This window comes from Streptomyces sp. NBC_00075 (assembly GCF_045041225.1).
Taxonomy (GTDB): Bacteria; Actinomycetota; Actinomycetes; order Streptomycetales; family Streptomycetaceae; genus Streptomyces; species Streptomyces adonidis.
The window spans coordinates 7,057,270-7,114,081 of sequence record NZ_CP108243.1; the positions used below are offsets into that span (position 1 = coordinate 7,057,270).

49 protein-coding genes, 2 tRNA genes and 1 pseudogene (1 of these 52 cut by a window edge) are annotated in these 56,812 nt (G+C 70.2%); 19 read left to right on the plus strand and 33 right to left on the minus strand.

Annotation, left to right across the window (positions count from 1 at the left end):
- The first annotated feature begins 114 nt into the window (after positions 1-114).
- Complete coding sequence (locus OG787_RS30925) at positions 115-1,458, plus strand: M6 family metalloprotease domain-containing protein (protein WP_405537265.1); 1,344 nt, start codon at positions 115-117, stop codon at positions 1,456-1,458.
- Positions 1,459-1,716: 258 nt separating this feature from the next.
- On the opposite strand, the gene OG787_RS30930 is transcribed toward OG787_RS30925, so the two are convergent.
- From OG787_RS30930 to OG787_RS30960, 7 genes and pseudogenes are all read right to left on the minus strand, one after another.
- Positions 1,717-1,790: transfer RNA gene (locus tag OG787_RS30930), tRNA-Lys, on the minus strand.
- Positions 1,781-2,413, minus strand: a pseudogene (locus OG787_RS30935) (hypothetical protein). The gene OG787_RS30930 and the pseudogene OG787_RS30935 overlap by 10 nt, the downstream one beginning before the upstream one ends.
- Before the next feature lie 163 nt (positions 2,414-2,576).
- On the minus strand, positions 2,577-2,981 hold the full coding sequence (locus tag OG787_RS30940; protein ID WP_369037327.1) for a hypothetical protein: 405 nt from the start codon (positions 2,979-2,981) through the stop codon (positions 2,577-2,579).
- Between the two features lie 169 nt (positions 2,982-3,150).
- Positions 3,151-4,503: an AAA domain-containing protein gene (locus OG787_RS30945; RefSeq protein ID WP_405537266.1), complete on the minus strand. Its 1,353-nt coding sequence runs from the start codon at positions 4,501-4,503 to the stop codon at positions 3,151-3,153.
- Positions 4,500-6,125 (minus strand): hypothetical protein, encoded by a 1,626-nt coding sequence (locus OG787_RS30950; protein ID WP_405537268.1) that lies wholly within the window; start codon positions 6,123-6,125, stop codon positions 4,500-4,502. The genes OG787_RS30945 and OG787_RS30950 overlap by 4 nt, the downstream gene beginning before the upstream one ends.
- On the minus strand, positions 6,116-7,315 hold the full coding sequence (locus tag OG787_RS30955; protein ID WP_405537269.1) for a hypothetical protein: 1,200 nt from the start codon (positions 7,313-7,315) through the stop codon (positions 6,116-6,118). The genes OG787_RS30950 and OG787_RS30955 overlap by 10 nt, the downstream gene beginning before the upstream one ends.
- A complete protein-coding gene (locus OG787_RS30960) occupies positions 7,266-8,231 on the minus strand; it encodes a phosphatase PAP2 family protein (protein ID WP_369037331.1) in 966 nt (321 codons plus the stop codon). Before OG787_RS30960 ends, OG787_RS30955 begins: the two co-directional genes overlap by 50 nt.
- A gap of 284 nt (positions 8,232-8,515) precedes the next feature.
- On the opposite strand from OG787_RS30960, the gene OG787_RS30965 reads away from it, so the two are divergent.
- Positions 8,516-9,112, plus strand: coding sequence for a histidine phosphatase family protein (locus tag OG787_RS30965; RefSeq protein ID WP_369037332.1), 597 nt, complete (start codon positions 8,516-8,518; stop codon positions 9,110-9,112).
- Between the two features lie 565 nt (positions 9,113-9,677).
- Here the strand turns inward: OG787_RS30965 and OG787_RS30970 are convergent.
- Positions 9,678-11,153 carry a hypothetical protein gene (locus OG787_RS30970; protein ID WP_405537271.1) on the minus strand — a complete coding sequence of 492 codons (1,476 nt, stop codon included), beginning with the start codon at positions 11,151-11,153 and terminating at the stop codon, positions 9,678-9,680.
- 280 nt (positions 11,154-11,433) lie between these two features.
- On the opposite strand from OG787_RS30970, the gene OG787_RS30975 reads away from it, so the two are divergent.
- Entirely contained in the window at positions 11,434-11,865 is a 432-nt protein-coding gene (locus OG787_RS30975; protein ID WP_369037334.1) for a hypothetical protein, read from the plus strand.
- Between the two features lie 24 nt (positions 11,866-11,889).
- A complete protein-coding gene (locus OG787_RS30980; RefSeq protein WP_369037335.1) occupies positions 11,890-12,759 on the plus strand; it encodes a spermidine synthase in 870 nt (289 codons plus the stop codon).
- A gap of 16 nt (positions 12,760-12,775) precedes the next feature.
- Here the strand turns inward: OG787_RS30980 and OG787_RS30985 are convergent, their stop codons facing one another.
- Complete coding sequence (locus tag OG787_RS30985) at positions 12,776-13,303, minus strand: hypothetical protein (protein WP_405537272.1); 528 nt, start codon at positions 13,301-13,303, stop codon at positions 12,776-12,778.
- 119 nt (positions 13,304-13,422) lie between these two features.
- Between OG787_RS30985 and OG787_RS30990 the strand changes: the two genes are divergently transcribed.
- Positions 13,423-14,127, plus strand: coding sequence for a response regulator transcription factor (locus tag OG787_RS30990; protein ID WP_369037337.1), 705 nt, complete (start codon positions 13,423-13,425; stop codon positions 14,125-14,127).
- A gap of 10 nt (positions 14,128-14,137) precedes the next feature.
- Positions 14,138-15,520, plus strand: a complete 1,383-nt coding sequence (locus OG787_RS30995; RefSeq protein ID WP_369037338.1) for a sensor histidine kinase — start codon at positions 14,138-14,140, stop codon at positions 15,518-15,520.
- A gap of 270 nt (positions 15,521-15,790) precedes the next feature.
- Here OG787_RS30995 and OG787_RS31000 read toward each other — a convergent pair whose 3' ends face one another.
- The 4 genes from OG787_RS31000 to OG787_RS31015 form a co-directional block, all read right to left on the minus strand.
- Entirely contained in the window at positions 15,791-17,218 is a 1,428-nt protein-coding gene (locus OG787_RS31000) for a GH1 family beta-glucosidase (RefSeq protein WP_405537274.1), read from the minus strand.
- A 167-nt stretch (positions 17,219-17,385) separates the two neighbouring features.
- Positions 17,386-18,288: a carbohydrate ABC transporter permease gene (locus OG787_RS31005; protein ID WP_369037340.1), complete on the minus strand. Its 903-nt coding sequence runs from the start codon at positions 18,286-18,288 to the stop codon at positions 17,386-17,388.
- A gap of 12 nt (positions 18,289-18,300) precedes the next feature.
- Positions 18,301-19,314, minus strand: coding sequence for a carbohydrate ABC transporter permease (locus OG787_RS31010; RefSeq protein WP_369037343.1), 1,014 nt, complete (start codon positions 19,312-19,314; stop codon positions 18,301-18,303).
- 5 nt (positions 19,315-19,319) lie between these two features.
- Positions 19,320-20,651: an ABC transporter substrate-binding protein gene (locus OG787_RS31015; protein WP_369037341.1), complete on the minus strand. Its 1,332-nt coding sequence runs from the start codon at positions 20,649-20,651 to the stop codon at positions 19,320-19,322.
- A gap of 451 nt (positions 20,652-21,102) precedes the next feature.
- Here OG787_RS31015 and OG787_RS31020 point away from each other — a divergent pair, with 451 nt between their 5' ends.
- Positions 21,103-22,158, plus strand: a complete 1,056-nt coding sequence (locus tag OG787_RS31020; protein WP_405537277.1) for a LacI family DNA-binding transcriptional regulator — start codon at positions 21,103-21,105, stop codon at positions 22,156-22,158.
- A 74-nt stretch (positions 22,159-22,232) separates the two neighbouring features.
- On the opposite strand, the gene OG787_RS31025 is transcribed toward OG787_RS31020, so the two are convergent.
- The 4 genes from OG787_RS31025 to OG787_RS31040 form a co-directional block, all read right to left on the minus strand.
- Positions 22,233-22,305: transfer RNA gene (locus OG787_RS31025), tRNA-His, on the minus strand.
- Between the two features lie 118 nt (positions 22,306-22,423).
- The gene (gene orn / locus OG787_RS31030; RefSeq protein ID WP_369037342.1) at positions 22,424-23,029 is read right to left on the minus strand and encodes an oligoribonuclease; all 606 of its coding nucleotides are present in this window, start codon (positions 23,027-23,029) and stop codon (positions 22,424-22,426) included.
- Positions 23,030-23,377: 348 nt separating this feature from the next.
- Positions 23,378-24,655, minus strand: a complete 1,278-nt coding sequence (locus OG787_RS31035) for a helix-turn-helix domain-containing protein (RefSeq protein WP_405537278.1) — start codon at positions 24,653-24,655, stop codon at positions 23,378-23,380.
- A 377-nt stretch (positions 24,656-25,032) separates the two neighbouring features.
- A complete protein-coding gene (locus tag OG787_RS31040; protein WP_405537280.1) occupies positions 25,033-25,329 on the minus strand; it encodes a hypothetical protein in 297 nt (98 codons plus the stop codon).
- A 360-nt stretch (positions 25,330-25,689) separates the two neighbouring features.
- Here OG787_RS31040 and OG787_RS31045 point away from each other — a divergent pair, with 360 nt between their 5' ends.
- Entirely contained in the window at positions 25,690-26,217 is a 528-nt protein-coding gene (locus OG787_RS31045; RefSeq protein ID WP_105974383.1) for a universal stress protein, read from the plus strand.
- Positions 26,218-26,354: 137 nt separating this feature from the next.
- A complete protein-coding gene (locus tag OG787_RS31050; RefSeq protein ID WP_369037557.1) occupies positions 26,355-26,924 on the plus strand; it encodes a GPR1/FUN34/YaaH family transporter in 570 nt (189 codons plus the stop codon).
- A 176-nt stretch (positions 26,925-27,100) separates the two neighbouring features.
- Here OG787_RS31050 and glmS read toward each other — a convergent pair whose 3' ends face one another.
- Both glmS and OG787_RS31060 read right to left on the minus strand, forming a co-directional pair.
- Positions 27,101-28,918, minus strand: coding sequence for a glutamine--fructose-6-phosphate transaminase (isomerizing) (glmS, locus tag OG787_RS31055; protein ID WP_405537281.1), 1,818 nt, complete (start codon positions 28,916-28,918; stop codon positions 27,101-27,103).
- A gap of 33 nt (positions 28,919-28,951) precedes the next feature.
- Positions 28,952-29,209: a hypothetical protein gene (locus tag OG787_RS31060; RefSeq protein WP_164313127.1), complete on the minus strand. Its 258-nt coding sequence runs from the start codon at positions 29,207-29,209 to the stop codon at positions 28,952-28,954.
- Between the two features lie 164 nt (positions 29,210-29,373).
- On the opposite strand from OG787_RS31060, the gene OG787_RS31065 reads away from it, so the two are divergent.
- Entirely contained in the window at positions 29,374-30,948 is a 1,575-nt protein-coding gene (locus tag OG787_RS31065; protein ID WP_405540642.1) for a purple acid phosphatase family protein, read from the plus strand.
- 89 nt (positions 30,949-31,037) lie between these two features.
- Here OG787_RS31065 and OG787_RS31070 read toward each other — a convergent pair whose 3' ends face one another.
- The 8 genes from OG787_RS31070 to OG787_RS31105 form a co-directional block, all read right to left on the minus strand.
- Positions 31,038-31,931 (minus strand): DUF4429 domain-containing protein, encoded by an 894-nt coding sequence (locus OG787_RS31070; protein ID WP_405537282.1) that lies wholly within the window; start codon positions 31,929-31,931, stop codon positions 31,038-31,040.
- 96 nt (positions 31,932-32,027) lie between these two features.
- Complete coding sequence (locus tag OG787_RS31075) at positions 32,028-33,803, minus strand: IucA/IucC family protein (protein ID WP_405537284.1); 1,776 nt, start codon at positions 33,801-33,803, stop codon at positions 32,028-32,030.
- Positions 33,800-34,360: a GNAT family N-acetyltransferase gene (locus OG787_RS31080; protein ID WP_405537286.1), complete on the minus strand. Its 561-nt coding sequence runs from the start codon at positions 34,358-34,360 to the stop codon at positions 33,800-33,802. Before OG787_RS31080 ends, OG787_RS31075 begins: the two co-directional genes overlap by 4 nt.
- Positions 34,357-35,646, minus strand: coding sequence for a lysine N(6)-hydroxylase/L-ornithine N(5)-oxygenase family protein (locus OG787_RS31085; RefSeq protein WP_405537288.1), 1,290 nt, complete (start codon positions 35,644-35,646; stop codon positions 34,357-34,359). Before OG787_RS31085 ends, OG787_RS31080 begins: the two co-directional genes overlap by 4 nt.
- Before the next feature lie 10 nt (positions 35,647-35,656).
- Positions 35,657-37,111 (minus strand): lysine decarboxylase DesA, encoded by a 1,455-nt coding sequence (gene desA, locus OG787_RS31090; protein ID WP_405537290.1) that lies wholly within the window; start codon positions 37,109-37,111, stop codon positions 35,657-35,659.
- Between the two features lie 149 nt (positions 37,112-37,260).
- On the minus strand, positions 37,261-38,139 hold the full coding sequence (locus OG787_RS31095; protein ID WP_405537291.1) for a siderophore-interacting protein: 879 nt from the start codon (positions 38,137-38,139) through the stop codon (positions 37,261-37,263).
- A 136-nt stretch (positions 38,140-38,275) separates the two neighbouring features.
- The gene (locus OG787_RS31100) at positions 38,276-39,337 is read right to left on the minus strand and encodes an ABC transporter substrate-binding protein (RefSeq protein WP_369037549.1); all 1,062 of its coding nucleotides are present in this window, start codon (positions 39,335-39,337) and stop codon (positions 38,276-38,278) included.
- A gap of 381 nt (positions 39,338-39,718) precedes the next feature.
- Positions 39,719-40,975 carry a glycosyl hydrolase family 28-related protein gene (locus OG787_RS31105; RefSeq protein ID WP_405537293.1) on the minus strand — a complete coding sequence of 419 codons (1,257 nt, stop codon included), beginning with the start codon at positions 40,973-40,975 and terminating at the stop codon, positions 39,719-39,721.
- Between the two features lie 121 nt (positions 40,976-41,096).
- Between OG787_RS31105 and OG787_RS31110 the strand changes: the two genes are divergently transcribed.
- The 5 genes from OG787_RS31110 to OG787_RS31130 all read left to right on the plus strand — a co-directional run bounded on the left by OG787_RS31110 (position 41,097) and on the right by OG787_RS31130 (position 45,470).
- Positions 41,097-41,444: an SCO4225 family membrane protein gene (locus tag OG787_RS31110; protein WP_405537294.1), complete on the plus strand. Its 348-nt coding sequence runs from the start codon at positions 41,097-41,099 to the stop codon at positions 41,442-41,444.
- A gap of 68 nt (positions 41,445-41,512) precedes the next feature.
- Entirely contained in the window at positions 41,513-43,273 is a 1,761-nt protein-coding gene (locus OG787_RS31115) for a hypothetical protein (protein WP_405537296.1), read from the plus strand.
- Between the two features lie 26 nt (positions 43,274-43,299).
- Positions 43,300-43,461, plus strand: a complete 162-nt coding sequence (locus OG787_RS31120) for a hypothetical protein (RefSeq protein WP_405537298.1) — start codon at positions 43,300-43,302, stop codon at positions 43,459-43,461.
- A gap of 159 nt (positions 43,462-43,620) precedes the next feature.
- Entirely contained in the window at positions 43,621-44,778 is a 1,158-nt protein-coding gene (locus OG787_RS31125; RefSeq protein ID WP_405537299.1) for a polyprenyl synthetase family protein, read from the plus strand.
- Positions 44,775-45,470, plus strand: coding sequence for a biliverdin-producing heme oxygenase (locus OG787_RS31130; RefSeq protein WP_405537300.1), 696 nt, complete (start codon positions 44,775-44,777; stop codon positions 45,468-45,470). Before OG787_RS31125 ends, OG787_RS31130 begins: the two co-directional genes overlap by 4 nt.
- Here the strand turns inward: OG787_RS31130 and OG787_RS31135 are convergent.
- Genes OG787_RS31135 through OG787_RS31150 form a run of 4 tightly spaced genes read right to left on the minus strand, consistent with a single transcriptional unit; the run spans position 45,427 to position 51,124 of the window.
- Complete coding sequence (locus tag OG787_RS31135) at positions 45,427-46,599, minus strand: acyl-CoA dehydrogenase family protein (protein ID WP_405537302.1); 1,173 nt, start codon at positions 46,597-46,599, stop codon at positions 45,427-45,429. The genes OG787_RS31130 and OG787_RS31135 overlap by 44 nt on opposite strands.
- Positions 46,600-46,605: 6 nt before the next feature.
- Complete coding sequence (locus OG787_RS31140; protein ID WP_405537303.1) at positions 46,606-47,565, minus strand: hydroxymethylglutaryl-CoA lyase; 960 nt, start codon at positions 47,563-47,565, stop codon at positions 46,606-46,608.
- The gene (locus tag OG787_RS31145) at positions 47,562-49,493 is read right to left on the minus strand and encodes an acetyl/propionyl/methylcrotonyl-CoA carboxylase subunit alpha (protein WP_405537304.1); all 1,932 of its coding nucleotides are present in this window, start codon (positions 49,491-49,493) and stop codon (positions 47,562-47,564) included. The genes OG787_RS31140 and OG787_RS31145 overlap by 4 nt, the downstream gene beginning before the upstream one ends.
- Positions 49,494-49,507: 14 nt before the next feature.
- The gene (locus OG787_RS31150) at positions 49,508-51,124 is read right to left on the minus strand and encodes a carboxyl transferase domain-containing protein (protein WP_405537306.1); all 1,617 of its coding nucleotides are present in this window, start codon (positions 51,122-51,124) and stop codon (positions 49,508-49,510) included.
- 119 nt (positions 51,125-51,243) lie between these two features.
- Between OG787_RS31150 and OG787_RS31155 the strand changes: the two genes are divergently transcribed.
- From OG787_RS31155 to tesB, 3 genes are all read left to right on the plus strand, one after another.
- Positions 51,244-51,852 carry a TetR/AcrR family transcriptional regulator gene (locus tag OG787_RS31155; RefSeq protein WP_405537307.1) on the plus strand — a complete coding sequence of 203 codons (609 nt, stop codon included), beginning with the start codon at positions 51,244-51,246 and terminating at the stop codon, positions 51,850-51,852.
- Positions 51,853-52,022: 170 nt separating this feature from the next.
- Positions 52,023-53,180, plus strand: coding sequence for an acyl-CoA dehydrogenase family protein (locus tag OG787_RS31160; protein WP_369035976.1), 1,158 nt, complete (start codon positions 52,023-52,025; stop codon positions 53,178-53,180).
- Positions 53,181-53,215: 35 nt separating this feature from the next.
- A complete protein-coding gene (gene tesB / locus OG787_RS31165) occupies positions 53,216-54,097 on the plus strand; it encodes an acyl-CoA thioesterase II (RefSeq protein WP_369035975.1) in 882 nt (293 codons plus the stop codon).
- A 10-nt stretch (positions 54,098-54,107) separates the two neighbouring features.
- Here tesB and OG787_RS31170 read toward each other — a convergent pair whose 3' ends face one another.
- Positions 54,108-54,902, minus strand: a complete 795-nt coding sequence (locus OG787_RS31170) for a phosphatase (protein ID WP_369035974.1) — start codon at positions 54,900-54,902, stop codon at positions 54,108-54,110.
- A 94-nt stretch (positions 54,903-54,996) separates the two neighbouring features.
- On the minus strand, positions 54,997-56,487 hold the full coding sequence (locus OG787_RS31175) for a helix-turn-helix domain-containing protein (protein WP_405537310.1): 1,491 nt from the start codon (positions 56,485-56,487) through the stop codon (positions 54,997-54,999).
- Positions 56,488-56,616: 129 nt separating this feature from the next.
- Here OG787_RS31175 and speB point away from each other — a divergent pair, with 129 nt between their 5' ends.
- Positions 56,617-56,812, plus strand: the beginning of a protein-coding gene (gene speB / locus OG787_RS31180) for an agmatinase (RefSeq protein ID WP_405537311.1). 779 nt of this gene lie beyond the right edge of the window; 196 of the gene's 975 nt are visible here — the first part of the coding sequence; its start codon is at positions 56,617-56,619; its stop codon lies beyond the right edge, outside the window.

Sequence of the window (56,812 nt, forward strand, 5' to 3'; positions counted from 1 at the left end):
GGTCGACCCCTGTTCGACGCCCAATCACCCTTCTGGTGCAGACAAACAGGGCATATAAACACAAGATCACACAGGCTGGGTTGCGGTGTCCCCGAACCGCAACCGGAGGTCTGCGTGCTGCGTCAGCTCCCCCTCAAGGGGCTCACCCGTGACGCCCTGACGGGACTCAAGGGGCTCGCGTGCGACGGACCGCGCCCCCGACTGCGCAGCACCGCCGCCGTCCTCACCACCATGACGGCCCTCGCCGCCACGTCCCTCATCGCGGACCCCTCGGTCGCCGAACCCTTCTCGGCGCAGCCCTGCGCCCTGCAACGCACCGACGCCCACCACTCGGAGGGCCTGGACACCTGGAACGCGGCCTATCCGCGCCCCTCCCGCCCCCTCGACGCCGTGATGGTGTTCCTCTCCTTCCCGGACGCGCGCCCGCGCACCACCCCCGCCGAACTGGCCGCCGACCACTTCCCGGCCACCAGCGACTTCTTCGACCGCGCCTCGTACGGCCGATTCACGCTGCGCCCGCACCCGCTCCAGCGCTGGCTCCGCATGCCGAAACCGTCCACCGCGTACGCCATACAGCGGGACTGGAGCGCCGCCCACCGTGCCGCCTATCTGCGCGACGCGCTCGCCACCGCCGACCGTGAGGTCGACTTCTCGGGCTACGACATCGTCTACTTCGTGGCCGACCCGGACGCGCCCGGCGTCGACTCCGACGCGACGAAGGTCGTCAACCTGGACGTCCCGCTGCGGGCCGACGGCACGGACATCCGCCGCGTCGTCACCGTCTTCGAGAACCACCCGCCGGACCGGCTCGTCCTCGCCCACGAGACCGGCCATGTCTTCGACCTGCCCGACCTCTACCACCGGCCCATGGACGGCAAGGGCGACTGGGACACGTACGTCGGCGACTGGGACCTGATGGGCAGCCAGTTCGGACTGGCGCCGGATCTGTTCGCCTGGCACAAATGGAAACTCGGGTGGCTGGAACCGCGCCAGGTGGCGTGCGTACGCGGGGGAGGTTCGACCCGCCTGACCCTGGAAACGCTGGGAGCCCATCCGGCCACGACCGCGTACGCGAACGCGGGTGGCGAAGGGGGCGTGGCGGGCTCGCCGGTCTTCGGGCAGGGGGACGGGGTGAAGCTGGCCGTCGTGCGGACCGGGGTCGACCGGGCGCTCGCCTTCGAGGCCCGGGGGACGACGGGCAACGACAGCGCGACGTGCACACAGGGTGTGCTCGTCTACCGGGTGCAGAGTGGTGCCGAGTCGGGCGGCGGCCCGGTCGAGGTGGTCGACGCCCATCCACGCACCGAGGCCTGCTGGGAGGACTCGGTCTACCCGCCCCTCGCGGACGCACCCGTCGCCCTCGGCGAGAGCTTCACGGTGCCGGGCGAGAACGTCCGCGTGGAGGTGGAGGGCCGTACGCCGTCGGGGGCGTGGACGGTGGAGATCACGTCCGGCTGAGCCGAGCGGCAGCGAAAGGGCCACGGAAACCGGAGTGGTTCGTCTCAACATCGAAGGCCCCCCGCTTTCGCAGGGGGCCTTCGATCGTCTGTGCGCCGCCAGGGACTCGAACCCCGGACCCGCTGATGCTGTGTCATCCGGGGGATAACCCCCGGACCCCCAGCCGCCCTGCTGGACCCCCAGCCGTCCCGGTGCGCCGGAGCAGCTGGTCTCAACATCGAAGGCCCCCCGCTTTCGCAGGGGGCCTTCGATCGTCTGTGCGCCGCCAGGGACTCGAACCCCGGACCCGCTGATTAAGAGTCAGCTGCTCTAACCAACTGAGCTAGCGGCGCCTGCTGACGTCGTAGACCTTAGCACCCTGATCGGCGGGAGGAAAAATCGATATCCGCAGGCCACCGGAGACGGCGGCACGGGCCGCTCGTACGGCCGCCCAGAGCAGGATCTCCGGGCCGGGAAGCCAGGGACGGCAGGTGTCGGGGGCTACGACCTAGCGGGATTCGGGGCGGGGCTCCGCCTCGGCTCCGTCGTTCGCGAGCGCGGGGACGGTCACCGCGTCGCCGCGGCCGTGGCAGAGGAGCGGCGGGACAGAGTGCCGACGCCCGGTACCGGGGTCGTCGTCATCACCGCACTCGCCGGCGGAGCCCCACTCCTCCCACCGTAGAAGTGAGGGCAGTCGCTGGGCGGTCCCCAGGGCCGCGAACAGGAGGATCCGGCCCCGGTAGGCGGCCACCGGCCCTGAGCCGGGCCCCTCGCCCCAGAGGCGGTCGAGCATCCTCCGGCCGAAGACGGCGGGCGCGTTGACGACGTCGAACGCGGTGCCGCAGGGCAGGACGAGCGGGGCGGTGGGCCGCTCGGCCCAGAGCGAGAGCGTGCTGCGCGGATACGTTCCTGCGGAGGCGAGCCAGGCGGCGCCCTCCGAGGTGACTCCCGAGACGTCGGAATAAGTGCTGCTCATGACGTCTAGATCTACCGGCAGTGAGCGCACGATCTCCGAGGGTTGCCGGAAACCGGGACAGGACGGGGCGAGCTGGAGTACCTTGCCCTACTGAATATGCCGCACGGACTTTCGAGACGGGGCCGGTCCGAGCCGGTACGAGAGTGTCCGACCAGGTCAGAGGTCAGACCGGGTCGACGTGACCGTGACCGTGGCCCCCGCCACTGCTGCCTCCGCCACTCGCGTTCTCCCCGCCGCCGCGCAGCAGCTCACGGCCGTACTCGACCATCTTCTTCGCGTAGTCCTCGGTCCACTCGGCGCGCTCCGCGATGTCGGCGGTCGTCAGCCGGTCGAAGCGGCGCGGGTCGGCGAGCTGGGCCGCCGCCATCGCCTGGTACTCGACCGCGCGGTCGGTCGCGGCGCGGAACGCCTGGGTCAGCTCCGTGGCGCGGGTCAGCAGCGCGCGGGGGTCGTCGATCGACTCCAGGTCGAAGAAGTGCTCCGGGTCGTCGGCCACTTGCGTGGGCTCGAAGAGCAGGGGCGCGGGGCGTAGCCGCGGTTCGTTGCGACGCGGCGTGGGCTCCGCCATGTCTTCTCCTCCTCGTACGGTTCCGCACCGTTCGTACGTACCGCTCACGCACCAGCGCGTGTACGGCACACGGTCGACAGGCCCCGCCGGTCGAGCCGGGCCACCGTCCATTGTCCCCCGCCCGCGCAAGTGGGCCACGGCTCCACCCGACAGGGCACCTGACCTGCGGCTAGGGCTGCCAGGGCACCCGGTGCTCGGCGAGATGCGACAGCACCGCGTGGTTGGCCTCCCAGCCGTCCGGGAACTTCACCGTCACCCCCAGCTGTACCGGTTCCGTCGACGGATGGTCGTCCAGGAGATCGGTCACGCCCGCCCGGCACACCACCACGCACGCGTGCCGGTGTCTGGAGGCCAGGACGCAGAGGCGGCCCGTCTCCAGGTGGAAGGCGGTGGCGTCGGGGCGACCGGAGAGGGGGTGCAGGACGACCGTCACGTCGAACTCCCGGCCCTGGAGCCGGTTCGCCGTGTCGACGGTGACGTCCGCGACGCCCAGTTCGGCGAGCGCCGCCCGGACCGCCGCCGCCTGGTCCCGGTGTGCGGTGCCGACCGCGATCCGGTCGGCGGTCAGGGGCGTCGGGTCCGGCCCGCGTTCCGAGGTGGCCGCGCCGCCCCGGTCCAGCATGCGGCGTACGACCATGGCGACCGCGCGTACCGCCTCCGGGTCCGTACGAGGGGTGTGCCGGGCGGGGAGTTCCAGCAGGCCCCAGCCCGTTTCGGCGGCCTCGTCCAGGACCCGGTCCGGGCCCGAGCCGTCCGACGGGACAGCGAAGGCGAGCCGCCGGTCGCCGTGGCCGGTGCCGCTGCGGAACGGGGTGTACGGGTAGAACGCGGCCGAGACGAGCGGCGCCGCCGAGGCCGGGAGCCGCCAGGACACCGGCAGACGGTGCTGGGGCAGTTCGGGGTTGTGGGCCAGGAGGGTCGTGACCGCCGAGGCCGACGGGTCGTACGACAGACCGGCCCACTGCTCGCTGCCGACGATCGCGAACGGGTCCAGCTGACCCGGGTCACCCACGAACAGCGCCCGCTCGAACAGTCCCGCGACGGCGAGCAGCGCGTCCGAGCGCATCTGGTACGCCTCGTCCACGATCGCGTGCCGCCACGGCTCGTCGACCTTGACGTGGGCCCATTTGGCGGCCGTCGAGATGACCACGTCCAGGCCCGCCAGCTCGGCCGCCTTCGCGGACTTCCGTACGTTCGGCAGGTCGTCCAGCGCCTTGTCGTACGGGTCGGCGGCACTGCTGTGCAGACGCCCCACCGGCAGCTCGGGGTTCTTCTCGGCGAGCCGGACGACGAGGTCGTCGACCTGGGCGTTGGTCTGCGCGATGACCATCAACGGCCGCCCGGCCTCGGCCAGTTCGAGCGCCGCCCGGACCACGAGCGTCGACTTCCCGGCCCCGGGCGGCGAGTCGACGACGACCCCGCGGTGGGTGCCGTGCAGCGTGTCGCGCAGGATCGCGTCGGTGGCCCGGCCGGCGGCGGCCCCGGGGTCGAAGACGGCCTGCGGGGTGTGAGCGGCGTTCACAGCACATCCTCTTCGGTCACCGGGTCGGCCTCCGGCACCGTGGCCGTCGCCTGCTCGCCCGGGGGCCCGCCATGCGTCCACGGCGTCTGGTCCGCGTCCGGGAGTTTCGCTCCGCCCCGCTGTTCGTGCTCGAACAGGGTGAAGCAGACGAGGTCGCCCTTCTCCGGGACCGACCCCGCCTCCGGTTCCTTGCCCCGGCCCATCTTGTCGACCACCCGCAGGACGATCACCGAACCCTCCGCTCCCGGACCGTCCTCAGGGCCGTCCTCGTGGCGCACGAACTCCGCCGCCTGTGGCTTGCCGCCCAGCGAGCGGTACACCTTCGCGCGCTCCCCGAGCTGCGGGCGGTCGTCCGTGCGGACGGTGACGAGCGGGCGCGGACTCGGGCGCTTGCCCTCGCTGTACGTCATGACGACATCGATGACCTCGCCCGCGAACGCCTCCCCGGACAGCCGCCGCCCCGCCATCACCAGCGGGTCGTCCAAGGCCTCCTGGGCCTCCAGACGGGCCTGTTCGCGCTCGCGCGTGGCGAGCTTGTTCGCCGCCGTCACCGCGTCGTCGCGGCGCGGCTGCGGGGGCTCGCCCGCGGTGACCCGGTCGCGGTGGCCGGTGAACGACCAGCGGTCGCGTGTCCACCGGTCGGCCGCGTGGGCGCCCTCCGGCAGGGCCCGCAGCAGGTCGAGGCCGTGCCACACCGCGTCCCAGGTGGGCCGCGTACGGCTCTCGACGAGGGCGTGCAACTCCCGCTCGGCGGCGGTGAGTTCAACGAGCCGGTCGTCCGCCGACTCGCCGTCCTCGGCGGCGGCGTGTGCCGTCCGCGCGCGGTTGAAGCGCTCGATCGCGGGGGCCAGCAGCTTGTTGTCGAACGCCGGGTCCGTCGCCGGACCGGCCGGCGGGCACAGCAGCTGCCCCTTCGCGTCGCGCGCCAACTCGGCCCGCAGCGCGGCCTCGGCACCCGACTCCCCGTCCGGCGGGTCGATCCAGGCGAGCAGCGCGCCCAGATGCTGGTCCTCCAGCGTGGACTGCCCGGTGGCCCAGTGCCGCGACAGCACGTCCGTCAGCGCCAGGAGCAGGGCGGAACCGGGGACCCTGGCCCGCTCCCCGTAGTGCGTGAACCAACGGCCGAGCAACGGCACCCGGGGCGGGGCGGGATGCGGTGTCTCCGGGTCCTGTTCCGCCGTACGACGGAAGCGCATCGAGCGCCCCAGCAGCCGGACGAAGTCGATGCCGGCGCGGCTCGGGACGATCAACTGGGGTGCGTCCGCGCACAGTTCGACCTCGACCTTGACCCGCTTGCCGGTCTCCGGGTCGGTCTCGTTGCGCTCGGCGGCCTCCACGGCGTCGGCGTAGGAGTCGATGAACGGCAGGACCACGTCCGCCAGTTCGGCGAGGAACGCGAACCTGAGGTCGCGGTCGCGCGGCTGCGGTACGACGAGCAGACGCGGCGCGTTCCGGTCGTCGCCGACCAGCGCGCCCAGCGGGGCCCCGGCCTCACCGGCGGTGGTCAGCGGTACGAGGACCAGGGGCCGCTCGGACAGATGCCGGTGCCGGACGGTGGCGACGGGCTGGGCGCGGCCCGTGCTGACGGCTTCGAGGCGGGCGAGGGTGGTGATCAGCGACATACGGCTCCCTCCGGGGAGGGCAGCTCCGGAGAGGGCAGGGACACGCTCGGGGTGTTCAGCGCCTCCGCGCGCAGGGCCGCCGCTCTGCGCAGCGCGGCCACCGTCGGGTCCGACGGATCCCCGGAGTGGCCGTGGGCCGCCGCCAGGACGTCGTCGACCGTGGTCAGGGCGCCCAGTTCGGCCCGTACGGAACGGCCCAGGGACGTCACCGCGCCCCCCGCGCGGGAGCGGTCCCGGCAGTGGAAGGCCAGCTCGCACGCGGACAGGCACTCCGGCGCGTACTCCGCGGGGACCGACTCGACCGCGGCCGTCAGTTCGGCGGTGGGCAGGTCCGGGGCGAAGCAGGTGCCCTCGGGGAGGGTGTCGGCGATGTCCTCGATCCGGGTCAGCCGGGACAACTGGCGGCCGGTCACCGCGCGCTGCTTGCGGACGTCGACCGCGGATGCGGCGGGGAGGTTGGAGAAGTCCTTGGGACAGACCAGCAGCACGCGGTGGTTGACGGTCGGCGCCGGGGCGGTGCCGTCCTGGGTGAGCCGGGCGGCGACCTCCTCCAGCGCCAGCACGTACACCGCGGCCTGGCGGGCCGCCGCGCCGACCTTCGCCGGGTCCGCCGAACCGTCCAGCATCGGGAAGGACTTGATCTCCACGACCGTCCAGCCGCCGTCCGGGTGCACGACCACCGCGTCCGGCTCCAGGAAGGCGGGTGAGCCCGCGACGTCCAGGGCGAGCATGGGGTGGTCGAGAAGCGTCCAGCCGGCCGCGCCGCTCTCGCTCCTCGCCAGGTGGGCGTCCCGCAGAGCCAGTGCCGTCCGCGCGGTGCGGCCCTCCGGGCCGGTCGCCGTGAGGTCGGGGACCTCGGCCTCCGTCGGCGCCACGGCACCCGGGTCCAGCTTCTCGTGCACCAGCCGGAGCAGTTCCGCGCCGCCGTCGGCCTTCACCCGGGCCTCGAAGGTGTTGCCGCGTGCCAGCGCGAACTGGGACTGCCCGAAGCCGGACGGTGAGCCCAGCGCGCTCGCCAGCGTCGCCTTGTTCACCCCCGCGCCGTCCAGGATCGCGCGCCGCTTGCACCCGGGGTTGGCGGCGAGGGCCGCGAGGGCACGCGCGTCCAGTGCCTTCGCCGGTACGTCCGGACCGCGCAGCTCAGCGAGCCGCTGCCGCAGCGCCGTCCCCGGCGTCCGCGGAAGCGGCACCGGGCTCGGCCCCTGGGCCGAAGACGGACTCGCGCTGCCTTGGAATTCGCTCACGCGGGGCAGTCTGGCATCCACCACTGACAATTGAGGTCCCTGCGCCGCGAGAGCGCGCTGAGCCGGGCGCGACACGAGCCGTGATCCGTACCGTGATCCACACCTTCGCCCGGTCCGCGTTCCGCATGACGTACGGGGCGAGAAGCAGCCCGACGCCCATCACGGCGGCGCCCGCGACGGCGTCGAGGAGGTAGTGGTTGGCGGTGCCCATCACCACGATCGTGGTGATCAGCGGGTACGCGACACCCAGGACCTTGGTGGTGCGCGTACCGCCGTACCGCCACAGCATCACTCCGCACCACAGGGACCAGCCGACGTGCAGGCTCGGCATCGCCGCGTACTGGTTCGTCATGCTGCCGAGCCCCCGCGGGGCGCTGGCCTGGCCGCCCCACCAGCCCCACGAGCTGTACTGGGCCATCGTGTCCACGAAGCCGTGACCGGGATCGAGGAGCCGGGGCGGGCAGGTGGGGAGCAGGGTGAAGCCGATCAGCCCGATGAAGGTCGAGGTCATCAGCCAGGTGCGGGCCGCCCGGTAGCGGACGGCGCGGGACCGGAAGAGCCAGACCAGGATGGCGGGGGTGACGATGTAGTGCAGCGACGCGTACCAGAAGTCGGCGGGTATGCCGATCCAGGGTTCGCGGGTGAACAGGCGGTTGAGCGGGTGCTCGGCGTTGAGCCAGAGGTCCTTCTCGAACCTGAGGATGGCCAGGCCGTGCTCGACGGCGGTCGACTCGTTGCCCTTCACCAGCAGGCGTCCGGCGGAGTAGCACGCGTAGACCAGCAGGATCAGTGGCAGCTCGGTCCACCAGCGGAGCCGGGTGGGAGTGACGCTCCCCGTCGATGCAGTATCGGTCCGCGGCATCCGATCTCTCTCCCACTCTCTGTCCCCGTCGAGCTGCGCCTCCGGTCGTCGGTGGCCTGCGGTTCGTCCGATTTTACGGTGTACGTGAACGCCCCATGCGGCGCCCCTGTCACACAGGACGCAAAGATCGACCCCCGGGTTGCCCCCGCACAGCGTGCGCGATGATGGAGGGGTTCCGCCTTGCTTTTCCGTCTTTCGGTACCCCTGATTCGCTTGGTCGCCCCCTGACGTTCGCCTCTTGCCTTGTCCGCCACGCTCACCGTCTCCCCCCGGAAGGGTCTCTCATGGCACCGCGCATCCTGCTGGCCCGGCACGGACAGACGGAGTGGTCGCTGGCCGGCAAGCACACCGGCAGGACCGACGTCCCCCTCCTGGAGGAGGGCCGACGCGGCGCCAAGCTGCTCGGCGAACGTCTCCACCGGCCGCCGTTCGACGGCCTGTCCGGGGTCGAGGTGCGCACGAGTCCGCTGGCACGCGCGCGGGAGACGTGCGAGATAGCGGGGTTCGCTGAGCGGGCGTCCGAGTGGGACACGCTGATGGAGTGGGACTACGGGGCGTACGAGGGCATGACCCCGGCGGAGATCCAGGCCGTCCGGCCGGGGTGGCTGATCTGGCGGGACGGGGTCCCCGGGGGCGAGAGCCTGGAGTCGGTGTCCGCGCGCGCGGACGAGGTGGTGGAGTGGGCGCGGTCGATGGACCGAGACGTGCTGGTGTTCGCACACGGCCACATACTCCGCACGATCGGCGCCCGCTGGCTGGGCCTCCCGCTCGACTTCGCCGCCCGCATCAGACTGAACCCGACGTCACTGTCGGTACTGGGCTGGGCGTACGACGCCCCGGCAATAGAAACCTGGAACGACGTGGGCCACCTGACCGGCTGAGGAGGCTGGGGCGAGGGGTGGGTCGCACAGCCCGGCGCTGTACGGGGTGCCGCTGCGCCCACCCGTGCCGCCCCTAGCGGCACGCATGCCCGCAGCTATGCGGGTTCGACGCGCACCGCCCGGATGGCCACCGCCCAACGGCACGGGCGCCCGCAGCTGGGCGGGTTGGGGGCAGGAGCCACCAGGGTGGCCACCGCCCAACGGCATGGATGCCCGCAGCTAGGCGGGTTGACGGGCGTCACGAGCGCCCGCAGCCCGGCAGTGCGGTGCCTGCGAACTCCGCCCCGCTGGGGCGCCCTTAGGGGCGCGGGGAACTGCGCGCTCAACCCCCACCGACCCGCAGCCGAACAGCGAGGGACGGACGGGTCTTTCAGGGGCGCGGGGAACTGCGCGACGAGCCCCCACCGGTCCGCAGCCGAACGGATCGGGATGGGCGGGCTTTGAGGGGCGCGGGGAACTGCGCGACCAGCCCCCACCCACCCGCAGCCGAACAGCGAGGGATGGCGGGGTTTCCAGGGGCGCGGGGAACTGCGCGACCACCCCCACCCACCCCCAGCCGAGTCGCTCAAGCCGTGCGCGGCGCGCTCGCGTGGCGTTCCAGGAACGTCGACACCCCCGCCGCCCGCCGGTGAGGCAGAAGCACCCGAGCCGTCGCCGCCAGCATCGTCTGGATGCGCGACGACTGGACCTCGTCCAGCAGGTCCAGTACCCGCATACCCGCCGCCGCCGCCTCGTCCGGATGGCCACCACGGGCCAGGTCATCCGCCAGCTCGGCCGTGTACAACGCGATGTTCCGCGTGAAGTGGGGGTTCTGAAGGTGCGCCGCCCGCCGTGCGTGCCGAGCCGCCCGCGGCCAGTCGCCCAGCGTCGACCAGCACTGCGCCTCCAAGCCCTCCAGTTCCGCCTCCCCGTAGAAGCTCATCCACTCGGGATCGGCCTCCGAAGGCCCCCGCTCGTACAGCCCCTGCGCCCGCGCCAGCGCCTGCTCGCACCCCGCGCGATCGGCAAGCCCCGCCCACCCGCCCGCCTCCCGCAGCGCGAGCAGCGACATCAGCCGGGGCGAGCCCAGTGGCCGCGCCACACGCTGAGCCGCCTGCGCCGCTCTGACCGCCTCGCGCGGACGCCCCGCATCGCGCGCGAGGAACGCCGTGTTGCAGAAGGCGTGTGCCTCCAGGGCCGCGTCCCCGGCCACCCGGGCCGTCGCCAGCGCCTCCGCGTAGTGCGAGCGCGCGTCGTCGAAGCGGCCCGAGTCGTGGGCCAGCCAGCCGACGGAGATGGCGAGTTCACCGGCGCCCGCGTGCAGCCGGTCGGCGGTGGTCTGCCGTACCGCGCCCGCGTCGAGCAGTTCGTAGGCCGCCCGCAGCGGAGCCGCCGCACGCCGGTAGAGACCGTCGGCGCCGTGCCGGTCGTCGAGCAGCCTGATCCGGCGTACGGCCTCTTCCAGGGCCCCCGCCTCGCCGGCGCCGACACGGCGCACGGGACGGCCCGCGGCCGAAGCCTCGTATGTGAGCCCGAAGGGGCTCAGGGAGGCGGCTGCCACAGTGGCACCGCCCGCCATGAATGCGCGACGCAGCACGTCGCTCTCCTCGTAGTTGTCGTGCGTTTCGTACGGGTACTGCGTGTCGTACGTGTCGTGTGTTTCTTGTGCGTCCTGCGTGTCATACGGCTCGTGCACCCCCGCCGTCTCACCGATGCCGGACGTCGGGATCGCGAGGTGTACAGGGGGCGTGTCCCCCGTTTCGCGCGCCCCACGCCCGCGCACCGAAGCGCGGGGTGCGAACCCCAGGTCGGCGAGTGTCCGTCCGGGGAACATGTGCAGGAACACCCGTTCGTACGCGTAGTTGGGGCAGCGGATCTCGCCCGCCTCGACCCGACCGATGTAACGCGCGTCACAGCTCACCCGCTCCCCGATCTCGCGGGCGGCCCGCCGTACCGCCGCGGCGAACTCGCCCGGAGAGCGCTGCCCGCGCAACTTCCGAAAGGCGAGGTTCGGCCGTGGCGGCCGGGGGGACTGCGACGAGGTCACCGTTGACGACGTCATGGCCGGGCCCTCTCTGCGAACCGTCGAACCGTGCCGGATTCCTGGCGAGTTGGAACAGTTATCCATCGGACGCCCTGTTTCCGGCGGGCAAGAACGTACCCGCTGTGCACGACCCACCACGCGGGGTTTGGCTACAAACCGGATATCTCATCCACGATCTGCCATGAACTGCCATCCTTTGCGGCGGTCTTGTGCCGTAGCCGTTGACGTTCTGGCGCGTTGAACCTGGTGGACCGGGAGCCGCCCGAACTCCCGACCCACTCGCACTAGGAGGGGTTCCGTGGTGGAGGCCGGGATGGAGATCAGCAAGAGCACCGATCCGTGTACGCCGTTCAGAACGCGTACAGCACCCGCGTTGCCCGACTGCGATCTGGTGACGGTCCCGGCCCGGCAGGGGCTGGAAGCGGTCGACATCCTGCGCCGGGGTGCCGGCGACGCGGTCGGCCCCGTACTGCACGACGACGGCTGCGACACCCTCGCCTTCCTCGTGCCGCCGGGCACCGCCGCCGCCTGGGACGTCCCCGGAAGCACCTGCACGGAGACCAATGGGCGTGGCCTGAGCCTCGCGGTCCCCGATCCCGAACCTCCCGTCGAGGGCTCGGACTGGCTGCTCCCGCCCGGCGAGGCGGACCTGGCCACCGACCCGGCGGTGCTCCGCGCGGCCCTCGGCGAGGCGGCCCGGCTCATCGAGGCCGCCGACAACCGTCACTGAGCCGCTGGCCCCGATAATGGGGGAATGGGAAAGTCCAGAAACGCGCGGCGCGGACAGTCGGCCGCCGAGGCCGTCGTCGAGACGGTCGACGGCGGGCTCGCCGAGCTGATCCCCGACCGGGACCGGGCGCGCGCCTGGACACTGCTCCTCGACGGCGCCCCGCAGTCCCATGTCGACCTCGACGACCCGGCGTACCTCTCCTTCGAGTACCAGCGCCGCCTCGGTCATGTGATCGACCTCGTCGCCCCGCCCGGCAAGCCGGTCCAGGTCGTCCACCTCGGCGGCGGCGCCCTCACCCTCGCCCGGTACGTCGCCGCGACCCGCCCCCGGTCCACCCAGCAGGCCGTCGAACGGGACGCGGCCCTCGTCCAACTGGTCCGCCGCGAGCTGCCGTTGGACCCCGGCGCCCGGATCCGGGTGCGCTCCATCGACGCCCGCGAAGGGCTCGCCAAGGTCCCCGACGGCTGGGCCGACCTCGTCATCGCGGACGTGTTCAGCGGCGCCCGCACCCCGGCCCATCTGACGTCGGTCGAGTTCCTGACGGACGTGCGCAGGGTCGTGAACGACACCGGCTGCTATGCCGCGAACCTCGCCGACGGGCCGCCACTCGCCCACCTGCGCGGCCAGATCGCCACCGCGGGGGTCGTCTTCCCGGAGCTGGCCCTGATCGCCGACGCGGCCGTGCTGCGGGGGAAACGGTTCGGCAACGCGGTGCTCGTCGCCTCCGCGCACCCGCTGCCCATCGCCGAACTGACCCGCCGCGCCGCCTCCGACCCGCACCCCGCCCGCCTCGAACACGGGCGCGCCCTCACCGACTTCACCGGCGGCGCCGTCCCGGTCACCGACGCGGCGGCCGTCGCCTCACCGGCGCCACCACCGTCGGTGTTCCGCTGAGCCGGCCGGTCGCCGGTCAGTAGGTGAGGATCTGGACGTGCGGCGGGCCGTCGTGCCAGGTGCAGAACACCGACACCCGGTCCGCGCCCGCGCTGAACTCCACCCGGATCCAGGTCTCCGTCTTGAACACCTGCATCGACCAGCCCGCTCCCGGCGTCGCCGACACGAGCGTCGCGTAGTCCGTCCCGAGGTCGAACACCGCCCGCCCACCGTCGGTGTCGTACGCCTTCACCGTGGACGGGGTCTTGGACGCGGTCGCGCTCGGCGTGGGTGTGGGGGACCGACTGGGTTCCGGAGTCGCAGTCGCAGTCGGAGTCGGGGTCGGTGTCGGGCTCGTCGCCGTGGGCTGCGGCTTCGGCGTCTGCGCCGCCGGCTCCTGCACGATCGACTTCTGCCGCACCGCGTCCGCCGCCGTGATGGGGAGCGCGCGGGGCGGGTCGTACGCCGTCCCCGCCATCACCGTGTGCACACCCCACCACGTCATCGTGGCCGCCGCGCCCGTGGCCAGCGTCCACGCCAGAAGGTGTACGAGTCCTCTGCGCATCGCCGGTCATACTGCCTCACGCGCCCCACCGGTGTCGCCTGTTGCCGACCGGGAGCGGCTGTGGGGGAGTTATCCACAGGGCCGGACCCGGCTCGCCGGATTGGCGTACGGTGCGGCGCATGGCAAGTGTGCTCGTGGTCGAGGACGACCAGTTCGTGCGCTCCGCCCTCATCCGGCATCTGACCGATGCCGCGCACCTCGTGCGCAGTGTCGGCACCGCCCTTGAGGCGCTGCGCGAGGTCGCCCACTTCCGTTTCGACGTGGTGATCCTGGACCTCGGTCTGCCCGATCTCGACGGGTCCGAGGCCCTCAAGATGCTGCGCGGAATCACGGACGTGCCCGTGATCGTCGCCACCGCGCGCGACGAGGAGACGGAGATCGTCCGGCTGCTCAACGCGGGCGCGGACGACTACCTCACCAAACCGTTCTCGGTCGAACACCTGTCGGCCCGCATGGCCGCCGTACTGCGTCGCGCCCGCACAGCGCCCGCGGACACTCCTCCCTCCTCCGTGATCCGCGTCGGCGGCCTGGCCATCGACCCGCTGCGCCGACAGGCCGAACTGGACGGCGTACGACTGGACCTGACCCGCCGTGAGTTCGACCTGCTCGCCTTCCTCGCCGGGCGGCCCGGTGTCGTCGTCGCGCGCAAGGAACTGCTCGCGGAGGTGTGGCAGCAGTCGTACGGCGACGACCAGACGATCGACGTCCATCTGTCGTGGCTGCGGCGGAAGTTGGGCGAGACGGCCGCCAACCCCCGCTATCTGCACACCCTGCGGGGCGTCGGCGTGAAGCTGGCGCCGCCGGGAGCGGAGCCGCCGCTATGAGGCGGATGTCATGAGGTGGGCGCTGGTGAAAGTCTGCGTGGCGGTCACGACGATGGTCGTGGTGGCCTTCGCCGTGCCGCTCGGGCTGGTCATCCGGGAGATGGCCCGCGACCGTGCCTTCTCCAACGCCGAGCGGGAGGCCGCGGCCGTCGCCCCCGCCCTCTCCATCACCACCGACCGCGACCAACTCGAACGGGTCGTCGCCTCCGCGGGGTCGGACGCGGGCATGGCCGTGCACATCCCCGCGAGCGGGGGCACGGGCGCGGTCGACCTCGGACGGCAGCGCGCCACCGACGCCGACATCGAGGCCGTCCGGAGACTCGGCCGTGCCTCCACCACCGAGGTGACCGGCGGGTCCACCCTCCTCCAGCCCGTCGCGATCGGCTCCGGCGCGATAGCCGTCGTCGAGGTGTACGTCCCCGAGGCCGAGGTCAGCAACGGCGTCGGCCTGGCCTGGGCCGTGCTCGCCGGCGTCGGGGCCGTGCTCGTCGTCGGTTCGGTCGCCGTCGCCGACCGGCTCGGCGGGCGCATGGTGCAGCCCGCCCAGCGCCTCGTCGAGGGCGCGCACGAACTGGGGGAGGGGAAGCTGGGCGCCAGAGTGCCCGAGGAAGGGCCGGCCGAACTGCGCCTCGCGGCGGTCGCGTTCAACTCGATGGCCGACCAGGTCGTACAACTGCTCGCAAACGAAAGGGAGTTGGCAGCGGACCTGTCCCACCGCCTCCGCACGCCACTGACCGTGCTGCGGCTGAACGCGGCCTCGCTGGGCGAGGGGCCCGCCGCCGACCAGACCCGGGCCGCGGTCGCCCAGCTGGAGCACGAGGTCGACACGATCATCCGTACCGCCCGGGAGGCCAAACCGCAGACGACGGTCGCCGGACCGGGCGCGGGCTGTGACGCGGCCGAGGTGGTGCGCGAGCGGATGGCCTTCTGGTCGGCGCTCGCGGAGGACGAGGGGAGGAAGGTGAGGGTGGCCGGCGTCGACCGGCCGGTACGCATACCCGTGGCCCGCGCCGACCTGGCCGCCGCCCTCGACGCCCTCCTCGGCAACGTCTTCCGGCACACCCCGGAAGGCACCGCCTTCGCGGTCGACGTCCACAACGGCGACGACGCGGTGATCGTCCTGGTCTCGGACGCGGGCCCCGGCATCACCGACCCCGAGGCCGCCATGGCCAGGGGGCGCGGCTCGGGCAGTGCCGGTTCGACCGGGCTGGGCCTGGACATCGTGCGCCGACTCGCGGAGTCGACGGGCGGAGACGTACGCATCGGCTCGTCGGTACTCGGCGGCACGGAGATACGGATCTGGATCCAACTGGACGGCAGAGCGCCGGTACGGCGGGGACACCGGGACCGGAAAACGGGGACACCTTGGCGCCGCCGGCACTCCGGAACCTGATGTCTCGAGTTCGCTGTCGGGTGCGGGCCGGTGGGGGCTGGTCGCGCAGTTCCCCGCGCCCCTAAAAGCAAAAGCCCCGGCCCTGCGGGCCTGAAAAGCACGGGGCGCAGCCCCTGCTTTTCAGGGGCGCGGGAACTGCGCGACCAGCCCCCACCGGGCCCGCACCCGACAACGAAACCGCCCAACCAGCGGAGCTGACCCGCCGGGGCACGGCACCCCCCTCCAGTGCCGCGCCCCGCCCCCCGGTCGACCCCCGTCAGCCGAGGTCGCTCACTCCGCGTTCGCCGGCGGCAGCGTCCCGCTGCGGGCCGCGCGGCCGTACCAGAGGGCGCTCGACTTCGGTGTACGGGCGAGGGTCGCGTAGTCGACGTACACCGCGCCGAAGCGCTTGCTGTAGCCGTAGGCCCATTCGAAGTTGTCCAGGAGGGACCACAGGTAGTAGCCGCGGACGTCCGCGCCCTCGGCGATCGCGCGGCGGACCGCGCGGAGGTGGCCGTGGAGGTAGGCGATGCGCTCCGGGTCGTGGACGCGGCCGTCGGAGTCGGGCTTGTCGTCGTAGGCGGCGCCGTTCTCGGTGACGTAGAGCGGCAGGCCCGGGGCCAGCTTCGTGTAGCGCATGATCAGGTCGTGCAGGCCGGTCGGGTCGATCGACCAGCCCATCTCCGTACGCTCGCCCGGCGACTGGTGGAAGAGGACCTCGTCCGCGCCCGGCCATGGTGAGTAGTCGCTCGCGCCGTGGCCGTCGGCGCGCGGGCCGGTCGGCTGTTCCTCGGCCGCCGAGACCAGCGTGGGCGTGTAGTAGTTGAGGCCCAGCGCGTCCAGCGGCTGGTTGATCAGCGCGAGGTCGCCGTCCAGGACGTACGACCAGTCCGTGATCGACGAGGTCGCGGCGAACAGGGTCTGCGGGTAGGCGCCGTGCAGCATCGGGCCGTGGAAGACGCCGTTGGCGAGGTCGTCGATCTTCTGGACCGCCGCCAGGTCCTCCGGGGTCGGTGAAAGCGGCCTCACCACCGACGAGTTGAGGCTCACCGCGACCGTGTTGCGGGCCGGCATCGCCGCCCGCAGGGCCGAAGTGCCCAGCCCGTGCGCCAGGTTGAGGTGATGGGCGGCCCGGAGGGAGGCCAGCGGCTCGGTACGGCCGGGGGCGTGCACACCCGAGCCGTAGCCCAGGAACGCGCTGCACCAGGGCTCGTTGAGCGTGATCCACTGCTCGACGCGGTCGCCCAGCGCCTCGCCCATGATCTGGGCGTACTCGGCGAACCGCAGCGCGGTCTCCCGCTCCGGCCAGCCGCCCGCGTCCTCCAGCTCCTGCGGCAGGTCCCAGTGGTAGAGGGTGACCGCCGGCTTGATGCCGTGGGCGAGGAGTTCGTCGACCAGCCGCCGGTAGAAGTCCAGGCCGCGCTGGACCGCGGGCCCTCGTCCGGTCGGCTGCACCCGGGACCAGGAGACGGAGAAGCGGTACGCGGTCAGGCCGAGGTCGGCCATCAGCGCCACGTCGTCGCGATAGCGGTGGTAGTGGTCGACAGCGATGTCACCGTGCTCGCCGCCCGCCGTCCTGCCCGGCGTATGGCTGAACGTGTCCCAGATCGAGGGGGTGCGGCCGTCCTCCCGCACCGCCCCCTCGATCTGGTACGCGGAAGTCGCTGCGCCCCAGAGGAAGGCGGGAGGAAAGGTCACCGGGGTAACGGGCTCAGTCATGGAAGCGCTCCCATAGGAGGTCGTGGAGACCGACGGGTAGGAGGAGAGGGAAGTGGGGGGAGAGTGCGAGGGGGCCGGGGCGGCGGTGACCCGGCCCCTCCCGCGAGTTCCCGTACGAAAGCTGCGAAAGCCACGGAGCTACGAACGCTGCGAAAGTCCTGTGCGGGTCAGCCCTTCACCGCGCCCTGCATGATCCCGCCCACGATCTGCTTGCCGAAGATCGCGAAGACGATCAGCAGCGGCAGCGTGCCGAGCAGTGCGCCCGCCATGATCAGCGACTGGTCGGGGGTGAAACCGCGCCCCAGACCCGCGACCGCCACCTGCACGGTCGGACTGCCGGTCTGGGTCAGGACCAGGAACGGCCACAGGAAGTCGTTCCACGTCTGGACGAACATCAGCATGCCGAGGACGGCCATCGCGGGCCGCGCCGCCGGGAACACCACGTGCCAGACCACGCGCCAGCTGCTCGCGCCGTCCACCCGGGCCGCCTCGATGATCTCGTCCGGGAGCGCCTGGATCAGGTACTGCCGCATGAAGAACACCCCGAAGGCGTTCACCAGCGACGGCAGGATCACGGCCTGGAGCTGGTCGGTCCAGCCGAGCTCGGCGACCATCATGTACAGCGGGATGATCATGAGCTGCGGCGGCACCATCATCGTGCCGATCACGATCAGCATCAGCGCGCCCCGCCCCCTGAAGCGCAGCTTGGCGAAGGCGAACCCGGCGATCGTGGACAGGAACACGATGGTGACCGCCGAAGTTCCGGCCACCAGCGTCGTGTTGATCATCGCCTCGCCCATGTTGGCGTTTTCCCAGGCGAGTTCGAGCTTGTCGAACAGACCGCTGCCGAACCAGAACGGCGGCGGGGTCTGCGCGAGCCGGTTGTTGTCGCGCGAGGCGGCGATCGCCGTCCACACCAGTGGGAACAGCGAGCCGATGGTGAACAGGGCGAGGATGACGTACGCGATCGGTCCGGCGTGCATGTGCCCGCCGGCGCGCTTTGCCTTGGGGCGCCGCTGCCTGGGGGACGTGTCGTCCGGGGCGGGCGGTTTCGTCAGTGTCGTCGTCACGGCCGGTTCTCCTTAACCACTGGCGCGCAGCCGGCGCGAGATGACGTAGTTGATGACTCCGATCACGATGAGGATCAGGAACATCGTCCAGGCGATGGCGGAAGCCCGGCCCAGGTGCAGGTTGACCCAGCCCTGCTCGTACAGATAGAGCCCGAGCGTCTGGAACTCGTGCTCCGGGCCGCCGGACGCCCCCTTGTTCGGGTCGAACAGCAGTGGCTCACCGAAGAGCTGGGTCGCTCCGATGGTCGAGACGACCACGGTGAACAGGATCGTCGGGCGCAGCGAGGGCAGCGTCACATGGATGAACTGCCGCCAGCGCGAGGCACCGTCGAGGGCCGCGGACTCGTACAGGTCCTGCGGGATGGCCTGCATCGCGGCCAGGTAGATCAGTGTGTTGTAGCCGGTCCAGCGCCATATGACGATGGTCGAGACGGCGAACTGCGAGGGCCACTTGTCGTTCTGCCAGTCGATGTTGTCGATACCGACCAGGTTCAGCACCCAGTTGATCATGCCGTAGTCGCGCCCGAAGAGCAGCACGAAGACGAGCGAGGCGGCGGCGATCGACGTCGCGTACGGGGCGAGCATCGCGACCCGGTAGAAGGTCGAAGCCCGCAACTTGTAGTTGAGGATGTGCGCGAGGCCCATCGCCATCAGCAGCTGCGGAACCGTCGAGATGATGCCGATCGTCAGGGTGTTCCGCGCCGCGTTCCAGAAGAACTCGTCGTCGAAGAGGCGGGTGTAGTTCTTCAGCCCCACCCAGTCCATGTCGTTGGGTGCCGTCAGCTCCACCGAGTGCAGCGAGGCCCAGCCCGTGTAGATCAGCGGGAAGAGCCCGAAGGCGAGGAAGAGCAGGAAGAACGGGGAGACGAACGCGTACGGGCTCCAGCGCAGGTCCCGCTGCCAGCGACGCGAGAGCCGGTCCCGGCGGCGCCTGTCCGCCTCGGGAGCCTCGGTGGCGGGCGGACGGGCCGGGGCCGCGCCCCCCTCCTTCGCGGGGGGCGCGGCGATGTCGTGCCGGGCGGACATACCGGTCACTTCTCCAGGTTGTTGTCGATGGTCTTGGTGGCCGAGTCCCAGGCTTCCTTGGCCGACTTGCCCTTGGTCACCAGGATCACGCCGTTGTCGCTCAGACCCTGCATGATGATCTGGTCCTTCGGGCCGATGACCTGGACCGGAATCGCCTTGGCCGCCTCGCCGAAGATCGTGCCGATCGGGGCGTCACCCGTCATCTCGTTCTTCGCGCCGGTGACTTCGGGCAGGGTGTAGGCGGCCGGCGTGCTCGGGAAGTTGCCCTGCACGCTGAAGAGCTTCGCCTGCTGCTCGGGGGCGGTCAGCCAGGTGATCAGCTTCGTCGCCTCGGCCACGTGCTTGCCGGACTTGGGCACGGTGAGGAAGGTGCCGCCCCAGTTGCCGGCCTTGGGCGGGACGGCCACGTCCCACTTGCCCGAGGACTCCGGCTTCGACTTGCCCTTGATGGTGCCGAGCATCCACGGCGGGCAGGAGATCGCGGCGAACTTGCTGTTGGCGATCGTCGTGTCCCAGGCGGGCTGGAACTGCGTCTGCTTGCCGAGCAGTCCTTCCGCGGCGGCCTTGGCGGTCAGGTCGAAGCCGGCCTTGATGGCCGGGTTCGTCTTGTAGATGACCTTGCCGGAGGAGTCGTAGAACTTCTCGCTCTCACTGCCGAGAACGGCGTTCAGCAGTCCGCCGGGCGAGTCCATGAAGGTGGTGCCCGCCGGTGCCTTCTTCTGGTAGTCCCGGCCGACGTCGACGAACTTCTCCCAGCTGCCCGCCCACAGTTTGCCCACCTCGTCGCGGTCGGTGGGCAGACCGGCCTGTTCGAAGAGGTCCTTGCGGTAGCAGATGGCCATCGGGCCGACATCGGTGCCGAGTCCGATCGTCTGGCCGTCGTCGGTGGTGGCCTGCTTCCACTTCCAGTCCAGCCAGGTGCTCTCCTCGACGCCCGGGGCCTTGGACAGGTCCGTCAGCTTCGAGGCCTGGGTGTCCACGATCTCGGCGATGTTGGCCACTTCGACGGCCTGGACGTCCTGGAGGCCGCTGTTGGTGGTGAGGTGGTTGAGGAGCGGCGGGTAGTAGTTCTCGTTCCGCTCGATGACGTTCTCGGCGATCTTGATCTTCGGGTTGAGCTTCTCGTACTCGGCGTAGAGACCGGCCTCTTTGAAGCCCATGGTGCCGAAGAGACCAAGAGTGATGGTGGTCCTGTCGCCGGCGCCACCGCCCGACGACGAACTGTCGTTGTCGTCGCCGCCGTCGTCGGCACAGCCGGCCAGCAGCCCGGCGCCCAGCGATGCTACGGCCGCGAGGACGACCGCCCTGTTGCGGGCGGATCGGGTACGTGCTCGCATTGCGTCCTCCTGTTGCCCTGACGTGCCGACCCCCCGGCCAACTGCATTGTTGGGCCCGTTAGTTCGTCTTGAATCGCGTCGCTGCGGCTCGGGCGGGGAACGTGCGGGATGTGTATGTGTCAGGTACCGTGGGAGCGCTCCCATCGGTGATGTGTTGAAGGTTCGTCGGTCCGGGCGGGGGTGTCAAGGGCGATGACGGGAGGAGCTGTCTTCAGTTATCGGCCTGTTAACTAACTCGGCGGACCGGTGCGGAGGGGACGCGGACCGGTGAAGATCGGCCATCACGGCAGTCGGCGCGGGAACCGGGCCGGGCCGGTACGGAGGGCGGTTCGGCGACTCCTGCCGCCGCTTTGCCGTCTGGGCGGTCGGACCTCCCCGGTGGTGACAGGCACCCCCAGGCAGGACTGTTAGATTCCAGGCCAGGGCGATGACAGCGGAAGGGCGGAGCCAGATGGCAAGCCACGGAGCGCGGGGCCGCAGCGGTGGCCGGCCGACCTTGGAAGAGGTCGCCGCGCGCGCCGGAGTGGGCCGTGGCACGGTCTCCCGGGTGATCAACGGCTCCCCGAGGGTCAGCGACGCGACCCGCGCGGCGGTCGAGGCGGCGGTCGCGGAACTCGGCTACGTCCCGAACACGGCGGCCCGCGCCCTCGCGGCGAACCGTACGGACGCGATCGCGCTGGTGGTCCCCGAGCCGGAAACGCGTTTCTTCGCGGAGCCGTACTTCTCGGACATGCTGCGTGGTGTCGGGGGCGCGATCTCGGACACGGAGATGCAGCTCCTGCTGATCTTCGCGGGCAGCGACAGGGAACGCCAGCGCCTGGCCCAGTACCTGGCCGCCCACCGCGTGGACGGCGTGCTCCTGGTCTCGGTCCACGCGGACGACCCGCTCCCGGACCTGCTGGCCCAGCTGGAGATCCCGGCGGTGATCAGCGGCCCGAGGTCGGCAGCGGAAACCCTGACGTCGGTGGACTCGGACAACTACGGAGGCGGCCGCCAGGCAGCCGAACACCTGTTGTCGCGAGGCCGCCGAAAGATAGCCCACATCACGGGCCGCCTGGACGTGTACGGCGCCCAGCGCCGCGTCGACGGCTACCGCGAGGCACTGGAGGCCGCGGGCCACCAGGTCGACGAGGCCCTGATCGAACCGGGCGACTTCACGGAGGAGGGCGGCCGCCGCGCCATGACCAGCCTCCTGGCCCGCTGCCCCGACCTGGACGCGGTCTTCGCGGGCTCGGACGTGACAGCGGCGGGCGCCCGCCAGGTTCTGCGCGAACAGGGCCGCCGTATACCCGACGACGTGGCCCTGGTCGGCTACGACGACTCGGCCATAGCCCGCCACATGGACCCGCCCCTGACGAGCGTCCGCCAGCCGATCGTGGAAATGGGCCGGGCGATGATCGACCTCCTCCTGGAGGAGGTCGCGGACCGCCGCCCGACGGCGTCGCGGGTGCTGGAGCGACGCAGGGTGGTGCTTCCTACGGAGCTGATGACTCGTACGTCGTCCTGAGAAGTCCTGAGAAGGAAGTACAGGGTACGAAGAAGGGCTGACCCGCTTTCACGGGTCAGCCCTTGATCAATCAGGGTGAGTGACGGGACTTGAACCCGCGGCATCCTGGACCACAACCAGGTGCTCTACCAGCTGAGCTACACCCACCATGACCGGGTGAGGAGTTCCGAGTGGTCTTCCTGACCGGCCGAGAAAAAGTGTACAGGGTCCGAAGGGGTGCTCGCGCCCGGCTTTCCCGGGGCGGTGGCAAGGGCTGTCGTACGGGTTACTGCGCCGCCGGCAGCGCGTGCTTGGCCGCGATCGTGCGGGCCGTGTCCGAGTCCGGGCCGGGCTGCGGTACGAAGATCGCCTCGCGGTAGTAGCGCAACTCGACGATGGACTCGCGGATGTCGGCGAGGGCGCGGTGGTTGCCGTTCTTGGGCGGGCTGTTGAAGTACGCCCGCGGGTACCAGCGCCGGGCCAGCTCCTTCACCGAACTGACGTCCACGATCCGGTAGTGGAGGTACGCCTCCAGGGTGCCCATGTCGCGGAGCAGGAAGCCGCGGTCCGTGCCGACGGAGTTGCCGCACAGTGGGGCCTTGCCCGGCTCCTTGACGTGCTCGCGGATATACGCCAGGACCTGTGCCTCGGCGTCCGCCAGCGTCGTGCCGCCGGCCAGCTCGTCGAGGAGTCCGGACGCGGTGTGCATCTGGCGCACCACCTCCGGCATCGTCTCCAGCGCCGAGTCGGGCGGACGGATGACGATGTCCACCCCCTCGCCGAGTACGTTCAGCTCGGAGTCGGTGACCAGTGCGGCCACCTCGATGAGCGCGTCGTCGGACAACGAGAGACCGGTCATCTCGCAGTCGATCCACACCATGCGATCGTTCATGCGTCTCACCTTACGGGGAGGCAGTGCGGGGTGAACCCCACGGTGCAATGGGTTCGCCCCCGCCGCCCCTACCCGTCCCATCCTCGGGGCGCTGCCCCCGAACCCCCGTATCGCGCTGAACGCGCTCGTCCTCAAACGCCGGACGGGCTGAGTGGTGCCGGCCGGGCTTGATCTTTCAGCCCAGGTCCAGGTATTTCAGCCCGTCCGGCGTTTGAGGACGAGGCCGTTCAGGCCGAAAGGGGGGTCTGGGGGCGCAGCCCCCAGGGATGGGAACGGGTAGGGGCGGCGGGGGCGAGAAGGGCCGGGGTAGATACCCCGGCCCATCCCACGTTCACACGTCACGCACCGCTACGTACCGCTCCGCTGCCCCGGCAGACTCGCCCGGCTCCCGACATACGGGTCCCGCGCATGCTCCGCCGACAGGCCGACCGCGCTGGCCGCAGCCGCCGTACGACGTGCCTGGATCGGGACCGGGCTCTCCGAGTGCGGGGCGCGGTCGTGGCCGTGACCCGGGCCGTGCCCGTGTCCCTGGCCGGCCGTGGTCGGCGTACCCATGCCACCGCCGGGGCCGCCCACCGCACCGTCCGGATCCTGCACCCGCTCACCCTGCGGCCTGCGCGCCCGGTACGCCGCGCGGTACGCGGCCGGGGACGAGCCCAGCTGGCGGCGGAAGTGGCCGCGCAGAGCCACCGGCGAACGGAAGCCGCAGCGGCCCGCGACCTCGTCCACCGAGTAGTCCGACGTCTCCAGCAGGCGCTGCGCCTGGAGCACGCGCTGCGTGATCAGCCACTGCAACGGCGCGCTGCCCGTGAGCGAGCGGAACCGGCGGTCGAACGTACGACGGCTCATGTACGCCCGCGCCGCCAGCGTCTCCACGTCGAACTGTTCGTGGAGGTGCTCCAGCGCCCAGGCGACGACCTCGGCGAGCGGGTCGGCGCCGATCTCCTCTGGTAAAGACCGATCGAGGTAGCGCTCCTGGCCGCCCGATCGGCGCGGGGGGACCACCAGTCGGCGGGCCAGCGCACCGGCCGCCTCGTTGCCGTGGTCCGTCCGCACGATGTGCAGGCACAGGTCGATGCCCGCCGCCGTGCCGGCGCTCGTCAGTACGTCGCCGTCGTCCACGAAGAGTTCCCGTGGATCGACGTGCACGGACGGGTAGCGCTTCGCCAGCGTCGGCGCGTACATCCAGTGTGTCGTCGCCGGGCGGCCGTCCAGCAGGCCCGCCGCCGCGAGGACGAACGCGCCTGTGCACAGGCCTACGATCCGCGCGCCCTCTTCGTGCGCCCGGCGCAGTGCGTCGAGCGCCTCCTCCGGTGGCGGCGCGGTGATCGAACGCCAGGCGGGCACGACGACCGTGCCTGCCCGTGCGATCGCCTCCAGGCCGTTCGGCGCGGTGAGTTCAAGCCCGCCGGTCGTCCGCAGCGGGCCCTCTTCTCCGGCACACACCAGCAGTCGGTAGCGCGGCACTCCGGCATCCTGGCGGTCGATCCCGAACACCGAAAGTGGTATGGAACTCTCGAAGATGGGGCCGCCGCTGAACAGCAGCACCGCGACGATCTCCTTGCGGCGTCGCCCGGAAAGTTTCCGGGCCGCGGCTTCCGGCGCGGCAGTGGAGTCGTGGCTCATACTGCTAAGCCCCCCTCGGTGGTCGCGGCTCCTCGGTTGTGTCGCTCCTGCACGTTTCCCCTCGGTCCTGCACGAGTCCCCCGCCGTAGACAGTCAAGATCGAATCTACTGTGTCGCATGATGCCGAGGTGACCAGTTCGGTACCCGGCAGATTGTCGACTTGGCAACTTGGCGTAAAGCATTCGATCACGAAGCGTTGCACTCGTGGGCCGTGCAGGGAAGTGCGCCTCGTCGTAGTGGCCAATCCGCGTAGGGTGCGCGGGCCCGTCTGGACCCTTTCAGTGCAGGTGGAACAGGGGTTTGGGGGTTGTTCGGCCAAGGGATGTACGGTGGCCGGAAGTTGGCTGAAAAGCATCGGGCGCGTGCGCGAAAACAGGTCAGTCGACCGGTGTAGTTCCGCCGGAGTGGCGGCCGCCGCGCGGGGTACCCGAATGGGTTCGGCTGTGCCGCCCCCGATGCGCGGCGCTCTCCTCGGCCGGCATCCGGGCCGCACCGCGCTCGGACTGCCGCAGCAGCACCCGGCACACCCCTGTCACGGCCGCCAGCCCCAGCGCCGTACCGGCCGCGCCGCCCAGCGAGGTGCCGTAGAGGACGAGCACCACGGGGACCAGGACGCAGCTGAAGGCGGCCCAGCGGACGAGGTCGCTCGCGGATTCCTGCGTCGGTGAGGTCATGGCTGCTCCCTGTGACGGTGGGTCACCGGGTTCAACGCTTGTTCGAGCGGTCGGTCACTGCTCGATCGCCGGCCAATGGTGTCCGGAAGACGTGCGCGATCGTGATCGACGTAGGCGAGATGTACGCGAACCCTGTGGAAACAGCCTGTACGTGGCAGCAACCATTGCGTTACGGGCGCCCCCTCGTGCATGCTCCCTGGAACCCCGACCGGGGCCTGTGCGGGCTATGGGCTAAGGAGGCGTGCCGCCGTACCCTTGGGGGTATGGGGTTGGGAAGATGATTCCCGGACACAGCTCCGCCGCACCCTGTCGTCCCACATCACGTCGTCCCATCACGAGGATCAAAACGCCGAGATACCCATGGCCGGTCACGAATTCCTGGATCCCGCGGACCGCAAGCGCCCCGTCGCCGATCACACGGCGGCCGAGCCCTTGGCGGCGGAAGAATCACGTCAGTCCTGCGACCCCGCGTTCAAGCACGGTGTCGTCGTCGGTTTCGACGGCTCGACGTCGAGTGAGCGCGCCCTCGCGTACTCCATCGGTATGGCCCACCGCTCCGGTTCGGGCCTGATCATCGTGCACGTCGCCAACCGGCTGCCCACCACGGTGTGGGCCGGCTGCGAGCCACCCGTCTTCGTCGACGTCCCGGACCACCGGACCGAGGTCCTCGGGCTCGAACTGGCCTGCGCCGACTATCTGGCCGAAGTGCCCTGGATCCTCGTCGAGCGCGGCGGCGACATCTGCCACGAACTCGAAGAGGTGGGGCGGGAATACGAGGCGGACGCGATCGTCGTCGGCTCGACCCACGGCATCGTCGGACGCATCTTCGGGTCGGTGGCGGGGCGGTTGGCCAAGCGGGCCCAGCGCCCGGTCGTCGTCATCCCGTGACTCCCTGCCCGTAACTCCACGTTCTCCCAGGTGAGATGTGCGAATCTACTCGTGCGTAGATGTGTTTGTGCGCTTGTGAAGGGCATATAGCGGTCACCGCACAAGCTGTACGGGCACATGCACGAAGGGAGCCCGCCGTGGACAATGACGTCTCCGCGGGAAGCACCACCACGATCCTCGGCCATCTCGCGCTCGGACTCACCCTGTTGGCCTTCGGCCTCGGGCACACCGAAGTGATCGACGGCGTCACGGCCGCGGACGCGGTCTCGCTCGCCACCTACGTCGGCGGCCTCGCGCTCTTCGTCGCCGGGCTGCTCGCCTTCCGTGACCGTGACACGTTCACCGGTACGGCGTTCGCCGCGCTCGGGGCGTTCTGGTTCACGTGGGGCGTCGGCGCCGACACCCAAGTCTCCGCCAACGCGGGTGGGTTGTTCCTGTTGCTGTTCGCGCTTGTCGCGTTGAGCCTGACGTTGGGGGCGTCCGCGTCGGCGCCGCTCACGCGGGGGGCGTACGGGCTGCTGTTCGTGGCGATGTTGCTGCTTGCCATCGCGCGGTTCGGGTCAAGTGACGGCTTGGCCAAGGTCGGTGGGTGGTTCGCTGCGGCGGGTGGGGTTGTTGCCTGGTACGCGGCGACCGCGGCGCTCGCGCACTGGCCGACTGTTCTTCCACGGCGTGCTGCCGGCCGGGGTGTGACGGCCACCGGTTAGCTGCGCAGGCTGGGGGTTTGGGCGGCCCCCGGCTATCTGGCGAACCCCCCGTGGTTGGTGGCAACACGGGGGGTTCGTTTCTTGTTCGTTGGGCTCTGACGGCCGGTGGGGGCTGGTCGCGCAGTTCCCCGCGCCCCTCGGGGCTGCGCCCCAGAGGGGCGCAGACCTCGTGCCGTCTATTCCACCGTTACCGACTTCGCCAGGTTCCTCGGCTTGTCGATGTCTCGGCCGAGGGCCAATGCCGTGTGGTACGCCAGGAGTTGGAGGGGGATGCCCATCAGGATGGGGTCCAGTTCGTCCTCGTTCTTCGGGACGACGATCGTCTGGTCGGCCTTTTCCTGGTGCTGGTGGGCCACCGCGAGGATGGGGCCGCTGCGGGCCTTGATCTCCTCCAGGGCGGCGCGGTTCTTCTCCAGGAGGTCGTCGTTCGGGACGATCGCGACCGTGGGGAGAGCGGGCTCGATGAGGGCCAGTGGGCCGTGCTTCAACTCCGAGGCAGGGTAGGCCTCGGCGTGGATGTACGAGACCTCCTTGAGCTTCAGCGAGGCCTCGCGGGCCACCGGATAGCCCCGTACACGGCCGATGAAGAGCATCGAGCGGGCCTCGGCGTACTGCTCGGCCAGCTTCTTGATCTCGTCCTCCTGGTCGAGGATCTCGGAGATCTGCGCGGGCAGCTTCCGCAGGCCCTCGATGATCCGCTTGCCGTCGCGGACCGAGAGGTCGCGGGTGCGGCCGAGGTGGAGGGCGAGGAGCGCGAAGGCCACCGTCGTGTTCGTGAAGCACTTCGTCGAGACGACGCAGACCTCGGGGCCCGCGTGCACGTACATGCCGCCGTCCGCCTCACGGGCGATCGCCGAACCGACCACGTTCACGATGCCCAGGACCCGCGCGCCCTTGCGCTTCAGCTCCTGTACGGCGGCCAGCACGTCGTACGTCTCACCGGACTGGGAGACGGCGACGTAGAGGGTGTCGGGGTCGACGACCGCGTTGCGGTAGCGGAACTCGGAGGCCGGCTCGGCGTCGGCCGGGATGCGGGCCAGCTCCTCGATCATCTGGGCGCCGATCATGCCCGCGTGGTACGAGGTGCCGCAGCCGAGGATCTTCACGCGGCGGATCTGGCGCGCCTCACGGGCGTCCAGGTTCAGGCCGCCCAGATGCACCGTCGAGAAGCGGTCGTCGATCCGGCCGCGCAGGACGCGGTCGACGGCGTCGGCCTGCTCGTGGATCTCCTTGTGCATGTAGGTGTCGTGGCCGCCCATGTCGTACGAGGCGGCCTCCCACTCCACGGTGGTCGGCTCGGCCGTGGTGCTGGTGCCCTCGGTCGTGTACGTGCGGAAGTCGTCGGCCTTGAGGGTGGCCATCTCGCCGTCGTCCAACGTCACTATCTGCCGCGTGTGGGTGACCAGCGCGGCGATGTCCGAGGCGACGAACATTTCCTTCTCGCCGATGCCCAGGACGACCGGCGAGCCGTTGCGGGCGACCACGATCCGGTCGGTGAAGTCGGCGTGCATGACGGCGATGCCGTACGTGCCCTCGACGATCCGCAGGGCCTGGCGGACCTTCTCCTCCAGGGTCTCCGCCTGGGAGCGGGCGATGAGGTGGGTGAGGACCTCGGTGTCCGTCTCCGAGAGGAACTCGACGCCGTCCGCTTCGAGCTTCTTGCGCAGGTCGGAGGCGTTGTCGATGATCCCGTTGTGGACGACGGCGACCTTGTTGTCGCCCGACATGTGCGGGTGGGCGTTGTGGTCGGAGGGGGCGCCGTGCGTGGCCCAGCGGGTGTGGGCGATGCCGGTGGTGCCGGCGAAGCGCTTGGGGACCTTGGCCTCCAGGTCCCGGACCCGGCCCTTGGCCTTGACCATCTTCAGCCCCGCCGCCTTCGGCGAGGTCACGACGATGCCCGCCGAGTCGTAGCCGCGGTACTCCAGGCGCTGAAGGCCTTCGAGGAGCAGCGGCGCCACGTCACGCCTGCCGATGTATCCGACAATTCCGCACATATATAAGTGTCCCTGTCCCTGTACGTGGATGATCTAGCCGTAGACGATGCGGCGCAGCTGCCTGAGTGTCAGCTCCGGTGGTGCCACCGCGCGGTATTTCAGGTCCGCCTCGATCCGGTCGAAGATCGTCGCGTTCACCAGGCCCTGGCCCTGGAGTTCGCGGTGGCGGCGACGGACATAATCCTCGGTCGTCTCGTCGAAGTAGGCGAGAACGTCCTGAATCACCCGTAGCGCCTCACCCCGTGAGAGGGGTGTGGTACGCGTCAGATGATCAACGAGTTCGTCGTGCACCCGACGATCCTGAGGTAAAGCGCTGGCAATCGCAAGAATCCTGCCCGATTTCGGGCAACGGTCTGTTGAAACTCTTATGGGACCCTGTTCGGGGCCTGTTCATCCTGTGTCCTGCGTAGCGATGGCTGCCCAGAGCACCTTTTTCAGCCATGGACACTCCTCGCATGGGCGTACCGGAGCAGCTCGCCGCGCGCATGAGCATGGCCGAGCAGCACGAGTACCTTCGCGCCAAGTTCTCGCGGCGCACGATGATCAGAAGCGGCGCCGTCACCGTGGGCGCCGTCGCGGGCGGTGCGTTCGTGCCGGGCGCCGCCCAGGCCGCGACGCGGACCTCCGCGCCGACGACGCAGACGTACAAGCAGACCGAGAAGGTCGACGGCGCGCTCGTCGCCCCCTTCGGCCGTCACCTCGCCTGGGGCAACGACCCCCGCACGGAGATCACCGTCTCCTGGCAGGTCCTGGTCGCGGTGAAGAAGCCCTTCATCCGGATCGGCGCCCACCCCTGGGACCTCTCCCACAAGATCGACGCCGAGATCCGCACTCTCTACACCCCGGCCGGCGTCGGCGTCAGCGCCGACCACACCCAGTACTACGTCCACGCCAAGCTGACCCACCTGCGCCCGGGCAAGACGTACTACTACGGTGTCGGCCACGCGGGCTTCGACCCGGCCGAGGCGCACCTGCTGGGCACGCTCGGCACCTTCACCACCGCGCCCGCGCACAAGGAGCCGTTCACCTTCACGGCCTTCGGCGACGAGGGTGTCGGCTACCACGGCCTCGCCAACAACAGCCTGCTGCTCGGCCAGAACCCGGCCTTCCACCTGCACGCGGGCGACATCTGCTACGCCGACCCGTCCGGCTCCGGCCAGACCTCGGACACCGGCTTCGACTCGCGCATCTGGGACCAGTTCCTCGCGCAGACCGAGTCCGTCGCCAAGTCCGTGCCGTGGATGCCGGCCTACGGCAACCACGACATGGAGGCCTGGTACTCGCCCAACGGCTACGGCGGCGAGGACGCCCGCTGGAACCTCCCCGACAACGGCCCGGACCCCGAGAACCTCCCGGGCGTGTACTCCTTCGTCTACGGCAACACGGCGGTCATCTCGCTGGACGCCAACGACATCTCCTTCGAGATCCCGGCCAATCTGGGGATCTCCGGCGGCACGCAGACCACATGGCTGGAGGGGCAGCTCAAGAAGTTCCGTGCCTCCAAGGACGTCGACTTCGTCGTGATCTTCTTCCACCACTGCGCGTACTGCACGTCCACCGCGCACGCCTCGGAGGGGGGCGTGCGCCAGGAGTGGGTGCCGCTGTTCGAGAAGTACACGGTCGACCTGGTCATCAACGGCCACAACCACCAGTACGAGCGCACCGACGTCATCAAGGCGGGCAAGGTCACCAAGAAGCTCCCGATCGGCGGGACTTCGTACCCCGAGACCGACGGCGTCGTCTACGTGACGGCGGGCGCGGCGGGCCGCAGCCTGTACGCGTTCACCGCTCCGCAGTCCTACGAGGGCCATGAGAACGAGGTCGACTCGGTCGCCTCCTTCGTCAACACCAAGGACGGCAAGGTCAACGAGACGGTCACCTGGTCGCGCGTGCGCTACCTCGACTACTCGTTCCTGCGCGTCGACGTCACCCCCGCCTCCCGGGGCCGCCTCGCCACCCTGACGGTGCGCGGCATCGCGGAGACGGGCGAGGAGGTCGACCGCTTCACGGTCGCCCGCCGCGTACGCTGAGCGTGCGCGTATGCCCCGAAGGCAGGGCGTACGAGTGAGCAGTGAGTAGTGAATGGCTGGTCCAACAGGCGGTTCTCCGGCGCGAGTTGCTACATGCGCCTGAGGACCGCCTGTTTGGCGAGGGCGAACTCCTCGTCCGTGAGTACGCCCGTCTGATGCAGCTCACCGAGTTCGCGCAGGCGCCGTAGCTGGGCGTCGTGGTCGTGTTCAACGGGCGGCGCGTTGCCGGGTGTTGCCGGTGCCGCTGCGGCAAGTTCCTTCGGCGGTGCGTCCGTTGCGTGCGCCGTCGGATGCGGCAGCCGGGCCTGGACGGCCGCCGCGACCAGTGCCATCAGCGGGTCCTTCTTGAACCCCCACAGCTCGACGGAGTTGGGGTCGTACTTCGGCGGGGCCTTGGTCGGCGCGTGTCGTACGCCGAAGCGCAGATAGCCGTTCTCCAGGCCCACCGCCGGATGCCATTCCACGGCCGCGATGTCGGCGACGGCGAGGGAACGGGGCCCGGCGGCGGCCTTCGCGTCCTCCGTCTTCCAGTTCCACTCCAGCCGGACGTGCTCACCGTCGAAGGTCGCGGTGCCGTCCCCGGCCGACACGGACAGCGGTACGGCGGGTCCGGGCAGCAGATAGCGGTCGACGGCGCCGGACGGCACCTCGTCGAGCAGCAGCGCGTTGCGGACCTCGTCCACGAAGTACTCGGCGACGCCGTACCGGTCGGACTCGACGTTCAGCAGATACGGGTCGTTGGGCTCCGCAAGCTTGCCGCCGGTCGCCTGGAGCAACGGGTCGGCGCCGTCGCGCAGCCGGAGCCTCAACCGCCCCGACTTTCTGCCCTGCTCGAAGGAGACACCAGCCAACGAGTGGAGGGGGACGGCGAGTTCGCCCAGGGTCTTGCGGAGCAGGCTGACGTTCTTGTCGCGTCCAGGGGTGAGCCGGAGGGCGTCGCCGTCGAAGACCCACGTGCCGTCCTTCTGGATGATTTCCGCCATGACGGAGATTGTTCCCGATACGTAGAGCGACGGGCACCTCGGAGGACCGTACTCCGAGGTGCCCGTCTGTATGGGGGCGCGGCTGCCTGGGTGTTGCTACAGGCCCGCGATCGGGTTCTTCAGGTTGCCGACGAGCTGGAGGGCGCCGGCCGGGTCCGCGAGGTCCACCATCTGCTTGTTGTTGCGGAGTTGGAGCCGGTTGAGGCAGGACAGCGAGAACTCGGGCGCGAACAGGTCGTACTGCTCGAACTTGTCGGCGAGTTCGGGGGTGGCCGCCTGGTAGTCGCGGACCGTGTCGGCGACCGTCCGCCAGAAGTCGTCCTCCTCCAGGACGCCCTCGGTGGCGAGGTTCGCGGCGAGGAAGCGGAAGAAGCAGTCGAAGACGTCCGTGAAGATGGACAGGAGCTTCTTCTCCTCCGGGACGTCCACGCGCAGCCGTTCGACCGTCGGCGGCAGTACCGCGTCCGGGTCCATGACGGCGATCTCCTCGGCGATGTCCTTGTAGATCGCGCGCTGCACGATGCCGTCCTTGAGGACGAGGATGACGTTCTCGCCGTGCGGCATGTAGACCAGGTCGTAGGCGTAGAAGCTGTGCAGGAGCGGGGTGAAGTAGGCGCGGAGGTAGCCGCGCAGCCACTCCTTCGGGGCCAGCCCCGATTGCTCGATGAGGGCGGCGGCGAAGGAACGGCCCTCGTGGTCGACGTGCACGAGCGATGCCATGGTGGCTAGCGACTCGCCGTCTCCGAGGGACGACACGGGGCTCTCGCGCCACAGCGCGGCCAGCATTTTGCGGTACGGGGAGTAGCGGTCGGTGGCGGCCTCGTACTCCAGGTGGCGGTAGCCGACGGCCGCGCGCTCGCGGATGATCGACAGGCCCGTCGACTTCAACACCGGGTCGTTGTCGATGAGTTGGGCCAGCCAGTCGTTGATGGCCGGGGTCGCCTCCATGTAGGCGGCCGAAAGTCCGCGCATGAAGCCCATGTTGAGGACCGAGAGAGCCGTTTTGACGTAGTGCTTCTCGGGGTCGGACTTGTTGAAGAAGGTCCGGATGGACTGCTGGGCGAGATACTCGTCGTCGCCCTCGCCCAGGCAGACCAGGTTCTTCTGGGCGACCTCGGCGGCGAAGGTGACGGTGAGCTTGTTCCACCACTGCCAGGGGTGCACCGGGATGAAGAGGTACTCGGTGGGATCGAGCCCCTGGTCGCTGAGCTTCGTACGGAAGCGGACGACCGTCTCCTGCCCCAACTCCGCGCGCAGGAAGGCCTCGTACTCGATGCCGACGCCCGCCGTGAACGCGGTGCGCGAGCGGTGCGCGGCCAGCCAGACCAGCCGGACCGGCGACGCGGTCTCGGGTGCGTACGAGAGGTACTCGTGCACGCCGAAGCCGAGCCGTCCGTTGTTGGCGACGAAGCAGGGGTGGCCCTCGGTCATCCCGGTCTCGATCGCCTGGAAGTCTCTTTTGACGAGTTCGGCGACGGGGATCTGCGGCTTGGTGAGCTTGTAGCAGGTGCCGGAGAGGGTGGAGGAGATCTCCTCCAGGTAGACCGGGAGGACCTCGTCGCTCAGGCCGAGTGATTTCTTCAGCTCGATGAAGAAGTCCAGGGCGGAGAGCGGGAGTTCGGCTCCGTCGCGGTGCCGGGAGATGGAGTCGGCGTCGACCTGCCAGTGGTCGAGGGCGTGACGTACGGCGGTGAAGCGGTAGCGGGTCAGACCGTCGTCGCCGAGTACGGCGTAGCCGTCCCCGTCCTTTTCGGGTTCGGGGGTGATGAGCCGCTCGTGCGCGAACTCGGCGAGGGCTTTGCGGATCAGGAGGCGGTTGGCCTGTGCCCAGCGCTCGGGGGACAGGTGCGCCACGGCGTCGGACAGGGTCATATCGCTACTCCTCGGGAAGCCGCTCGTGCGGCCAGGTATTGCGGGCGGGTGCAGAAGCTCAACAGGGCCCGCTTCTCGGGCTTCTGGATCTCGCGCTCGGCCACGAAGCCGACGGCCTCGTTCAGCGCGTGGACGGCCTTGTTGGTGACGTCGGGCTCGACGACGACCCGGCGGGTGCGCGGGTCGGCGAACAGCTCGTCCATCACGGCGGTGATGACGGCCCGGGTGAAGCCGTGCACGGGCGTGTCGGTCGCCGGCACCAGGAAGTGCATGCCGACATCGCCGGGCTGCGGCTCGTACAGACCGACCAGTTCGCGGTGGACGGGGTCGTACTTCTCCATCAGGAAGGCGGGTACGCCGTCCTGGAGGCCGAGGAGAGCGTGGTGGTGCTCGTCGGCGGCGACGTCCATGTAGGCACGCTCGACGTCTTCGAGTTTGGCGTCCTGCATCATCCAGAAGGCCGCCTTGGGGTGCGTGACCCAGGAGTGCAGCAGTTCGGCGTCCTTGAGGGGGTCGAGCGGCCGGAGGGAGAGATTGATCGAGGTCATGGAGGTCATACGGCGAACTCCTGGAAGGCGATGGTCTTCTCGACCGGGTAGTACTCGCTGCCGAGCAGCTCGCCGATGATGAAGCTGTTGCGGTACGCGCCCATGCCCAGGTCGGGCGAGGTGATCGAGTGGGTGTGGACACCGGCGTTCTGGAGGAAGACCCCGCGTCCGGTCGTGTCGATCGCGTAGTTGCGGCCGATGTCGAAGTTGCCCTGGGTGTCGTAGCACAGCCGGTCGCGCACCGGCTTCAGGAACTCCGGCTCGGCGTACTTGTAGCCGGTGGCCAGGATCAGGCCCCGGGTGTCCAGGGTGTACTCCTTCTCCTGCTCCTCCTGGCGCAGACCGAGCGTGTACGTCCCGCTGCCGTCCTCGTAACTCACGCTGTTGAGTGCGGAGTTGGTGAGGAGTCGGGTGGGGACGGGCCCGCCGAGGTTCTTCTGGTAGAGCAGATCGAAGATCTCGTTGATCAGTTCGCCGTCGATGCCCTTGAACAGGCCCTTCTGGTCCTGGGTGAGGCGGTAACGGGTCCGCTCGGGCAGCGCGCGGAAGTAGTCGATGTACTCCGGGGAGGTCATCTCCAGCGTCAGCTTGGTGTATTCGAGCGGGAAGAACCGCGGCGAGCGCGTCACCCAGTTGAGCCGGTAGCCGTGGACGTCGATCTCGCTGAGGAGGTCGTAGTAGATCTCGGCGGCCGACTGACCGCTGCCGACGAGGGTGATCGACTCCTTGGCCTGCAACTCCCGCTTGTTCTGCATGTACTGGGAGTTGTGGATGAAGTCGCCGGCCAGGTCGGCGCAGGCGTCCGGGATGTAGGGGGGAGTGCCGGTGCCGAGGACGAGTTTGCGGGTCCGGTATAGGTCACCGGCGACCGTACGGACGACGTACAGCTCGTCCTCATCCTGGTAAGTCACCTCGGTGACCGTGGTGTTGAAGCGGACGCTGCGCAGTTTGTTGGCTGCCCAGCGGCAGTAGTCGTCGTACTCGACGCGCAGTGGGTAGAAGTTCTCGCGGATGTAGAACGAGTACAACCGGCCCGATTCCTTCAGGTAGTTGAGGAAGGAGTACGGGGAGGTCGGGTCGGCGAGGGTGACGAGGTCCGACATGAACGGCGTCTGGAGATGGGCGCCTTCGAGGAACATCCCCGAGTGCCACTCGAAGTCGGGCTTCGACTCCAGGAAGAGGCCGTCGAGTTCGTCGATGGGCTCGGTGAGGCAGGCGAGGCCGAGGTTGAAGGGGCCGAGACCGATCCCGATGAAGTCGTAGGTCTTGTCGCTGGCTTCAGCAGTCTTCTTCATCGCTGCGGCTTCAGGAAGCGACGGAAACGACGCGGTCAACGGTTTCTCCCAGGTACTGCTCGGCATGGCCGGCGATCAGATCGAGTACGGCGGTGATGTCGTCCGTCGTGGTCTCGGGGTTGAGCAGGGTGAACTTGAGGTAGTGGCGACCGCCGACCTTCGTCCCCGCGACCACGGCCGCACCGGAGGCGAACAGGGCCTTGCGGGCGTACAGGTTGGCGCGGTCGATCTCCGAGGGGTCGGTGACGGCGGCCGGGATGTAGCGGAAGACGAGGGTGGAGAGGGAGGGCTCGACGACGACGTCGTAACGCGGGTCGGCGGCGAGCAGCGCCCAGCCCTCCTGGGCCAGGTCGCAGACCTCGTCGAAGAGCTGGCCGATGCCGTCGGCGCCCATCACCCGCAGGGTCATCCACAGCTTGAGGGCGTCGAAGCGACGGGTCGTCTGGAGGGACTTGTCGACCTGGTTGGGGATGCGCTCCTGCACCATGCGGCGCGGGTTGAGGTACTCCGCGTGGTAGGTGGCGTGGCGGAGCGTGGCCGAGTCGCGGACCAGCAGGGCGCTCGAACTCACCGGCTGGAAGAAGGACTTGTGGTAGTCGACGGTGACCGAGTCGGCGCGCTCGATGCCGGTGAGGAGGTCGCGGCGCTTGACCGAGGCGAGCAGTCCACAGCCGTACGCGGCGTCGACGTGCATCCAAGTCCCGTACTGGGAGCAGAGTTCGGCGATCTCGGGCAGCGGGTCGATGGAGCCGAAGTCGGTGGTGCCGGCCGTGGCGACGACGGCCATGGGGACGAGCCCGGCGCGCTTGCAGCGCTCCAACTCGTGGGCGAGCGCCACGGTTTGCATCCGCTTGTCGTGGTCGACGGGGATGGAGACGACGGAATCGGCGCTCAGCCCAAGGAGCTTCGCGGACTTCTTCACGCTGAAGTGGCTGACGTCGGAGGCGAAGATACGCAGTTTGGCGAAGGAGTCGCTCTTCGCCTCCTCGCGGGCCAGCAGCAGCGCCTGGAGGTTGGACTGGCTGCCGCCGCTGGTGAAGACGCCGTCGGCGGCGGGGCCGAGGCCGATGCGCTCGTTCGTCCAGTCGATCAGTTTGCGCTCGATGAGGGTGCCGCCGGCCGACTGGTCCCAGGTGTCCAGGGAGGAGTTGACGGCGGAGAGGATCGCCTCGCCGAGCACCGCCGGTATGACGACCGGGCAGTTGAGGTGGGCGAGGTAGCGCGGGTGGTGGAAGTAGACCGCGTCGCGCAGATAGACCTCTTCGAGCTCGTCGAGGGCTGCGGCCTCGTCGAGAAGGGGCCGGTCCAGGTCGATCCGGTCGATGTGGGGGGCGAGGGCGTCGACTGTGACGCCGGTGAACGGACGGTCCGTGGTGGCGAGTTTGGCCGCCACCCGCTCGACTCCTTCGGTCACGGAGCGGCGATACCGCTCCGCGGTCGTGTCATTGAGCAGGTGCGAGCGCATCGGGGGAGCCTCCGGGGGGACAGAGAGGGCGGGTGCAGGTTCGCCATGTCGAACAGCTCCATCGTGTGGAACTTAGGTAAGCCTAACCTAAGCTGGATTCCTGTACGATCCTGCCCCACCCGTAACAGCTGTGATCTAGGCCTCTGCCGTCATTCGGACTGCTCCCGCAGCTGCTCCTCGCTGAGCCCGCGCCGCCAGTAGGCGACGAAGGTGACGGCCCGACGGTCGATGCCACGCTCCCGCACGAGATGCCGGCGCAGTTCCTTCACGACGGACGACTCGCCTGCGATCCAGACGTACGGCCGCTCTGCGGAGGGGAGTTGGGCGCCTCGGATCGCCTCCAGGGCCGAGGGCGCACCTGTTCCTCCGCTCCCTCCGCCCGCGCCGCGCACCAGCCAGGTGATCTCGGCGTCGGCGGCGGTCACCAGATCCTGGATGTCCCCGGCGTGCCCGGCCTCCAGCCAGACCTGCGCCCGGGTGCCGGCGGGCAGCGATTCGAGGATCGCGGAGGCGGCCGGTACGGCGGTCTCGTCGGCCCAGATGACCACGAGATCGGCCCCGGTCGGCGGCCGGAACCGGATCGCACGGTTGTCGGCGATCGCGGGCCCGAGCAGCAGAACGCGGTCACCGGCGCCGGCCCTGGAGGCCCAGAGGGAGGCAGGCCCGGCGGGGGTGGCGGCACCCGGTTCGACGCCGTGCAGCACGAAGTCGATGTCGATCTCCGTCGTACGCCCCTGGGCATCGGCACGCAGCGCGCGAAGCGTGTACGAGCGCATCACCGCCCGTACGTCGTCCGGCAGTTCACGCCACCCCTGCCACCATCCGTCCCCCAACTCGATGGGCACGGCGGGGGCGTCCTGCCCCGGATGCGGAAGAAACAGGGAGAGGCTCTGATCGCACCCGTCGGAGAAGAAGGCGACCAGATCGTCCCCGGCGAAACTGACGCGGACGAGGGACGGACCGAGGCGGATGGTCCGTACGACGTGGAGAGCGAAGAACCGGAAAGGGGCGGTGACGGCGGTCGTCATGCGAACTCCTGATGTGATGTCAGGGGACGCGGTGACGCGCCCCGAAAGGGGCGCGGGGAACTGCGCGACCAGCCACGACGGGCCCGCAGTTCCCCACGACTTAAGACACTCACGGCGCTGATACCGGCGCCCGCTGCTAACTGACCTTCTTCGCGTTCTCGATAGCCTCCGCAAGGCTGGTGAGAAGCGGCGTGCACTTGTCGTAAGACAGAATCGGCTCCGGATTACGGGCGATCACCTGATCCGCCTTCACCGCGGGCAACTGCTTCCACGTCGCCTCGGTGATGTCGGCGGGCTGAATCGCCGACGTCCGGTTGTCCATCATGATGATGTCGGCCTTGTACTTGTCGACGTTCTCCCAGCTCAGGTTCTCGAACCAGCCACCGCTCGCCTTGAGGACATCGGCGGCGGGCTCGACGAAGTTCACGCCGAGGGCCTTGAAGTACTCCAGGTCCGTGGAGAGGTTGGAGCCGGAGACGTAGAAGATGTCCTGCGCGGCGGAACCGGCCAGCACCTTGATGTCCGGGTTGGCCTTGGTGGCCGCGCGCAGCCGGGCGGCGGCGTCCTCGAAGGCCTTCTTCGCGGCGGTCACCTTGGCGGAGGCGGTGTCCGCGCCGAGGGACTTGGCCAGCTCCAGCATGCGCTGAAGCGGCTGGTCCAGCTGGATGTCGTACACGGAGATACCGACGGTCGGGGCGCCGACGCCGAGGATCTTCTCCTTGGACTCCTCCGGGACGTACCAGAGGGTGCCGGCGCTGTCGAACATCGTGGTGGCGAGGAGGTCCGGGGCCAGGGCCGCGTACTTCTCGATGTTGAACTGGCCCCACTCGTTGCCGAGGACGGTCACCTTGGTGACGTCCAGGTCGCCGGCCTGGACGTCGGCCTTGCCGTCCTTGGTCGTGGTCGGGCCGAAGACGCCCTTGACCTCGACGCCGTAGTCGTGGAGCGCGGCGGCGACACCGATGAAGGCGACGATGCTGGAGGGCACCTTGTCGGCCTTGGCGGTCGTGCCGCGGTCGTCCTTGAACGTCCAGGGACCGGCGGCGGGAGTCGCGGCGGCCTTCGAGGCGTCCGCGTCCGAGCCACCGCTTTTCGCGTCGTCGTCCCCACAGGCGGCGAGGACGGCCCCGAGGCCGAGGGCGCCGCCTGCGGCGAGCATGCCGCGGCGGGAGAAGTGGGTGGCACGGGCGTTGGACATGAGATGGCTGCTTTCGAACAGGGCGGTTCGGCCCGCCGGACAATTCGAAAGGTAGGTTAGCCTAACCTCAGCTGATGTCCAGAGGGTGGTTCCGGGAAGTGGAACGCCCGGGGCGGCGTGTGCCCGTTTCTGTGAACGACCTGTGCATCGAAGGTGTGCGGCCCGTTTAGGTGATTATTCAAGCGCTTGGGCGATGTCTGCACCGCGAAGGTGAAGGAGGCCCAGGCGGCTCGGGGGAGAGGTTGCTGAACGGCCGCAAGGCCCGACCCCGGCGGGATCGAGCCTTGCGAGAGCATGCCGAGCGGTCACCGGAAGCGCGGTTTCCAGCCAGGACGGCCAGGGGACGACAGGTCGGCCAGGGTCACGACAGGACGACCAGGACTACGACAGGACGACAGTCGCCCCCTTCTGGAAGACGGTGTTGCCGCCGTCGTCGTGCCAGTCGATCTCCACGCCGTCGACGAAGCCCGAACTCACGACAGTGCAGGCCGAGTTGCCGGCGGACACCCCACGGGCCGGGGAGGCCCCCGGTGAACCGTCGTCGTCGTTCCCGGCGGTGACGAGCAGACCGTCGGCGAAGACCTTCGCGGTGGTGTTCCGCACCTTCAGTCCGGCGTAACCGCCCCCGCCCGTACCGCCGTTGCGGCCGTCGCGGGTCAGCCGGCAGCCGCTGAGCTGGAGGATGCCCTTGCTGTCGGTGTTCTGCACGTTGATGCCGTCGTAGCCGTTGCGGTCGGTGGAGCAGCCGCTGAACTGGATGACCCCCTGCCAGGTCCGCATCACGAAGCCCTCCTTGGCCGACCACTCGGCCCGGCAACTGGTGAACGTCGAGTTGCCGGCCCCCGCGATCCACCAGCCGGAGCCGTTCCCGCCGAGCACGTACACGTCGTGCAGGACGGAGTCCGTGGAGTTGTTGAGCGCGATGCCGAAAGTCCCCGGCCAGAGGACGGAGACCCGGTCGAAGTGCAGACAGAACGGCGCCTGCGGGCCCGCGGGCACGGCCTCGTTGTACGTGGTGTTGATGCCGTGCCCGGTGACCTTCCGCACCTGCACGTCCCGCAGTTGGAGGTGCTGGACCTGCCCGACGGCCCGGATCCCGTCGACCTCCGCGCCGCCCGCCGGCAACGCGCTGCCGTCGATGGTCAGTTGAAGGATCCGCACCTCGACGGACTTGGTGGCGTACCCGCCCCGGAGCTGGTCGAGCACCAGCACGACGGCCTCACCCGTGAACCCCGGCAACGGCTTCAGCCCGAACGCCGGGTCGGCCGCGCCCCATTCGTTCTCGCCGCCGCCGTGGGTGCCCTGGAGGGTGACGTACGGCGGTATCCGCACCGGCGCGCTCGTACGGTACTGACCCGCCGGCAGATACACCGTGTTGCCGGGCTCGCAGGCGTCCAGGGCGGCCTGGATGGCGAGGGTGTCGTCGGTGGTGCCGTCGCCGGTGGCGCCGTAACCGCGTACGTCGTGCCACCCCAGGCCGTCGACCTCGGGCACGTCCCCCTCGGCGGCGGTCGCGGTCGCCGACCCGATTCCGGTGAGGGCGGTGGCGGTGACACCGACTGCGGCTCCGCCGAGGAAGAGTCTCCGGGTGCGGGGAGCCTCGTACCCCGCACCCGGAGTGCTCTGCGTGTTTCCCATGTGGTGAATCCCCCTGAAGCTCAGTTACGGATGAGTAGGTGTACTCATGCCGAGGCGGCCGTGCGCGGGCCATTGTGAACGCACTGCATCACACGACGCACCACACGCACCGGAGGCCATCATGAACAACAACCGCCGCAACCTGCTCACCCTGGCCACGGACAACTGGCTCTCCCGCGCCTACCTGGCCGTGGTCGCCGCCGCGACGGGCTTCTTCCTGTTCGACACCTTCTTCGTCACCCACGCAGACGCCTCGATGTCGGGCGCGGTCCCGTGGCTCCTGACGGCCCCCTTGAGCCTCCTGTACACCCTCCTGCCGGAGGGCACCCTGAACGGCACGGGCAGCGGGGCGTTCCTGGCGCTCTACCTGGTGGGGATCGGGGTGGCTGCTGTGGCGAACGCGGCCTTCGTGGGGCTGGCGCTGCGCAGGATCCGTCCGGCGTCGGCCCGTACCGTCGGTGGCGTCTGATCGCGCCACCAGCCGCGCCGCCGAAAGCCACTCCGCCCGCCCGGCCCCCGTACGAGATCATGCGCCCCATGTCCACCACCTCCCGCCGCCACCTCCTGGCCGCCATCGCGGCCTCCGCCGCCTCGGTCCCCCTCGGCGCCCTGACCGTCGCCCCCGCACGCGCCGCCGCCGACTCGGCAGCAACCGTCCAGCCCTTCCCGGCCCCGAACGCCCTTGCCGCAGGCGCCCGTTCAGCAGTGACGCTCCCTCCGCTGGACGCCTCCTACTTCGCCCAGCTCACCCTGGGCACCGCCCTCACCGCGACCGTGCTGCCAGGGACCCCGGCCCGCACCGAGGTGACCTCCGGCGGTAAGCGGGTCGCGCTGCTGACGCACGGTGCGCGGACCGTCGTACTGGCGGGGCCGGAGCGGACGTTCGTCGAGAACAAGCGGCCCTTCGTGGACGACTTTCAGCGCACTCTGCCGGATGTGAGCCTGCCGGAGGATGAGCGGGCGTACTGGGGAACCTCGCCCGGTGGCGGGAGTTGGGCCACGCTCGGGGGTGGCGACACCGACTACTCGGTCGTGCCGGGGGCCGGGAGGATCGCCCTGACCACGGACGGCGTCAGTCGGCATGCCAGCTTGCGCGACGGTGAGATCACCGACGTCGATGTGCGTGCCGTGGCCTCCTTCGACAAGGTGCCCACGGGGGAGGCGTGTTCGTACGCGCTCACCTTTGGTTACCAGAGTCCGCACGGCAACTACCGGGCCCGGCTGTCCTTTCTCACCACGGGCGCCGTCCAACTCCGCGTCGAGAAGGAAGTCGCCGACGTCGTCAGTCAGTTGGTGCCCGCCGTGAGCCTTGCAGGCGGAGTCGCGGCCGGTACCGAGTGGACCATCCGCGTGCGGCGCGAGGGGACGGCCATCCGGGTCAAGGCGTGGGCCTCCGCGTCGGCCGAGCCGGTCGCGTGGGCCGTCGAGACCAGCGATCCCACCTTCGGCAAGGGGCGCGTGGGGCTGCGCGCGCTGGCCAATACCGGGTGCACCAATCTGCCCGTCACCCTCACCGTCAGCCGGTTCCAGGTCGACGCCGCCAACTGGGACGTCCCGCCGAGCGTCACCCACGGCGACTGGGTACGGGTGCTGCCCCAGCCCTTCGACGGGACGTGGAGTGAGCCGACGGCGGCCGTCGTACGCGGGTGGGTCGGGTCCACCGCCCCCGACGTGCTCGCCCACGCTGCCATGTTCCTCGGCGGCGCGCCCGCCGTCACCGCCGGAGCCGGGCCCGCCCAGGGCAAGCAGGTGCTCGGCGAGGCCGGGTACGGGTATCTCGATCCTCAGGGCTACCGCTACGAAGGCGCCGACTTCCACGAGTACATGGGCGTCGGCTGGACCTTCGACGACGGCGTCCACACCGGGCCCTCCAGCAAGCAGGTCGGCAATCTCGACTGCTCGGGGTACGTGCGCATGGTGTACGGCTACCACCTGGGCGTTCCGCTGGCCGCCGGCGAGGACACCACCGGGCTCCGTATCCCGCGCAAGTCCCGGCACATGGCCGACCACACCCCGGGCGTGCGCATCGACCGTACCGACGGCACCAACCCGCCCGCCGCCGCGCTGCTCCAGCCCGGCGACCTGGTCCTCTTCAACGCCGACTCCGGTGACGACAACCCGACGGTCACCGTCGATCACGTCGGCATCCATCTGGGGCTCGACACGGGCGGCAAGCGGCGGTTCCTCTCCAGTCGCAAGACCGTCGACGGGCCCACGATGGCCGACCTCGGCGGCGCCTCGCTGCTGGACGGGACGGGGACGTACGCCACGGCCCTGCACACCGTGCATCGAGTCTGAGGATCCTGGGAAGAGGAGGGGTTCACGTGGTCGTTCTCATCGGGGTGCCGCTCACCGTCTATCTCGTGCTCGTGACGTGGCTGTGCGTCGCCGTCGGGGACCGGACGTCGTGGCGGGTGGGGTGGCTGATGGCGGCGGGTGGCGTGTTTCTGCCGCTCGCGCTCTTGGTCGCTTTTCTCGTCCACTGAGAGTGCGTAGGCCCGTGTAGCGGGCTTAGCGGCTGGATTTCGCCATATCGGGCGCCGTGGTGGCTTCGAACTCCCTTGCGAGGAACTTCAGTTGCGATCACGCTTCTGCGTGTCGACGGGGGTCGGGGGTGGGAGCCGGAAGCGGAGGCTGAGGCGGGAATGGGTGCCACGGAGAAGGTCGTTGGTGGGGCGGCGGAAGTAAGGGAAGCGGTGGCGGGCGTCGTGCGGAGTGACGCCGCTCTGCTGGAGGAGGATCTGGCCGAGTTTCTCAGCTCGTTGACCGCCCCCGCGGCGGTCTCCTCGCAGTCCGTGTACGAGTCCGCCCTGCGGCGCTCCCTCTACGAACCCGTCGCCGACGCCGTCGGGTCCAAGGTCGGCCAGGAGGCGCTGCCCCCGACCGCCGGGGCGCCCGGCGGAAACCGGGCCCCGCTGCGACCCTCGATGGTCTACTGGGCCTACCGCAACTACCGGGGTTTCCCCGATGAGTTGGGGGACGGTGGCGCCGAGGCGGACCTGGCTCTCGTCCGGCGGGCCGCCGTCTCCGTACGGGTCATGCTCAAGGCCTTCGTCGCCATCGACGACATCCAGGACGGCAGCGACGTCCGGTACGGCGAACCCGCGCTCCACGTCACGCATGGCGTGCCGCTCGCTCTCAACACCGGGTCCTGGCTGATCGCGGCCGTCCTGCGGCACGCGGAGGATCCCGCTGTCGTGGACAGCCTGGTGCGCGCGGTCGAGAGCGGCTTCACCGGGCAGGCCGTCGACCTGTCCACCCGTACGGCCGAGACCCGCGCCGAACTCATCGCCGCGCCCCTCGAAGAGCGCGTCGCCTACTGGGAGTCCCTCGCCGCCCTCAAGACCGGCACCCTCTTCCGGATGCCGCTCGACTCGGCGCTCGCCGGCCTGCGCGTCGTCGAGGACGAGCAGGACATCCTGGACGTCGCCATGCGCCAACTCGGCCTGGCCAGCCAGCTGTTCAACGACCTCACCGACTTCGTGCCCGAGTTCGGCGGCGGCAGGATCCACGAGGACTACGACGGGCTCAGCAACCGGGTCTTCCTCGAACTGCTCGACTCCGAGTCACCTGCTCTGGCTGGTGAGCGGCTCAAGGCCTACGTCCTCGGGCATCCCAAACTGGAATCGACGCTCCTCGAACTCGCCGCCGAAGCCGTCCGGTTGAAGCTCGACGCCAAGGAGAGCGTGTACCGCGTGTGCCGTTCCGACCGCAGCGCCGCCTACTTCGACCTGACCATCGAACGCAAGGGCCACCTCATCGACCGTCTCCACGAGACGCTCCAGCAGCGGAGCGGTACGTGACGGCCGCCCCGGTTCCGGTCCCGGCCACGGTGGTTGAGCGGCTGCGTGCGAGCACCCGCGACTGGCACGACGCCCTGGAGGCCACCCCCTTCGCGAGCGCGATGATCGCCGGGACACTTCCCGTCGAGCGGTACGTCGGCCAACTCGCCGCCTACCGGGTGGTGTTGGAGGCGCTGGAAGGGGAACTCCCGCGCGTCCCGGACCCCTCCTCCGATGCCGGCGACCCCGTGTGGTCGCCGGACCTCGTCAAACTCCCGCTCATCGAGCGCGACTTGGCCTACTTCGCCGGCCTCGGTACCGTCCCCGGCCCCTGGGCCGCCGAGGAAGCGGACGCCTTCGCCGCCGACATACGGCAGCGCGCCGCCGACTCCGACCTCCCCGCCCTCCTCGGATACCTCTACGTCATGGAGGGCTCGACGCTCGGCGCCCTCTTCCTCCACTCGTACGTCACCGCCGCCTACCGTCTCCCCGGCACCGACGGCGTCGCCTACTACACCAGCGGCGACCGTGAGCGCTGGGCCGGACTCACCGCCCGTATGAATCAGAGCCAGGCCCTCGCCGGCCCCGAGGCCCAGGGCCGGATCGTCTCGGCGGCCCACAGCGCCTACCGGCACACCGCCGCGATCACCGGGGCCCTGTCCGTCGGGCTCAGCCCGCCATCTCCATCCCCAGCCCCAACTCCCGTGCGATGAGCATCCGTTGCACCTCGCTGGTGCCCTCACCGATCTCCAGGATCTTCGAGTCGCGCCACATCCGGGCCACCGGGTACTCGTTCATGAAGCCGTAGCCGCCGTGGATCTGCGTCGCGTCGCGGGCGTTGTCCACGGCGATCGTGGACGAGTACAGCTTGGCCAGGGCCGCCTCCTTCTTGAAGGGCTCGCCCGATACGAGGCGTGAGGCCGCGTCCCGCCAGGCCAGGCGGGACGTGTGGGCCTTCATCTCCATGTCCGCGATCTTGAACTGGATCGCCTGGTTCGCGCCGATCGGGCGCCCGAACGCCTGCCGTTCCTTTGCGTACTTCACCGACTCGTCCACGCAGCCCTGGGCAAGTCCGGTCGCCAGCGCCGCGATCGCGATCCGCCCCTCGTCGAGGATGCGCAGGAACTGGGCGTACCCGCGCCCCTCCTCGCCGATCAGGTTCGCCGCCGGGACCCGGACGTCCGCGAAGGACAGCTCCCGGGTGTCCGAGGCGTTCCAGCCGACCTTCGAGTACGGCGCCGCCACCGTGAACCCGGCCGTGCCCGACGGGACGAGAATCGCCGAGATGTGCGGCCTGCCGTCCGGCTTGCGGCCCGTCACCGCCGTCACTGTGACGAAGCCCGTGATGTCCGTGCCCGAGTTGGTGATGAAGCACTTCGTGCCGTTGATCACCCATTCGCCGGTGTCGGGGTCGAGGCGGGCGGTCGTCCGGGTCGCGCCCGCGTCCGAGCCGCCGTCCGGCTCCGTCAGGCCGAACGCGCCCAGGATCTCCCCGGCGCACAGGCGCGGGAGCCACTCCCGCTTCTGCTCCTCCGTGCCGAACAGATGGATGGGCATCGCGCCCAGCGAGACCCCCGCCTCCAGGGTGATCGCCACCGACGAGTCCACCCGCGCCAGCTCCTCCAGCGCGATGCCCAGCGCCAGATAGTCGCCGCCCATCCCGCCGTACTCCTCGGGGAACGGCAGCCCGAACAGGCCCATTCGGCCCATCTCACGGACGATCTCGTACGGGAACTCGTGCCGCTCGTAGAAGTCGCCGATCTTCGGAGCCACGACGTCGTGCGCGAACTGCTCGACCGTACGACGGAGTTCTTCCAGTTCGGGGGAGAGCTTGTGGTCCATGGTCGTTCACTGCTCCTGGGATTCCTGTGAGGCCTGCGCATCCTTGTGGGACAGGGCTCGTACGGTGCGGGACGGGCTCGGGCGGCCCAGTTGCTCCGCCATCCATGTGCTCGTGGCGACCAGGCCGGCGAGGTCGACCCCGGTCTCGATGCCGAGGCCCTGGAGCATCCACACCAGGTCCTCGGTGGCCAGGTTGCCGGTCGCGGACTTGGCGAACGGGCAGCCGCCGAGGCCGCCCGCTGAGGCGTCCACGGTGGTGACGCCGTGCTGGAGCGCGGCCAGGGTGTTGGCGAGCGCCTGCCCGTAGGTGTCGTGGAAGTGCACGCCGAGCACGTTCGTCGGCACGCGCTGTTCGTTGAGGGAGGAGAGCAGCTCCAGGACATGGCCGGGGGTGGCGACGCCGATCGTGTCGCCGAGGCTCAGCTCGTCGCAGCCCATGTCCAGCAGCGCCCTGCACACCCGTACGACCTGGTGGATCGGGACCGGCCCCTCCCAGGGGTCGCCGAAGCACATCGACACATAGCCGCGTACGTGCGCGCTCTCGTCCTTCGCCCGCCGCACCACCGGCTCGAACACCGCGAGCGACTCGTCGAGCGTGCGGTTGAGGTTGGCCTTCGCGAAGGACTCCGTGGCACTGGCGAAGACGGCTACCTGGCGTGCGCCGAGCGCCAGGGCGCGGTCCAGGCCGCGTCCGTTCGGGACGAGCACCGGCAGCCGTACGGGGAGATCGCTGATCCGGGGGAACAGGTCTTCCGCGTCCGCCAGTTGGGGCACCCACTTGGGGTGGACGAAGCTCGTCGCCTCGATCGTCGTCAGGCCCACGTCGGCCAGTCGGCGGATGAACTCCGCCTTCACCGTCGTCGGCACGGTCGCCTTCTCGTTCTGTAGCCCGTCGCGCGCGCCGACCTCGTGGATCCTGACCCGCGCGGGCAGATCCGGGGCCGGTACGACCATGGGGAGCGTCATTTCTCCTCCTCCACAGGGGTGATCACGGCGAGCACCTGGTCCATGGCGACCGTCGTCCCCGGGGTGACGTCCAGCTCGGCGACCGTGCCCGCGTGCGGGGCGGCGATGACGTGCTCCATCTTCATCGCCTCGACGACCAACAGGCTCTGACCTGCGGCCACTTCATCCCCCACGGCCACCTTCACGACCGTCACCGTCCCCGGCATGGGCGCCGTGAGCGAGTCGGCGCCGGAGTGCGCGGAGCCGGTCAGGGCGGCGGCCACGGGGTCGTGGTCGCGCACCTGCCACGCGTCGCCGTCCCGGCCCAGCCAGTCGCCGGCGCGGTGGAACGTGTGCCGGATGCCGTCCAGGACCACGGACACCTGGTCGTCGGTGACGGTGTGGGTGCCATGTCCCACGTGAGTGACGGGTTCGAGTCCCGGCACGCGCAGGGAGAAGCCGACCGGCTTGGGCGTGCCTCCCAGCCGCCAACCGCTCGGCACCGAGAAGGGATCCGTCCAACCGCCCGCCTCCGCTCCCGCCTTCGGCCGCAGCGCCTCCATCCGTACGGCCGCCGCCGCCTCGTACACCTCCTCCGGCACCCCGTCCGGTACGAGGGAGTCCACCTCGCGCTCGACCAGCCCCGTGTCCAACTCGCCCGCCACGACCGCCGGATGGGCGAGGAGCCGGCGCAGGAACCCGGCGTTCGTCGGCACGCCCAGCGTGACCGTCTCCGCGAGGGCCGCCCGGAGCTTACGGAGCGCGGTCGGGCGATCCGGGCCGTACGCGATCACCTTGGACAGCATCGGGTCGTACAGCGAACCGACCTCCGTGCCCTCGCTCAGCCCCGAGTCGGTGCGTACGCCGTCACCGGAGGGTTCGCGCAGGACGAGCACCGTGCCGCCGGACGGCAGGAAGCCGCGGGAGGGGTCCTCGGCGCAGAGCCGGGCCTCCACGGCGTGCCCGGTCAGGCGTACGTCCTGCTGTCCGAAGGACAGTGGCTCGCCCGCCGCGACCCGCAGCTGCCACTCCACCAGGTCGAGGCCCGTGATCAGCTCGGTCACCGGGTGCTCCACCTGGAGGCGGGTGTTCATCTCCATGAAGTAGTACGAGGCGGGGTCGCTGCCCGGGACGATGAACTCGACCGTCCCCGCGCCGACGTAGCCGCAGGAGCGGGCCGCCTGTACGGCCGCCTCGCCCATGGACCCGCGCGTGCCCTCGTCGAGGAGGACGGAGGGCGCCTCCTCGATGATCTTCTGGTGCCGCCGCTGGAGCGAGCACTCACGCTCGCCCAGGTGTACGACGTTCCCGTGGCCGTCGGCCAGGACCTGGATCTCGATGTGCCGGGGCCGATCCACCCACCGCTCGACGAGGAGCGTGTCGTCGCCGAAGGAGGCGCGGGCCTCGCGGCGGGCGGCGGCGATCTCCTCCTCCAGGGTGCTGAGGTCCCGGACCAGCCGCATGCCCTTGCCGCCGCCGCCCGCGCTGGGCTTCAGCAGCACCGGCGCGCCCAACTCCCGGGCCGCCTCGATGAGTTCGGGGTCACGGCCGCCGGGCACCACGGGCACCCCGGCCGCGCGGACCGTCTCCTTGGCGCTGATCTTGTCGCCCATCAGGGAGATCGCGTCGGCGGGCGGCCCGATGAAGACGAGCCCGGCGTCGACGCACGCGCGCGCGAAGACCGCGTTCTCCGCGAGGAAGCCGTACCCCGGGTGCACCGCCTGGGCGCCGGTGCGGGCGGCGGCTTCGAGGATGCGGGGGACGGACAGATAGCTCTCCGCCGCTGCGGCAGGTCCGATCCGTACCGCCGTGTCGGCCTCCCGGACGTGCCGGGCGTCGGCGTCCGCGTCGGAGAAGACGGCCACCGAACGCACGCCCAGCGCGCGCAGGGTGCGGACGACCCGGACCGCGATCTCGCCCCGGTTGGCGACAAGCACTGTGTCAAACATGGGTCCTCATAACGTCACATCCGGAAGACGCCGAACTGGGGGTCGCCCAGTGGCGCGTTGGCGCAGGCAGTGAGCGCGAGCCCCAGTACCTGACGGGTTTCCAGGGGGTCGATGACGCCGTCGTCCCATAGGCGGGCCGTCGCGTAGTAGGCATTGCCCTGGCGCTCGTACTGCGCGCGGATCGGGTCCTTGAACGCTTCCTCCGCCTCGGTCGGCCAGGACTCGCCTCGCCCCTCCAACTGGTCCCGCTTGACGGTCGCGAGGACGGACGCGGCCTGCTCGCCGCCCATGACCGAGATCTTGGCGCCGGGCCACATCCACAGGAAGCGCGGTGAATACGCCCGGCCGCACATCGAGTAGTTCCCGGCGCCGTACGACCCGCCGACCACCACCGTCAGCTTGGGCACGCGCGTGCAGGCCACCGCCGTGACCATCTTGGCGCCGTGCTTGGCGATGCCCCCGGCCTCGTAGTCCCGGCCCACCATGAACCCGGAGATGTTCTGGAGGAACAGCAGCGGGATGCCGCGCTGGTCGCAGAGTTCGATGAAGTGGGCGCCCTTCTGGGCGGATTCGGAGAAAAGGATGCCGTTGTTGGCGATCACCCCGACCGGGTGCCCGTGGATCCGCGCGAACCCGGTGACGAGGGTCTGCCCGAACTCGGTCTTGAACTCCGCGAAACGGGAACCGTCGACCACGCGCGCGATGATCTCCCGTACGTCATAGGGGGTGCGGGGGTCCACAGGCACCGCGCCGTACAGCCCGTGCGGATCCACCTTGGGCTCGATGGCCGGCCGGACGTCCCAGGGGAGCGCCCCGCGCGCGGGGAGGGTCGCGGCGATGTTCCGGACGATGCGCAGGGCGTGCGCGTCGTCCTCGGCGAGATGGTCGGTGACGCCCGACACGCGCGCGTGGACGTCCCCTCCGCCCAGCTCCTCGGCGGTGACGACCTCACCGGTGGCCGCCTTCACCAATGGGGGCCCGCCCAGGAAGATGGTCCCCTGATTGCGGACGATGACGGCTTCGTCGCTCATGGCCGGGACGTAGGCCCCACCGGCCGTGCAGGACCCGAGCACGGCGGCGATCTGCGGAATGCCGGCACCGGACATCCGGGCCTGGTTGAAGAAGATCCGCCCGAAGTGGTCACGGTCGGGGAAGACCTCGTCCTGCATGGGCAGGAAGGCGCCCCCGGAGTCCACCAGGTAGATGCACGGGAGCCGGTTGTCGAGGGCGACCTCCTGCGCGCGGAGATGCTTCTTGACGGTCATCGGGTAGTACGTGCCGCCCTTGACGGTGGCGTCATTGGCGACGATCACGCACTCACGCCCGCTGACCCGCCCGATCCCGGCGATGACACCGGCGGCCGGTGCCTGACCCTCGTACATCCCGTCGGCGGCGAGAGGAGCCAGCTCCAGGAAGGGCGACCCGGGATCAAGGAGCTGGTCCACCCGCTCCCGGGGAAGCAGCTTCCCGCGCGCGGTGTGCCGGGCCCGGGCCTTCTCGCCCCCGCCCAGCCGGGCCACGGCCAGCTTGCCGTGCAGCTCCTCGACCAGCGCACGGTGAGCCGCCTCGTTGGCCCGCCAGGCCTCCGAAGCGGGGTCCGCCGCGCTGTGCAGCTCCGGTGCCTCCTGCATCCTGCGGTCCCCTCACCCTGTGGTCATCCAGTGATCTGTCGATGGTCGACTAGTTAATGAGCGTTAACGCATTTCCTCCAGGTTAACGACCGCTAACCTCCGTGTCTAGAATCATTTGCATGGCCACCAGAACCGACGCCCCGACCCGTCGCGAGCAGATCCTCAAGGAGGCTGCCCGGCTCTTCGCCGAGCGCGGTTTCCATGGCGTGGGCGTGGACGAGATAGGGGCCGCGGTGGGCATCAGCGGCCCCGGCCTCTACCGCCACTTCCCGGGCAAGGACGCGATGCTCGCCGAACTGCTGGTGGGCATCAGCGGCCAGCTCCTGACGGGCGGCAAGCGCCGGGTGGCGGAGTCCGACGGGGACCCCGAGACGCTCCTGGACTCCCTCATCGAGGGCCATATCGACTTCGCCCTGGACGACCGCCCCCTGATCACCCTCCACGACCGCGAACTGGACCGCCTGCGCGACAGCGACCGCAAGCTGGTGCGCCAGCTCCAGCGGCAGTACGTCGAGCTGTGGGTGGAGGTCGTGCGCGAGGTCTACCCGGAACTGACCGAACCGACGGCCCGCTCGGCGGTCCACTCGGTCTTCGGCCTCCTGAACTCGACCCCGCACCTGGGCCGCCCCGGCTCGCTCCCGGGCCGGGGCACCACGGCGGCCCTGCTGCACCGGATGGCCAGGGGGGCGTTCGAGGCGGCGGAGGTGCCGGGCTCGGCGGGGGAGTGACGAGCGTTACGGCCCGACTCCCCTGGACGGGACTTCGTACTCACGGGTACGGTTAGCCTGAGCAAGCGCTTAGCCGTTTGGAACCGCAGCCATCAATTGAGCAACCCCAACGGCGAGCAACCACGTACGCGAGAGCGGCGCCGGTTTAGGCGCAGAGAAGGGTGGCGGCGGTGCGCCGTACTGTGTTCAACGAGGATCACGAGGCGTTCCGGGAGACCCTTCGCGCCTTCATCGAGGCCGAGGTCGTGCCCGTCTACGACGAGTGGTTCGCCGCGGGCCAGGCGCCGCGCGAGTTCTACTACAAGCTCGCCGAGCTGGGCCTCTTCGGGATCAACGTCCCGGAGGAGTTCGGTGGCGCCGGCATCGACTCGTACAAGTTCGAGGCCGTGATGTACGAGGAGACGTCCCGCGCGGGCGTCCAGTTCGGCGGCTCCGGAGTGCACGTCCTGCTCGGTCTGCCGTACATCAAGATGCTCGCCACCGACGAGCAGAAGAAGCGCTTCCTGCCGAAGTTCGTCTCCGCCGAGGAGATGTGGGCCCTCGCGATGACCGAGCCGGGCACCGGCTCCGACCTCGCGGGCATGAAGACCACCGCCAAGCTCAGCGAGGACGGCACCCACTACGTCCTCAACGGCTCCAAGACCTTCATCACCGGCGGCGTCCACGCCGACCGCGTCATAGTCTGCGCCCGCACCGACGCGCCCACCGCCGAGGACCGCCGCCACGGCATCTCCCTCTTCGCCGTGGACACCAAGTCCGAGGGCTACTCCATCGGCCGCAAGCTCGACAAGCTCGGCCTGCGCACCTCCGACACCGCCGAGCTGGCGTTCGTCGACGTCAAGGTGCCCGTCGAGGACCTCCTCGGCGAGGAGAACAAGGGCTTCTCCTACCTCGGCCACAACCTCGCCTCCGAGCGCTGGGGCATCGCCTTCGGCGCCTACGCCCAGGCCAAGGCCGCCGTCCGGTTCGCCCAGCAGTACGTGCAGGAGCGCACCGTCTTCGGCAAGCCGGTCGCGTCCTTCCAGAACACCAAGTTCGAGCTGGCCGCCTGCAAGGCCGAGGTGGACGCGGCCGAGGCCGTCGTGGACCGCGCCCTGGAGGCCCTCGACGCGGGCGAGCTGACCCCCGCCGAGGCCGCCAGCGCCAAGCTGTTCGCCACCGAGGTCGCCCACCGCGTGATCGACCGCTGCCTCCAACTGCACGGCGGCTACGGCTTCATGAACGAGTACCCGATCGCCCGCCTGTACGCGGACAACCGCGTCAACCGCATCTACGGCGGCACCAGCGAGATCATGAAGTCGATCATCGCGAAGGACATGGGCCTGTAAGGCTCCCGAAATTACCGAGCAGTAGAAATGACTGCATGAGCCAGGCACTTCAGTCTCTCCTCGATCTACTCGACCTTGAGCAGATCGAGGAGAACATCTTCCGCGGCCGGTCCCGGCCCGCCATCGTCCCCCGTGTCTTCGGCGGGCAGGTGGCGGCCCAGGCCCTCGTCGCCGCCGGGCGTACGGTCCCGTCGGACCGTCCCGCCCACTCGCTCCACTCGTACTTCCTGCGCCCCGGCGACCCCGGCGTGCCGATCGTCTACACCGTCGACCGCATCCGCGACGGCCGTTCCTTCACCACCCGGCGGGTCGTCGCGGTCCAGCACGGGCAGCCGATCTTCCATCTCTCGGCGAGCTTCCAGCAGCACGAGGACGGCCTCGACCACCAGGCCCCGATGCCCGCCGCCCCCGACCCGGCGACCCTCCCCACGGCCGAGGAACAGCTCCCCGGGTACGCGCACCTGGACCCGGCGATCGTCGAGAAGTTCCTGGAGTCCCGCGAGGCCGTCGACATCCGCTACGTCGACGACCCGCCCTACGGCAGGTTCGGCGAGCCCCGCGAACCGCGCTCCCAGGTCTGGTTCCGTACGAACGGCAAGCTGGGCGGTGCGGTGGACGAACCACTGCTCCACGTCTGCCTCGCCACCTACGTCTCCGACTACACGCTGCTCGACTCGATCCTGCTGGCGCACGGACGAGGCGGCTGGGCGGTGAACGACGTGGTCGGCGCCTCCCTGGACCACGCGATGTGGTTCCACCGCCCGTTCCGCGCCGACGAATGGCTGCTGTACGACCAGGAGTCGCCGTCCGCGTCCGGCGGCCGTGGGCTCGGCCAGGGCCGTATCTACACGCAGGACGGGCAGCTGGCGATCACGGTCATCCAGGAGGGCGTGATCCGGGTCCCACGCGCCTCCTGACCAGCTGTTCCTATGCTTCGGTCAGCCCGGCCTCGCCCAGCAGGAACGCCGTGAGCGGGTCGTAGAAGCGCGGGCTCGTCACATGGTCGTCGAGCGGAACGGCCACCTGGAGGGTGCCTTCCGACTCGGCCAGGAACAGCGCGGGGTCGTTGCAGTCGGCGTACCCGACGGAGTCGATGCCGTGCTGTCCGGCGTACCCCGCCCAGCCGTGGTCGGCGACGACCAGGTCGGGCAGCGGACGGCCCTCGCGCTCAAGGCCGGTCAGGATCGCGCGCATCGGCTCACCGGAGTGGGTGTGCCACAGTGTGGCCCCGTGCTCCAGCACCGCGACGCCCGCGAACTGGAAGACGTACCCCTCGTCCGTCGTCAGACCGTCCGGGATGACGACGATCTCGCAGCCGGCGGACCGCAGCGCGTCGGCCGTGGCGCGGTGCACGTCGAGCAGACCGCCCGGGTGGCCGGTGGCGAACAGCACCCGCTGCTGCCCGTCGGCCGCCTTGCGCAGCCGGGCCGCGAGCCGTTCCAGCGCGGCGACCGTCAGCTCGGGGTCGATGGTGTCCTGGCCGTACCGGTGTTCGGGATCGTCGTTCACGCCGACCCGCTCGGCCATCACCGCGAGCACGTCCTGCTCGTCGGTCCAGCGGTCGCCCAGCTCCAGCCCGAGCCAGTAGTGCCGTTCGCCGTTCGCCAGCTTGCGGTAGTGGGAGAGATTGTTCTCGCGGGGCGTGGCGACATCACCCGCGATACGGGTTTTCACAAGGTGATCGACAAGCTCGGCGCGGCTGGGAATCCCGGGTATCGGCATGCCTCCCATTGTGAGGCAGACAACAGCCCGCGTGCCCGGCGTCCCGATCGCTGGGACGCAGGTCACGCCACGTCATCGCTGCCTCAGTACTTCCTCAGTACTGCTTCAGCGCGAACCACAACTCCATGCGTACGTCGGGATCGTCGAGGTCCGTGCCGAGGAGGGCCGTGCAGCGCGCGATCCGCTGCCGGACGGTGTTGCGGTGCACGGCCAGCGCGACCGCCGTACGGTCCCAACTCCCGTGCAGGGAGAGCCAGGTGCGCAACGTCTCGACCAGCGCCGGGGCTCCGGCGATCGGCGCGAGGAGGGTACGGGCGTGGGCCGTCGCGTCGGCTTCGGGGACGAGGTCCGAGAGCGCGGCGGCCCGCTCGCCGTGGCGGACGAGGGGCGTACGGGTCGCCCGGGCGCGGGCGAGCGCACGGGCCGCCTGGGAGTCGGCGGACGGCCACTCGCCCGGTCCGGCCGGGGCACTCATCCCGCACGTCCAGCCGGGCTGCGGGGCGACCTCACGACCGGCGGGCAGCAGGACCCGTACGACATCCCCGTCGACGTCGACCAGCGGCGAGCCGAGCGCCGTACCGAGCGCCGAGGCAGTCACCGGATCAGGGGCTGCTGTTTCGGGCTGTGCGTGTACGACGGTCCAGCGGTCGTCCGGGCCCAGCAGCGGGGCGACCGTCTCCGGTGCCGCCCCCAGCAGCAGCCGTACGAGGGCCGAGGAGCGGGCGGCGCCGGTGCCGCTCTGGTGTTCGCCGGTGAGGAGGGCGAGGAGTACGGCTGCCACGGAGGCGATCGTGTGGTCGCCGGACGTACGTTCGGGTGCCGCTACGGCGAGCACGAAGCCCTGGCCGGTGCCGAGGGCGTAGGCGGCGAGACGGGTGCCGGCGGTGGGGTCGGTGTCCGTGGCGGAGGCGGGGCCACGGGAGGTGCCGTGGGTGGGCCGGACCACGGCCGCGAGGTCGGCCAGGGCCTGGTCCGCGCCCGTCTTCCGCCCCGCGGCGGCGATCTCCGCTCCGTCCGACCCGTACAGCACCGCCCGGCCGCCCACCCGCTGGGCCAGCTGGCGGAGCACGGAAGGCACGGGGTCCGGGCGGGACGCGGCGGCGGCCAGGCTCTGCTGGGCCTCCGTCACGCGGCGGAGTTCGGCCAGCCGGGCCTGCGCCATGAGCTGCCAGACCGCACGGGCCACGCCCGAGAAGGTCGTCCGCGGCGGGACCTCGACGAGCGGCAGCTCGTACGTGTCGCAGGCCTCCACCAGCGCCCGCGGCACGCTGTCGTGCACCGGCGCGACGCCGAACCCGAGCGCGGCGCCACCGGCCGCCACGATCCTGGCCACGTAATCGTCGAAGTACGTCCCCGAGCCGGCCGCCTCCGGGATGTGCACCCCGGCCGTCAGCAGCAGCTCACCACCGAGCAGATACGGGTACGGGTCCGCCATCTCCGACGCGTGCGCCCAGTGGATCGCGGGGTCGGGGGCGGTCGGGCCGGCGATCTGGCGCAGGGCGAGGTCCTCGCGGGCGAGGAGGGCGGAGAGGGGGACGGGGGGAGTGGGCGGTACGGAGGGGGCCGGGTCCGGCAGGGTGGACATGGTGGATGTTCCATCCGTACGAGGCGGTGACAGTGGATGAAACGTACACTTCCTGGTGCTGTCCCGGCCACCTAGTCTGGCGCCAGCGGCTCGCCGGCCACGTCCGGCGCGGAGAGAAGGCGGAACGGTATGACCAGCAGCTACGAGACGCCCCGTGGCCCCGTCGACTCGTCCCGCGTCCCGAGATTCGCCGGTCCCGCGACCTTCGCGCGGCTGCCGCGCCTCGACGAGGTCGGCGGACGTGCGGATGTCGCCGTGGTCGGGGTGCCGTTCGACTCGGGGGTCTCCTACCGGCCGGGCGCGCGCTTCGGCGGCAACGCGATCC

Coding starts and splice junctions, on each gene's coding strand:
- OG787_RS31135 (WP_405537302.1), bottom strand. CDS start 46,599: ATGGACCACAAGCTCTCCCCCGAACTGGAAGAACTCCGTCGTACGGTC.
- OG787_RS31070 (WP_405537282.1), bottom strand. CDS start 31,931: ATGGCGGAAATCATCCAGAAGGACGGCACGTGGGTCTTCGACGGCGAC.
- OG787_RS31000 (WP_405537274.1), bottom strand. CDS start 17,218: ATGACTGAGCCCGTTACCCCGGTGACCTTTCCTCCCGCCTTCCTCTGG.
- OG787_RS30985 (WP_405537272.1), bottom strand. CDS start 13,303: ATGCGCAGAGGACTCGTACACCTTCTGGCGTGGACGCTGGCCACGGGC.
- OG787_RS31105 (WP_405537293.1), bottom strand. CDS start 40,975: ATGGGAAACACGCAGAGCACTCCGGGTGCGGGGTACGAGGCTCCCCGC.
- OG787_RS31010 (WP_369037343.1), bottom strand. CDS start 19,314: ATGTCCGCCCGGCACGACATCGCCGCGCCCCCCGCGAAGGAGGGGGGC.
- OG787_RS30965 (WP_369037332.1), top strand. CDS start 8,516: ATGGCACCGCGCATCCTGCTGGCCCGGCACGGACAGACGGAGTGGTCG.
- OG787_RS31110 (WP_405537294.1), top strand. CDS start 41,097: ATGAACAACAACCGCCGCAACCTGCTCACCCTGGCCACGGACAACTGG.
- OG787_RS31015 (WP_369037341.1), bottom strand. CDS start 20,651: ATGCGAGCACGTACCCGATCCGCCCGCAACAGGGCGGTCGTCCTCGCG.
- OG787_RS31020 (WP_405537277.1), top strand. CDS start 21,103: ATGGCAAGCCACGGAGCGCGGGGCCGCAGCGGTGGCCGGCCGACCTTG.
- OG787_RS31115 (WP_405537296.1), top strand. CDS start 41,513: ATGTCCACCACCTCCCGCCGCCACCTCCTGGCCGCCATCGCGGCCTCC.
- OG787_RS31045 (WP_105974383.1), top strand. CDS start 25,690: ATGGCCGGTCACGAATTCCTGGATCCCGCGGACCGCAAGCGCCCCGTC.
- OG787_RS31040 (WP_405537280.1), bottom strand. CDS start 25,329: ATGACCTCACCGACGCAGGAATCCGCGAGCGACCTCGTCCGCTGGGCC.
- OG787_RS31100 (WP_369037549.1), bottom strand. CDS start 39,337: ATGTCCAACGCCCGTGCCACCCACTTCTCCCGCCGCGGCATGCTCGCC.
- OG787_RS30950 (WP_405537268.1), bottom strand. CDS start 6,125: ATGTCGCTGATCACCACCCTCGCCCGCCTCGAAGCCGTCAGCACGGGC.
- OG787_RS31075 (WP_405537284.1), bottom strand. CDS start 33,803: ATGACCCTGTCCGACGCCGTGGCGCACCTGTCCCCCGAGCGCTGGGCA.
- OG787_RS31170 (WP_369035974.1), bottom strand. CDS start 54,902: ATGCCGATACCCGGGATTCCCAGCCGCGCCGAGCTTGTCGATCACCTT.
- OG787_RS31150 (WP_405537306.1), bottom strand. CDS start 51,124: ATGCAGGAGGCACCGGAGCTGCACAGCGCGGCGGACCCCGCTTCGGAG.
- OG787_RS31175 (WP_405537310.1), bottom strand. CDS start 56,487: ATGTCCACCCTGCCGGACCCGGCCCCCTCCGTACCGCCCACTCCCCCC.
- OG787_RS31095 (WP_405537291.1), bottom strand. CDS start 38,139: ATGACGACCGCCGTCACCGCCCCTTTCCGGTTCTTCGCTCTCCACGTC.
- OG787_RS30990 (WP_369037337.1), top strand. CDS start 13,423: ATGGCAAGTGTGCTCGTGGTCGAGGACGACCAGTTCGTGCGCTCCGCC.
- OG787_RS30995 (WP_369037338.1), top strand. CDS start 14,138: ATGAGGTGGGCGCTGGTGAAAGTCTGCGTGGCGGTCACGACGATGGTC.
- OG787_RS31080 (WP_405537286.1), bottom strand. CDS start 34,360: ATGACCTCCATGACCTCGATCAATCTCTCCCTCCGGCCGCTCGACCCC.
- OG787_RS31065 (WP_405540642.1), top strand. CDS start 29,374: ATGGGCGTACCGGAGCAGCTCGCCGCGCGCATGAGCATGGCCGAGCAG.
- glmS (WP_405537281.1), bottom strand. CDS start 28,918: ATGTGCGGAATTGTCGGATACATCGGCAGGCGTGACGTGGCGCCGCTG.
- OG787_RS31145 (WP_405537304.1), bottom strand. CDS start 49,493: ATGTTTGACACAGTGCTTGTCGCCAACCGGGGCGAGATCGCGGTCCGG.
- OG787_RS31155 (WP_405537307.1), top strand. CDS start 51,244: ATGGCCACCAGAACCGACGCCCCGACCCGTCGCGAGCAGATCCTCAAG.
- OG787_RS30960 (WP_369037331.1), bottom strand. CDS start 8,231: ATGCCGCGGACCGATACTGCATCGACGGGGAGCGTCACTCCCACCCGG.
- OG787_RS31035 (WP_405537278.1), bottom strand. CDS start 24,655: ATGAGCCACGACTCCACTGCCGCGCCGGAAGCCGCGGCCCGGAAACTT.
- OG787_RS30970 (WP_405537271.1), bottom strand. CDS start 11,153: ATGACGTCGTCAACGGTGACCTCGTCGCAGTCCCCCCGGCCGCCACGG.
- OG787_RS30940 (WP_369037327.1), bottom strand. CDS start 2,981: ATGGCGGAGCCCACGCCGCGTCGCAACGAACCGCGGCTACGCCCCGCG.
- OG787_RS31140 (WP_405537303.1), bottom strand. CDS start 47,565: ATGACGCTCCCCATGGTCGTACCGGCCCCGGATCTGCCCGCGCGGGTC.
- OG787_RS31125 (WP_405537299.1), top strand. CDS start 43,621: ATGGGTGCCACGGAGAAGGTCGTTGGTGGGGCGGCGGAAGTAAGGGAA.
- OG787_RS31085 (WP_405537288.1), bottom strand. CDS start 35,646: ATGAAGAAGACTGCTGAAGCCAGCGACAAGACCTACGACTTCATCGGG.
- tesB (WP_369035975.1), top strand. CDS start 53,216: ATGAGCCAGGCACTTCAGTCTCTCCTCGATCTACTCGACCTTGAGCAG.
- desA (WP_405537290.1), bottom strand. CDS start 37,111: ATGCGCTCGCACCTGCTCAATGACACGACCGCGGAGCGGTATCGCCGC.
- OG787_RS30980 (WP_369037335.1), top strand. CDS start 11,890: ATGGGAAAGTCCAGAAACGCGCGGCGCGGACAGTCGGCCGCCGAGGCC.
- orn (WP_369037342.1), bottom strand. CDS start 23,029: ATGAACGATCGCATGGTGTGGATCGACTGCGAGATGACCGGTCTCTCG.